General features: G+C 65.5%; 51 protein-coding genes and 4 pseudogenes (1 of these 55 running past the window's edge). 15 read left to right on the top strand and 40 right to left on the bottom strand.

Annotated elements, in window-relative coordinates; translation table 11 throughout:
• Positions 1–163: pseudogene (locus tag ABLE43_RS17560) on the bottom strand (IS3 family transposase) (its annotated part extends 848 nt beyond the left edge of the window); the annotation flags it as partial.
• A gap of 72 nt (positions 164–235) precedes the next feature.
• Between ABLE43_RS17560 and ABLE43_RS17555 the strand changes: the two are divergent.
• Complete coding sequence (locus ABLE43_RS17555) at positions 236–1,267, top strand: IS110 family RNA-guided transposase (protein ID WP_066531508.1); 1,032 nt, start codon at positions 236–238, stop codon at positions 1,265–1,267.
• A 240-nt stretch (positions 1,268–1,507) separates the two neighbouring features.
• Here ABLE43_RS17555 and ABLE43_RS17550 read toward each other — a convergent pair.
• A pseudogene (locus ABLE43_RS17550) lies at positions 1,508–1,660 on the bottom strand (IS3 family transposase); the annotation flags it as partial.
• A 72-nt stretch (positions 1,661–1,732) separates the two neighbouring features.
• Between ABLE43_RS17550 and ABLE43_RS17545 the strand changes: the two are divergent.
• A complete protein-coding gene (locus ABLE43_RS17545) occupies positions 1,733–2,203 on the top strand; it encodes an IS5 family transposase (RefSeq protein ID WP_348979630.1) in 471 nt (156 codons plus the stop codon).
• Positions 2,204–2,337: 134 nt separating this feature from the next.
• Positions 2,338–3,482, top strand: a pseudogene (locus tag ABLE43_RS17540) (IS3 family transposase); the annotation flags it as partial.
• Between the two features lie 159 nt (positions 3,483–3,641).
• Here ABLE43_RS17540 and ABLE43_RS17535 read toward each other — a convergent pair.
• The 6 genes from ABLE43_RS17535 to ABLE43_RS17510 form a co-directional block, all read right to left on the bottom strand.
• Complete coding sequence (locus ABLE43_RS17535) at positions 3,642–4,790, bottom strand: YihY/virulence factor BrkB family protein (RefSeq protein ID WP_348979623.1); 1,149 nt, start codon at positions 4,788–4,790, stop codon at positions 3,642–3,644.
• Positions 4,787–6,610, bottom strand: a complete 1,824-nt coding sequence (locus ABLE43_RS17530; protein WP_348979622.1) for an AI-2E family transporter — start codon at positions 6,608–6,610, stop codon at positions 4,787–4,789. Before ABLE43_RS17530 ends, ABLE43_RS17535 begins: the two co-directional genes overlap by 4 nt.
• A 722-nt stretch (positions 6,611–7,332) precedes the next feature.
• On the bottom strand, positions 7,333–7,683 hold the full coding sequence (locus ABLE43_RS17525; protein WP_348979621.1) for a DUF3147 family protein: 351 nt from the start codon (positions 7,681–7,683) through the stop codon (positions 7,333–7,335).
• 9 nt (positions 7,684–7,692) lie between these two features.
• On the bottom strand, positions 7,693–10,830 hold the full coding sequence (locus ABLE43_RS17520; RefSeq protein WP_348979620.1) for an efflux RND transporter permease subunit: 3,138 nt from the start codon (positions 10,828–10,830) through the stop codon (positions 7,693–7,695).
• 8 nt (positions 10,831–10,838) lie between these two features.
• Positions 10,839–12,071 (bottom strand): efflux RND transporter periplasmic adaptor subunit, encoded by a 1,233-nt coding sequence (locus tag ABLE43_RS17515; protein ID WP_348979619.1) that lies wholly within the window; start codon positions 12,069–12,071, stop codon positions 10,839–10,841.
• Positions 12,071–13,276 carry a TolC family protein gene (locus tag ABLE43_RS17510; RefSeq protein WP_348979618.1) on the bottom strand — a complete coding sequence of 402 codons (1,206 nt, stop codon included), beginning with the start codon at positions 13,274–13,276 and terminating at the stop codon, positions 12,071–12,073. Before ABLE43_RS17510 ends, ABLE43_RS17515 begins: the two co-directional genes overlap by 1 nt.
• Positions 13,277–13,612: 336 nt before the next feature.
• On the opposite strand from ABLE43_RS17510, the gene ABLE43_RS17505 reads away from it, so the two are divergent.
• Complete coding sequence (locus ABLE43_RS17505) at positions 13,613–13,804, top strand: hypothetical protein (protein ID WP_348979617.1); 192 nt, start codon at positions 13,613–13,615, stop codon at positions 13,802–13,804.
• A 69-nt stretch (positions 13,805–13,873) separates the two neighbouring features.
• Here the strand turns inward: ABLE43_RS17505 and ABLE43_RS17500 are convergent, their stop codons facing one another.
• The 3 genes from ABLE43_RS17500 to ABLE43_RS17490 all read right to left on the bottom strand — a co-directional run bounded on the left by ABLE43_RS17500 (position 13,874) and on the right by ABLE43_RS17490 (position 16,861).
• The gene (locus ABLE43_RS17500; RefSeq protein WP_348979616.1) at positions 13,874–14,569 is read right to left on the bottom strand and encodes a DUF2490 domain-containing protein; all 696 of its coding nucleotides are present in this window, start codon (positions 14,567–14,569) and stop codon (positions 13,874–13,876) included.
• Between the two features lie 91 nt (positions 14,570–14,660).
• On the bottom strand, positions 14,661–15,890 hold the full coding sequence (chrA, locus tag ABLE43_RS17495) for a chromate efflux transporter (RefSeq protein ID WP_348979615.1): 1,230 nt from the start codon (positions 15,888–15,890) through the stop codon (positions 14,661–14,663).
• On the bottom strand, positions 15,890–16,861 hold the full coding sequence (locus ABLE43_RS17490) for a chromate resistance protein ChrB domain-containing protein (RefSeq protein ID WP_348979614.1): 972 nt from the start codon (positions 16,859–16,861) through the stop codon (positions 15,890–15,892). The genes chrA and ABLE43_RS17490 overlap by 1 nt, the downstream gene beginning before the upstream one ends.
• Before the next feature lie 68 nt (positions 16,862–16,929).
• On the opposite strand from ABLE43_RS17490, the gene ABLE43_RS17485 reads away from it, so the two are divergent.
• Together ABLE43_RS17485 and ABLE43_RS17480 are read left to right on the top strand one after the other, a co-directional pair.
• Positions 16,930–17,925 (top strand): DUF1259 domain-containing protein, encoded by a 996-nt coding sequence (locus ABLE43_RS17485; RefSeq protein ID WP_348979613.1) that lies wholly within the window; start codon positions 16,930–16,932, stop codon positions 17,923–17,925.
• Positions 17,926–17,959: 34 nt separating this feature from the next.
• Complete coding sequence (locus tag ABLE43_RS17480) at positions 17,960–18,481, top strand: DUF4142 domain-containing protein (protein ID WP_348979612.1); 522 nt, start codon at positions 17,960–17,962, stop codon at positions 18,479–18,481.
• A gap of 123 nt (positions 18,482–18,604) precedes the next feature.
• On the opposite strand, the gene ABLE43_RS17475 is transcribed toward ABLE43_RS17480, so the two are convergent.
• Complete coding sequence (locus ABLE43_RS17475; protein ID WP_348979611.1) at positions 18,605–19,936, bottom strand: transposase; 1,332 nt, start codon at positions 19,934–19,936, stop codon at positions 18,605–18,607.
• A gap of 361 nt (positions 19,937–20,297) precedes the next feature.
• Here ABLE43_RS17475 and ABLE43_RS17470 point away from each other — a divergent pair, with 361 nt between their 5' ends.
• Genes ABLE43_RS17470 through ABLE43_RS17460 form a run of 3 tightly spaced genes read left to right on the top strand, consistent with a single transcriptional unit; the run spans position 20,298 to position 23,574 of the window.
• On the top strand, positions 20,298–20,942 hold the full coding sequence (locus ABLE43_RS17470; RefSeq protein WP_037519505.1) for a recombinase family protein: 645 nt from the start codon (positions 20,298–20,300) through the stop codon (positions 20,940–20,942).
• Complete coding sequence (locus tag ABLE43_RS17465) at positions 20,942–22,603, top strand: IS481 family transposase (RefSeq protein ID WP_008830442.1); 1,662 nt, start codon at positions 20,942–20,944, stop codon at positions 22,601–22,603. The genes ABLE43_RS17470 and ABLE43_RS17465 overlap by 1 nt, the downstream gene beginning before the upstream one ends.
• Positions 22,603–23,574, top strand: a complete 972-nt coding sequence (locus tag ABLE43_RS17460) for an ExeA family protein (RefSeq protein ID WP_008830441.1) — start codon at positions 22,603–22,605, stop codon at positions 23,572–23,574. The genes ABLE43_RS17465 and ABLE43_RS17460 overlap by 1 nt, the downstream gene beginning before the upstream one ends.
• 172 nt (positions 23,575–23,746) lie before the next feature.
• Here ABLE43_RS17460 and acs read toward each other — a convergent pair whose 3' ends face one another.
• From acs to ABLE43_RS17440, 4 genes are all read right to left on the bottom strand, one after another.
• Positions 23,747–26,029, bottom strand: coding sequence for an acetate--CoA ligase (gene acs, locus ABLE43_RS17455; RefSeq protein ID WP_256210873.1), 2,283 nt, complete (start codon positions 26,027–26,029; stop codon positions 23,747–23,749).
• The gene (gene adhP / locus ABLE43_RS17450; protein WP_066278433.1) at positions 26,029–27,063 is read right to left on the bottom strand and encodes an alcohol dehydrogenase AdhP; all 1,035 of its coding nucleotides are present in this window, start codon (positions 27,061–27,063) and stop codon (positions 26,029–26,031) included. Before adhP ends, acs begins: the two co-directional genes overlap by 1 nt.
• Positions 27,064–27,142: 79 nt before the next feature.
• Positions 27,143–28,663 carry an aldehyde dehydrogenase gene (gene adh / locus ABLE43_RS17445; protein ID WP_066278437.1) on the bottom strand — a complete coding sequence of 507 codons (1,521 nt, stop codon included), beginning with the start codon at positions 28,661–28,663 and terminating at the stop codon, positions 27,143–27,145.
• Positions 28,664–28,803: 140 nt separating this feature from the next.
• Complete coding sequence (locus ABLE43_RS17440; protein WP_249341318.1) at positions 28,804–29,880, bottom strand: GAF domain-containing protein; 1,077 nt, start codon at positions 29,878–29,880, stop codon at positions 28,804–28,806.
• Between the two features lie 25 nt (positions 29,881–29,905).
• Here ABLE43_RS17440 and ABLE43_RS17435 point away from each other — a divergent pair.
• A protein-coding gene (locus ABLE43_RS17435) for an IS5 family transposase (protein WP_425475286.1) occupies positions 29,906–30,699 on the top strand; the annotation gives its coding sequence in 2 pieces (ribosomal slippage) (positions 29,906–30,263 and positions 30,263–30,699; 795 coding nt in all).
• Between the two features lie 162 nt (positions 30,700–30,861).
• On the opposite strand, the gene ABLE43_RS17430 is transcribed toward ABLE43_RS17435, so the two are convergent.
• The 10 genes from ABLE43_RS17430 to ABLE43_RS17385 form a co-directional block, all read right to left on the bottom strand.
• The gene (locus tag ABLE43_RS17430; RefSeq protein ID WP_315463017.1) at positions 30,862–31,308 is read right to left on the bottom strand and encodes a hypothetical protein; all 447 of its coding nucleotides are present in this window, start codon (positions 31,306–31,308) and stop codon (positions 30,862–30,864) included.
• The gene (locus ABLE43_RS17425) at positions 31,305–31,511 is read right to left on the bottom strand and encodes a DUF5818 domain-containing protein (protein ID WP_315463016.1); all 207 of its coding nucleotides are present in this window, start codon (positions 31,509–31,511) and stop codon (positions 31,305–31,307) included. The genes ABLE43_RS17430 and ABLE43_RS17425 overlap by 4 nt, the downstream gene beginning before the upstream one ends.
• Complete coding sequence (locus ABLE43_RS17420; RefSeq protein WP_093067595.1) at positions 31,508–31,801, bottom strand: hypothetical protein; 294 nt, start codon at positions 31,799–31,801, stop codon at positions 31,508–31,510. Before ABLE43_RS17420 ends, ABLE43_RS17425 begins: the two co-directional genes overlap by 4 nt.
• 72 nt (positions 31,802–31,873) lie before the next feature.
• A complete protein-coding gene (locus tag ABLE43_RS17415; protein ID WP_315463015.1) occupies positions 31,874–32,731 on the bottom strand; it encodes a CsgG/HfaB family protein in 858 nt (285 codons plus the stop codon).
• Between the two features lie 4 nt (positions 32,732–32,735).
• Positions 32,736–33,260 carry a DUF2726 domain-containing protein gene (locus ABLE43_RS17410; protein ID WP_315463014.1) on the bottom strand — a complete coding sequence of 175 codons (525 nt, stop codon included), beginning with the start codon at positions 33,258–33,260 and terminating at the stop codon, positions 32,736–32,738.
• A 4-nt stretch (positions 33,261–33,264) separates the two neighbouring features.
• On the bottom strand, positions 33,265–34,623 hold the full coding sequence (locus tag ABLE43_RS17405; RefSeq protein WP_315463013.1) for a type IV secretion system DNA-binding domain-containing protein: 1,359 nt from the start codon (positions 34,621–34,623) through the stop codon (positions 33,265–33,267).
• Positions 34,620–35,345 (bottom strand): type IV secretion protein, encoded by a 726-nt coding sequence (locus ABLE43_RS17400; protein ID WP_315463012.1) that lies wholly within the window; start codon positions 35,343–35,345, stop codon positions 34,620–34,622. Before ABLE43_RS17400 ends, ABLE43_RS17405 begins: the two co-directional genes overlap by 4 nt.
• 14 nt (positions 35,346–35,359) lie before the next feature.
• Positions 35,360–38,884 (bottom strand): MobF family relaxase, encoded by a 3,525-nt coding sequence (gene mobF, locus ABLE43_RS17395; protein ID WP_348979610.1) that lies wholly within the window; start codon positions 38,882–38,884, stop codon positions 35,360–35,362.
• The gene (locus ABLE43_RS17390) at positions 38,884–41,268 is read right to left on the bottom strand and encodes a type IV secretion system DNA-binding domain-containing protein (RefSeq protein ID WP_315463023.1); all 2,385 of its coding nucleotides are present in this window, start codon (positions 41,266–41,268) and stop codon (positions 38,884–38,886) included. The genes mobF and ABLE43_RS17390 overlap by 1 nt, the downstream gene beginning before the upstream one ends.
• On the bottom strand, positions 41,255–41,545 hold the full coding sequence (locus ABLE43_RS17385) for a hypothetical protein (protein WP_256210866.1): 291 nt from the start codon (positions 41,543–41,545) through the stop codon (positions 41,255–41,257). Before ABLE43_RS17385 ends, ABLE43_RS17390 begins: the two co-directional genes overlap by 14 nt.
• A gap of 555 nt (positions 41,546–42,100) precedes the next feature.
• Between ABLE43_RS17385 and ABLE43_RS17380 the strand changes: the two genes are divergently transcribed.
• The gene (locus ABLE43_RS17380) at positions 42,101–42,325 is read left to right on the top strand and encodes a hypothetical protein (RefSeq protein ID WP_315463010.1); all 225 of its coding nucleotides are present in this window, start codon (positions 42,101–42,103) and stop codon (positions 42,323–42,325) included.
• Between the two features lie 213 nt (positions 42,326–42,538).
• Here the strand turns inward: ABLE43_RS17380 and ABLE43_RS17375 are convergent, their stop codons facing one another.
• From ABLE43_RS17375 to ABLE43_RS17345, 7 genes are all read right to left on the bottom strand, one after another.
• Entirely contained in the window at positions 42,539–43,120 is a 582-nt protein-coding gene (locus ABLE43_RS17375; protein ID WP_315463009.1) for a hypothetical protein, read from the bottom strand.
• 229 nt (positions 43,121–43,349) lie between these two features.
• A complete protein-coding gene (locus tag ABLE43_RS17370) occupies positions 43,350–43,658 on the bottom strand; it encodes a hypothetical protein (RefSeq protein ID WP_315463008.1) in 309 nt (102 codons plus the stop codon).
• A 137-nt stretch (positions 43,659–43,795) separates the two neighbouring features.
• Entirely contained in the window at positions 43,796–44,995 is a 1,200-nt protein-coding gene (locus ABLE43_RS17365) for an IS256 family transposase (RefSeq protein ID WP_093068508.1), read from the bottom strand.
• Positions 44,996–45,576: 581 nt separating this feature from the next.
• The gene (locus ABLE43_RS17360; protein WP_315463007.1) at positions 45,577–46,641 is read right to left on the bottom strand and encodes a DUF2493 domain-containing protein; all 1,065 of its coding nucleotides are present in this window, start codon (positions 46,639–46,641) and stop codon (positions 45,577–45,579) included.
• A 78-nt stretch (positions 46,642–46,719) separates the two neighbouring features.
• The gene (locus tag ABLE43_RS17355; RefSeq protein ID WP_093067627.1) at positions 46,720–47,238 is read right to left on the bottom strand and encodes a DUF736 domain-containing protein; all 519 of its coding nucleotides are present in this window, start codon (positions 47,236–47,238) and stop codon (positions 46,720–46,722) included.
• Between the two features lie 751 nt (positions 47,239–47,989).
• A complete protein-coding gene (locus ABLE43_RS17350) occupies positions 47,990–48,370 on the bottom strand; it encodes a hypothetical protein (RefSeq protein ID WP_348979609.1) in 381 nt (126 codons plus the stop codon).
• An 8-nt stretch (positions 48,371–48,378) separates the two neighbouring features.
• Complete coding sequence (locus ABLE43_RS17345) at positions 48,379–48,879, bottom strand: hypothetical protein (protein ID WP_315463005.1); 501 nt, start codon at positions 48,877–48,879, stop codon at positions 48,379–48,381.
• A gap of 180 nt (positions 48,880–49,059) precedes the next feature.
• Between ABLE43_RS17345 and ABLE43_RS17340 the strand changes: the two genes are divergently transcribed.
• Both ABLE43_RS17340 and ABLE43_RS17335 read left to right on the top strand, forming a co-directional pair.
• Positions 49,060–50,016: a competence protein CoiA family protein gene (locus ABLE43_RS17340; RefSeq protein ID WP_315463004.1), complete on the top strand. Its 957-nt coding sequence runs from the start codon at positions 49,060–49,062 to the stop codon at positions 50,014–50,016.
• Complete coding sequence (locus ABLE43_RS17335; RefSeq protein WP_423828598.1) at positions 50,013–50,555, top strand: Ros/MucR family transcriptional regulator; 543 nt, start codon at positions 50,013–50,015, stop codon at positions 50,553–50,555. Before ABLE43_RS17340 ends, ABLE43_RS17335 begins: the two co-directional genes overlap by 4 nt.
• A gap of 233 nt (positions 50,556–50,788) precedes the next feature.
• On the opposite strand, the gene ABLE43_RS17330 is transcribed toward ABLE43_RS17335, so the two are convergent.
• Entirely contained in the window at positions 50,789–51,103 is a 315-nt protein-coding gene (locus ABLE43_RS17330) for a transposase (RefSeq protein ID WP_315463003.1), read from the bottom strand.
• 153 nt (positions 51,104–51,256) lie between these two features.
• Here ABLE43_RS17330 and ABLE43_RS17325 point away from each other — a divergent pair, with 153 nt between their 5' ends.
• Positions 51,257–51,751, top strand: a complete 495-nt coding sequence (locus ABLE43_RS17325; RefSeq protein WP_315463002.1) for a hypothetical protein — start codon at positions 51,257–51,259, stop codon at positions 51,749–51,751.
• Here the strand turns inward: ABLE43_RS17325 and ABLE43_RS17320 are convergent.
• On the bottom strand, positions 51,716–51,910 hold the full coding sequence (locus ABLE43_RS17320; RefSeq protein ID WP_093067828.1) for a hypothetical protein: 195 nt from the start codon (positions 51,908–51,910) through the stop codon (positions 51,716–51,718). The genes ABLE43_RS17325 and ABLE43_RS17320 overlap by 36 nt on opposite strands.
• Before the next feature lie 191 nt (positions 51,911–52,101).
• Positions 52,102–52,419 (bottom strand): annotated as a pseudogene (locus ABLE43_RS17315) (response regulator); the annotation flags it as partial.
• A 29-nt stretch (positions 52,420–52,448) separates the two neighbouring features.
• Between ABLE43_RS17315 and ABLE43_RS17310 the strand changes: the two are divergent.
• Positions 52,449–52,787 (top strand): GNAT family N-acetyltransferase, encoded by a 339-nt coding sequence (locus ABLE43_RS17310; RefSeq protein WP_348979608.1) that lies wholly within the window; start codon positions 52,449–52,451, stop codon positions 52,785–52,787.
• 13 nt (positions 52,788–52,800) lie between these two features.
• Here ABLE43_RS17310 and ABLE43_RS17305 read toward each other — a convergent pair whose 3' ends face one another.
• The 4 genes from ABLE43_RS17305 to ABLE43_RS17290 are packed head-to-tail and all read right to left on the bottom strand — an operon-like array spanning position 52,801 to position 56,116.
• Positions 52,801–54,039 carry a hypothetical protein gene (locus ABLE43_RS17305; RefSeq protein ID WP_315463000.1) on the bottom strand — a complete coding sequence of 413 codons (1,239 nt, stop codon included), beginning with the start codon at positions 54,037–54,039 and terminating at the stop codon, positions 52,801–52,803.
• On the bottom strand, positions 54,036–55,262 hold the full coding sequence (locus tag ABLE43_RS17300) for a helicase HerA domain-containing protein (RefSeq protein ID WP_315462999.1): 1,227 nt from the start codon (positions 55,260–55,262) through the stop codon (positions 54,036–54,038). The genes ABLE43_RS17305 and ABLE43_RS17300 overlap by 4 nt, the downstream gene beginning before the upstream one ends.
• A gap of 22 nt (positions 55,263–55,284) precedes the next feature.
• Entirely contained in the window at positions 55,285–55,803 is a 519-nt protein-coding gene (locus ABLE43_RS17295) for a hypothetical protein (protein ID WP_315462998.1), read from the bottom strand.
• 55 nt (positions 55,804–55,858) lie between these two features.
• Complete coding sequence (locus ABLE43_RS17290) at positions 55,859–56,116, bottom strand: hypothetical protein (protein WP_348979607.1); 258 nt, start codon at positions 56,114–56,116, stop codon at positions 55,859–55,861.
• Between the last annotated feature and the right edge of the window lie 79 nt (positions 56,117–56,195).

Genomic DNA, 56,195 nt, shown 5'->3' with positions numbered 1-56,195 from the left:
CGAGGTAGCGATCATACCAGCGGTAGAATGTCCGACGAGGGATGCCGAGTTGGTCCAGCGTGCGCTTGGCCGACAGGTGCGACTGCTCGACGGTTCTGATGATCTCGAGCTTCTCGGATGCGGGATATCTCATTCGTCGTTGCCCCCATCCGCGACCATGCTTTATGGGATGGCCCGCCCCTTTTCCCCGGCATCGGATATGATGCTGGTGCTTGAAGAGGAAAGGAGCGGACCGATGTCTATTGTGATCCTTGGCGTTGATTTGGGCAAGAATGCCTGCAGTGTGGTGGGCGTGGATGCGGCGGGAGCTGTCGTCGTACGCAGGTCGATGCGCCGCCAGACGCTGGTCGACTACGTTGCCAAGCTTCCTGTGTGCGTGGTCGCGATGGAGGCATGTTGCGGTGCCCATTATCTGGGGCGCCTGTTCGCCGCGCACGGACATGAGATCCGGCTGATGTCGCCGGAGTACGTACGGCCGTATGTCAAAGCACAGAAGAACGATGACCGCGACGCCGAGGGGATCGCCGAGGCCGCCTCGCGTCCAACGATGCGCTTCGTCGAACTCAAGACCCAGGAGCAGTTGGACATCCAGACGCTCCACCGGGTTCGCTCGCGCCTGGTGGCTGAGCGCAGGAGCCTGACCAACCAGTTGCGGGCGATCCTGCTGGAGCGCGGGACCATTTTCCCGGTTGGGCGGCGCAAGCTGGAACTCGGCATCGATGCCCTGCTGGCCGATGAGGATACGACCTTGTCACCGCGTCTGCGCCAGTTGGTGGCCGAACTGCGTGCCGAATGGCGCGAACTCGATACCAGGGTGGAAGCGCTGAACGGCGAGTTTGTCGAGCTGGCGCGCAATGACGCGGCTGCCCGGCGGCTCACATCCATCCCCGGCGTCGGGGTGCTGAACGCAACTGCCCTGATTGCAGCCGTGGGCGATGCCAGCAGCTTTGCCAAAGCCCGAGACCTGGGTGCCTGGCTCGGTCTGGTGCCCCGTCAGCATACTACCGGCGGCAAGCCGCGGCTGCTCGGCATCTCCAAGCGAGGCAACACCTACTTGCGCACCTTGCTCATCCACGGTGCCCGAGCAGCATTGCCGTCGCTGGCGCGAAGCGAGACCCCGTTGGGGCGCTGGTTGACAGGAATGATCGAGCGAGGAGTCCACCGCAATGCTATCGTCGTCGCGCTGGCCAACAAGCTGGCGCGGATCGCATGGGCGGCCTTGCGCAAGGACGCGACGTTCGAACGCGGCTACCCAGTCGCGGCATAACCGGATCGGCCGCACGCATCTTCGTGCATAGGCCAACGATGTTTGCAGGAAGGATCGTGAAGATGGCCTGACAGTCGATCGGCGTCTGGAAAGCCCGGCCAAAAAAATGGCACTCGTTGCCGGCGTCTTTATTGTGGCTCCAGACGTGCGGATGTCCATCTTGGCCATGGGGTCACCCATGAGACCGCATACGTTGACGCAGACTGATCAGAACACTTCAAAATCCCCCTTGCAGACGGGGCGGGCCATACGTTTTTTGAGCAGACGGTTTTCCAGTGTCAGATCGACCACGCATTCCTTCAGGGCCCGGGCTTCGCGGCGCAGGTCCTGGACCTCTCCGGTGGTCGCGGCACGGGCGGTGTCGCCGGCCAGGCGGCGCTTGCCAGCTTCCATGACGCTCGCCGCCGTCGTCGAGCGTGATACCACTGCCGACATGATCGACAGCACCGTCGTCCGGGCGCACCACTGCGCCGTCGGGCTAAAAAAAGGGATCAGGAGGCCGAGGGGCTTGGCCGTTCGCGAGGCGGCTTCACGACCAAGCTGCACGCCCGCTGCGATCGTCAGGGCAGACCGCTGTGCTTCGTCCTGACGCCCGGACAGGCTCACGACGTGAAAGGTTTTGGACCGTTGTTCGGGATGCTGGCCGACCGGATCGAGGCGCTTCTCGCCGATAAGGGCTATGACACCGACGCCATCCGCGAGGAACTCGCAAAGGCGGATGTCGAGGCGGTCATTCCAGCCAAGAGCAACCGCCGAACGCCGATCACGCATGATCGCAAGAAATACCGCTGGCGTAATCTCGTCGAGCGCTTGTTCAACAAACTCAAGAATTGGCGTCGTGTCGCGACCCGCTACGACAAGACCGCGGAATCCTACCTCGGCTTCGTTGCGCTCGCCTCAGTGACGCTGTGGTTGCCCTTTGTCCACGTAGCCTAGCCGATCGCTTTCGCCGGCATGGGCCGTCCTGCGACTTACACAACTGTACGATGCATGGTTTCGATCCTGATCGGTGAGCTGCTGCCGGTTCCGTGGACACCAAGATAAGGTGTTTTTGGAACCGGAGGATGGAGATGCAACGACGGAAGTTCAGCCGCGAGTTCAAGCTCGAGGCGGTGAAGCTGGTGCGGGAACGCGGGGTGTCGGTATCGCAGGCGGCGCGCGATCTGGACCTGCACGAGAACGTGCTGCGCAAGTGGGTGCGCGAACAGACGGCTGACCCGGGATCGGCGTTTCCCGGACACGGCGTGCTGAAGCCCGAGCAGCAGGAGATTGAGCGGCTGCGCCGCGAGTTGGCTAGAATGAAGGCCGAGCGCGACATCCTAAAAAAAGCGGCGGCCTACTTCGCAAGGGACTCGATATGAGGTTCGAGTTCATCGCGAAGCACCGAGGGATCTGGCCGGTGTCGTGGATCTGCGAAGCGCTCGGTGTTTCGCGCAGCGGCTTTCACGCCTGGCTAGTTCGGGCGCCCAGCAAGCGCGCCCGTAGCGATGAGGAGCTCGGCGCCAGAGTCCGCGCGAGCTTCATCTCCAGCTATCGCACCTACGGCGCGCGGCGCGTCTGGCACGACCTTCTGGCCGAAGGCCTTTCATGTGGTCTGCATCGCATCGAACGGCTGATGCGTGTCCATGGCCTGAGGGCCCGTCCGCGACGTCGTGGCCTGCCCAAGGACGACGGCCTTCGGTCGGTCATCGCCGACAACATCCTCGACCGCCAGTTCACCGCCGAGGCGCCCAACCAGAGGTGGATCGCCGACTTCACCTACATCTGGACGGCCGAAGGGTGGCTCTACGTCGCTGTCGTCATCGACCTGTTCTCGCGCCGCGTGGTCGGATGGTCGATGAGCGACACCATGACCGCTCAGCTCGTGACCGATGCGCTAATGATGGCGATCTGGCGACGCGGAAAGCCCGACGCTCTGCTGCATCACTCGGACCAGGGCAGCCAATACACGAGCGAGCAGTTCCAGCGGTTGATGGCCGACAATGGCGTCACCTGCTCGATGAGCCGGTCGGGCAACGTCTGGGACAACGCGGCAATGGAGAGCTTCTTCTCGTCGATGAAGACCGAACGGATCGGCCGGAAGACATATCGAACGCGCAATCACGCGAAGGCGGACGTGTTCGATTATATCGAGCGCTTCTACAACCCGACGCGCCGGCACTCGACGCTGGGCTATCTCAGCCCCATGGACTTCGAGCGGCAAGCGCATGTAGCCTATGGCCCGCGCGACGATGCCCGCCAGCGCCGCGATCACCACGCTGGTCGCGCTGATGACCGCGGCCCGGAACCAGATCTGCCGACCGGCATGTCGGAAGAACCGGGAGATACGCGTGAGCGAAATCACGGCAACGTCCGCGGCATCGGCGGCACCCCGTCAGCCATCGGCATTCTCCATTTCCGGCGGCCGCTTCCGCCACGCGAGGCCGGCAGCGACGGCGATCGCCACGATGCCGAGCGGACGTCCCCGGCGCAGCATCGCGAAACCGACCGTCGCCATCGCACCATTGCCGACAAGGTCGATGACTGCGCCGACAGGGGTGCGCGGCGTCCCGATTGCGGGTGCAGGCCGCTTCGCTTCGGGTGCTGGCGCCGCGCGGGGGGCCACTGACTCGGCGGGCGCGGGATCGGCATCTGTGGCCTCGCCCTCAACCTGTCGTTCGAGTTCGGCGTTCAGTTCGGCGCCCAGCAGGAACACATAGGCGGTAAGCCAGAGCCACGTCAGCGTCACGATGACCGCGCTCAGCGAGCCGTAGGTCGCGCCATAGTTGCCGAAATTGGATACGTAGAACCCAAACCCCGCCGTGCCCGCCAACCAGAGCAATGTCGCCCCCGCCGACCCCGGCGACAGCCATATCCAGCGGGGTTGCCGGTGGTCGGGACCGAAGCGGAACAGGATCGCCGCCGCCGTCACGACCAGCACCGCCAGCAGCAGGAAGCCGGCGATGCGGATCAGCGCCAGCACGGCAAGCGGCGCATTCGGGATCAGCCCGCTGAGGAATGCGAGCAGCATGGTCGTGCCGATCGCCGCGAAGATCATCACGACGCCGCCGCCGACCACGGCGAACTTCAGCAGCGTCAAACGGACGAAGCCGCGGCTCTCCTCCGTATCATAGGCGACGTTGAGGCCGGTGATGATCGCCGCAGACCCCTTTGTCGCGCCGTACCATGCCAGCAGCAGCGCGACGACCAGCCCGATCCCCTGCTTGTCCTTCGAACTTTCCACGACCGTCAGCAGCTGGTCGGAGATGATGGAGGCCGCATCCCTCGGCAACGACGCGAACACGCTTTCGATGTTGCGCCGTACCGTCTCCGCCTCGGCGAACAGGCCGTAGCTCAGCACGACGGCCCCCAGCGTGGGCACGATGGCGGCAAAGACGTAGAAGGCGATACCGGCAGCGATGATGCCGATGTTGTCGTCGCCCATCTCCTGCCACGTCCGCGTCAGGATCGCCAGCCATCCCGCGGGCGGCACCTGCAACGGGGAGCGCGCACCGGTGCCTGCGCCATGATCGGCAACGCTCATGCCGCCTGCTCCCGTTCCGCGCCGGCATAGTCGAGGCACGCCTCCACCGCCGCGCCGAGGCTGCCGACATAGAGGTCCGCGCCCAGGGTCCGCTGTATCTCGCGATCGGTGAGCGCCGCTTCGCCTTCCGGCCACAGCCCGACGAGGATCGGAACATCGCCCACGCGCGACCGGATGCGCCGTACGAGATAGCGCAGATGCGACGGCGAGCCGCCGATCTCGAGATAGGAGATGCACACGAGCCGGGTGCCCGTCGCGTCGAGGCGATCGATGTTCGCCCGCGATCCGACGTTATGCGGAACCCGCTTCGCGCCGAACCCGCGCTTGGCGAGCAGCTGTTCGAGCATGGCGGTCACCGCATCGTCGAGGACGCCGCGCCCGGCAATGCACAGCACGCTTCCGGCGGCGTTCCACTGCGCCGGCGCTGCCGGAAGAGTTGCCGGCGCGGTCTCCTCGAACCCCACCCCTTCTCTGACAAGCGGATTAAGGCGACCCTCGCGTGCCCTGGTTGCGCTGGCCGTGTCCTCCTGCCCATGAAGTTCATTCACCAGCACCAACATGGAGTCGACGACGCTGGTCGCCCGGTCGCGCGTGATGGCGCCCCGTTCGACGTCTGCCGCCGCCAGTTTCAGCGCGGCCAGTGCCACCTCGTCATAATAGGCCGTCAGCGACCGTTCGGCGAGCTGGCTCTCCGCCTGTTCGAGCGCCTCGTCCGGGTCCTCCGCCAGCATTCGCTGATAGAAGCTCTCGACCGGTGTAAGCGCCGGCCGATCACCCAGGATGACGTCGAGAAATTCGAGGCTCCGAATATGCCGGCCCAGCACGACCAGCAGCAGCGTCAGCGGCATCGACAGGACAAGGCCGACGGGACCCCAGATCCACGTCCAGAACACCGCCGCTAGCACTACCGAGAGCGGCGAGAGACCCGTCGAATGGCCGTAGAGCAACGGTTCGATGACATAGCCGATCAGCGGTTCGAGGACGATGAAGAGCGCCGCCACCATCAGCACCGTCGACCAGCCCGGATCGGCCCCGGCGGCCACCACCAATGGCAGGGCGGCCCCCAGCAGCGCACCGATATAGGGTACGAAGCGGAGCACGCCGGCAAGAATGCCCCATAAGGCAGGAACGGGCAGACCAATGATCCAAAGGCCAACACCCACGACGGTGCCGAAGCTGGCGTTCACCGCCAGTTGCGAAAGGAAGTACCGGCTGAGCCTGCCCCCGGCATCGTCCATCGCGGCCGTCGTGCGATGCAGGTCGGACGATCCGAACAGGCGGATCATCCGATCGCGCAGATCTTCCTTCTGCATGAGGATGAAGATCGCCACGACCAGCACGATCACGAAGGTTTCGAACGGCGCGACCACCGGTTCGAGATAGCCGCCCACCTGTTCCAGCACCGGAATCTGCTTGTCGATGACCCGGACGTTCAGGGGATGGGTGCGGGTGCCGCGCACGACATTGGGGTCGGCGACCATGGCCGGGGGCGGCGTGTCGGGTCCGATGAAGGGGAGCTGCTGCGTGATGAAACCGGTCGCCCGGTCGATCTTGGACTGGACGGTCGTGACATAGCCCGGTGCCTTGTCCGACAGGGACGCGGCCTGCATCCCGACCAGGGTGCCGATGCCGCCCAGCACACCCAGCGCGCTGATCACCGCCACGAAGATCGCCAGCCCCTTCGGCAACCGCAGGCGTCGCAGGAACAGGACGATCGGCGACAGGACGAACGACAACAGCACCGCCAGCGTGATGGGGATCAGCACGTCCTTGGCCAGGAACAGCCCGGCGATCACGACCACGGCTACCGCGAGACCCAACAGTCCGTCTCGACTCGGCACTTTTGCGGCCGCCACCTGAGCGGCTACTGCCCCTTGCTCAATCTTATCGTTCATCCGCTGTCCCTTCGGGGTCAGCAAACTCACACTGACCTACTTCGGTCCGTTCATACGCCGACCACCGGTTCTGCCGTACCGGGTTGGCGTGACATGCTATCCAAAGTTTTAAGGTAGCCAGGCGCGAAAGTGCTATAATGCCGTGCTAATCGCGCGGCGCTAACGTAGCGTCAAAATCATATCGGACGTCGGCGCGGACGCGAGACACCCGACAAGATTATGACGCTACGCCGTCTGCGGCAAACCGTCGGACGGACGATCCTCTTCGTATACCCTGTGTGGCAGCGTAATCGAACAGCGAACGCTGTGTGCAGATCAGATTGCTGACGCGGGAGGTGCGAGCCTACCCAGCCATGTGACCAATGCCAGAATCGTGACAGCGTACGCAGCTTCGATCAGAAGACTTCGCCGTTACCAAGCGAGTGCAGTTCGATGATTGGCCGTGGCGATCGAACGCTGGCGTGAGCCGAGAGGGGTAAGTGACGCCAGTCCCAGCATGGCAGCAAATAACGGCAGATTGGCAGTTAGCAGCCAAAGATCGATAACCTGGACCGGATCCGTGCTTTGCTTCGCCGTCTCGTGCAGGAGTGCGAGTCTCACACAGCAGGGCCTCGCCCAATCCTGACTGAGTTCGACCACTCTTAAGATCATAGGCGAAGACCAAAGCGCGGACCGAGCCAGATCATCGCTAGGTAGAGCGCGATTGTAAGCAGGCATCCTACCGCAAGCGCCATCCAGAACGGTACGGCGCGTTGCAGCAGCGCAGGGATCAGAAGGAACATCGGCAGGGACGGCAGCACGAACCAGAAGGTCGCGCGCGCGTGGGCGGCCATGCCAACCGGATCATGGGTGTCGCGCCATAGCCAGATCATTCCGAGCACCGACACAAGCGGCAACGACGCGACCAGCGCGCCAAAGCCGGGGCTGCGCTTCGCGATCTCCGACACCGCCGCGATGATGACGCCCGAAACAAGGGCCTTTGCCGCCAGGTAGAGCATACGTTCCTCTCAGACTGTCGCGATTTGCGGGGTTGGAGCGTGCCGCCGACCATGAACGATCCGGTAGAGTGCCGGCAGCACGAGCAGCGTCAGCAGCGTGGATGAGATAATTCCGCCGATCACCACCGTGGCGAGCGGACGCTGGACTTCGGAACCAAGTCCGACGTTGAGCGCCATCGGCACGAAGCCGAGGCTTGCCACCAGCGCCGTCATCAGCACCGGCCGGAGCCGGGTGAGCGCGCCTTCGCGAACCGCGTCATCAAGGTCCGCCCCTTCATCGCGGAGCTGGCGGATGAAGGTGAGCATCACCAGCCCGTTCAGGACCGCCACGCCAGACAGCGCGATGAACCCGACGCCCGCCGAGATCGAGAACGGGATGCCGCGCAGCAGTAGCGCGGCGATGCCGCCGGTGAGCGCCAGCGGCACGCCCGAGAACACGATGAGCGCATCCTTGGCCGACCGGAACAGCGCGACCAGCAGCCCGAAGATCAGCAGCAGCGCGAGCGGCACGACGATCTTCAGCCGGGTGGAGGCCGACTGGAGCTGTTCGAACGTGCCGCCATAGTCGATCCAGTATCCCGCCGGCAGCTCGACTTCCCGACCGATCCGCGCCTGCGTCTCGGCGATGAACGAGCCGAGATCGCGACCGCGCACATTGGTGGTGACGACCGCGCGGCGTTTGCCGTCCTCGCGGCTGATCTGGTTCGGACCGGTCGTGCGCTCGATTGTCGCCACCTCCGACAGCGGCACCGACCCCGCGCCGTTCGGCAGCGGGATAGGCAGGCGCTGGAGCACAGACGGGTTCTGGCGCAGCCGTTCGGGCAGGCGCACGACAATATCGAAGCGTCGATCGCCATCGAAGATCTGTCCGGCCTGGGTTCCCCCGGTCGCCGCGGCGACCACGGCCTGCACGTCTGCGATGTTGAGGCCGAGCCGGGTCAGCGCGAACCGATCGGGCAGGATCTGGATGAACGGCAGGCCCGTCACCTGTTCGGTCTGCGCGTCCTGCGATCCTTCGATGCCCGAGACGACGGCCAGCACGTTCGCGGCGACGTCCGCGAGTTGTTCCAGGTCGTCTCCATAGACCCTGATCGCCACGTCCGATCGGACACCGGCGATCAGCTCGTTGAACCGCATCTGGATGGGCTGGATGAACTCGTATCGAGAACCCGGCACCTGTTGCACCGCGGCATCCATTTCGGCGACGAGCTGCGCCTTGGGCTTGCGCGGGTCGGGCCACTGGTTTCGAGGCTTCATGATGACAAACGTGTCAGCGACGGAAGGCGGCACAGGATCGGTCGCGACATCGGCCGTGCCGATCTTGGCGAACACCTGCTCGACTTCCGGGAACCGCTTGATCCGACGTTCGAGCGCCGATTGCATCGCCACGGCCTGGCTGAGACTCGTGCCGGGGATGCGGAGCGCGTGGAGCGCGATGTCGCCTTCATCGAGATTGGGGATGAACTCCGATCCTAGCCGCGTTGCGGCGACGCCACTGACCACGACCAGTGCGACCGCGCCGGCGACGACCGCCACGCGCATCCGCAGCGCCCAATCGAGCAGCGGGCGATAGCTCCGCCCCGCCGCCAGCATCACCCGGTTCTCCTTCTCATCGACGCGCCCCGTGACGAAGGTCGCGACCGCGGCGGGAACGAAGGTGAGCGACAGCAGCAGCGCCGCCGTGAGCGCGAGGACGACGGTGAACGCCATCGGGTGGAATGTCTTCCCCTCCACGCCTTCGAGCGCAAAGATCGGCAGGTATACGATGGTGATGATGGCGATACCAAACAGGCTGGGCCGGATCACTTCGGTGCTGGCCGACGCCGCCAGATCGAACCGCTCGTCGCGTTCGAGCAGGCGGCCCTTGGCATGTTGTGCCTCGCCGAAACGGCGCAGGCAGTTCTCCACGATGATGACCGCGCCATCGACGATGAGGCCGAAGTCGAGCGCCCCCAGGCTCATCAGATTGCCCGACGTGTCCGATGCCACCATGCCGGTGATCGTCATCAGGAAGGATACCGGGATGACGGCCGCGGTGATGAGCGCCGCGCGGATGTTGCCGAGCAGCAGGAACAGCACGACGATGACGAGGATCGCGCCTTCGGCAAGGTTCTTCTCAACCGTGCCAACCGTCGCCTCGACTAGCTTGGAGCGGTCATAGACAGTGTTGACTACGACCCCGCCCGGCAGCGAGCGGTTCACCGCCTCGAGGCGTTCGGCGACCGCGACGCTGACATTGCGCGGATTTTCGCCGACAAGCATGTAGATGGTGCCGAGCACGACTTCGCGACCGTCCTTGGTCGCCGCGCCGTTCCGCAGCTCCGAGCCGATTTCCACATCGGCCACATCGGCGATGCGGATGGGGGTGTTCTGGCGATAGGCGACGATGATGCCCGACAGATCGCGCTCGTTCGTCGCCTGCCCCGGAACGCGGATAAGATATTGCGAGCCGGACTGCTCGATATACCCCGCGCCGACATTGGCGTTATTCTTCTCCAGCGCGGCCACCAGGTCCGACACGCTCAGGCCGAAGCCCGCGAGGCGTTCGGGATAGGGGGCGACAACATACTCGCGACGGTAGCCGCCGACCGAGTTGACTTCCGTGACGCCTGGCACCGTGCGGAGCTGGGGACGCACCACCCAGTCGTGCAGCGTGCGCAGATCCTGCGCCGTGTAGCGCTTGCCCGAGTCGTTGACCGCGCCGGGTCGCGCTTCGACCGTGTACATGAAGATTTCGCCGAGGCCGGTCGCGATCGGGCCCAGCTCGGGTTCGATGTTCGCCGGCAGCGTGCCGCGAACACCTTGCAGCCGCTCGTTCACGAGCTGACGCGCGAAGTAGATATCGGTGCCGTCCTTGAACACGACCGTGACTTGGCTCAGCCCGTAGCGCGAGACCGAGCGGGTATATTCCAGCCCCGGCAGGCCAGCGATGGCCGTCTCGACCGGGAAGGTGACGCGCTGTTCGGCCTCCAATGGCGAGAAGCCCGGCGCTTCGGTGTTGATCTGGACCTGAACGTTGGTGATGTCCGGCACGGCGTCGATCTTAAGGCGACCGAACGCCCAGACGCCCAGCCCGGCGAGGAGAAAGGCTATCGCCAGGACGGCGAATCGCTGCCGGATCGACAGCTGAATGATGCGTTCGAGCATGACGATTCCTAGTGGTCGTGGCTTGCGCCGGACTTTTCGATGTCGGCTTTGATGACGTAGCTGTTCTTGGCCACGTAGGTCGTTCCGGGCTTCAAGCCGCCCAGCACCTCGGTCCACTCAGGCCCTTCGCGGCCGAGCTGGAGCATCCGCACCTCGTAGGTATTGCCAATCTTGGCAAACACGACGCGGAAATCGCGGAACTGCTGGATCGCTTCCGTCCGCACCGCGAGCGGCACCGTGCGGCGATCAATGGTGACGATGCCGCGCACCGCCATCCCCGGCCGCCAGAACCCACCCGGGTTGGGCAGGCCCGCGCGCGCCGTCACCGTCTGCGTCTGGACTTCGGCCAGGGGCAGGAAGTCACGGATCGTCGATCCTTGCGTGCGCTCGCCTTCCAGCCCCCTGATCTGCACCGCCTGCCCCGGCCGGATGCGCTCGATGTCACGCGGGAAGACAGGGAACGTCGCCACGGTGCGCGACGGGTCGGAAATCACGAAGATTGGGTCGTCCCCGGTCACGTCGCCGACATTGGTGTTTCGCTGCGTGATAGCGCCCGCGATCGGCGCGGTGACGGAATAGGTCTGGAGCGAGTAGCTGCTTTCGACGCGCGCCAGCAGCATGCCGCGACCGACCCGGTCGCCTACGTTCCGGTGAACCGATACGACGCGCCCCGGAAACTTCGCACCCACGTCAGCGCTGGCCGAAGGGTCCAGCTCGACCCGGCCAATGATCTCGAGCGTTTCGCCTATCTCGGCAGGCCCGGCGACCGCCGTGCCGATGTTCGCGGCGCGCGCGGCCGGCGCCGCGATCGTCGTGCGGCCCTCATAGGATTGGAATTTCCACCCATGCCGCCGCCCGCCTTCGCTGGCGGTGACCGCGACATCGAAGCTGTGCGGCTCGACCAGCGTGGCTTGCCCGCGCAGATAATCCTCTTCGGGACGGAACGCGAATGTCGTGACCTCCCCGTCGAGACGCCGGATCGTGACGCTCGCCTGGACCTCAGCAGGTGCGACCGGCTTGTCATCGCGATAGGCGAATAGCCGGTACTCGGGCGGCACACCGTCCTCGAACACGGTAACCTCGATGGCGAAATCCCCGTCGCGGAGCATCCGGCCATTATGCGGTCCGCGCTCATAGTCACCGGCAGCCGGCGCTTCCTGTTCGGCGGTGGTGTTCCGAGCCCCCTCGCCACAAGCGGTGAGCGGCAGGGCGAGGAGCAGGGCGAGCGTGAGCGTCCGCATCATGGTGTTCCTTGGACAAGGGAGGCGAAACGGCCGGTGAGGCGATCGAGATCGACACGGGCTTCGTGGTGACGAGCGGCGACGCGGACCATGCGGGCGCGCGCTTCATGGAGCGCGATTTGCGCCGTGGACACGTCGAGGAAGGTGAACCCGCCGCGGTTGTAACCGGCGCGGACTTCGGCGAGCGTCCGCTGAGCGCCAGGCACCACCCGATCCCTGATTGCCTCTACCTCGTGACGCGTCTCCTCGACCTTCTCGGCCGCGAGCGCGATAGCCTGGGTCCGCTGGAACCGCTCTACCGCCAAGTCCGCCTCGACCTGCCTCGCTTCCGCTTCCGCGCGCGCGATGTTGGCGCGGTTGAGCCCGCGGTTGGCGAGCGGTAGCGACACGCCCGCGACCACAGCCACGTCACCCGTGCCGATATAGCGCGGACCCGCCGTCCAGGTCGGATCGGTGCGCGCACCCGCCTGTTGCAGCGTCAGCCCCGCCGCCGCGCGGCGTCGCCGCGCCTCGAAAATTGCGAGATCGGCAGCAGCGGGTCGGAGCGTACCAGCGGGGGGTTCGAGTATCAGGAAGCGATCGGCCGTGATTGCCATGCCCGCCGCGTCTCCGCTCCATAGCGATGCTAGCCGCTTCATCGCTGCGTCGCGCGCGTGCTCGGCAAGCTCCAGATCGACCTTGGCCTCGGCGAGCTGCGTACGCGCGCGCGTGCCGGCGAACAGCGGATCGCGCGCCTCGGCGACCCGGCGGCCGACCTCCCGCACCAGTTGCTCGGCGATGGCAACCCGCTCGCGCGCGATGCCGATCGCGGCTTCGGCCGCCTGGACCTCGACATAGAGGCGCTGCACCGCCGTCGCGGTTTCAAGCCGGCGCACGACGGCTTCGGCGCGCGCCACGTCGAGATCAGCATCGGCGCCCGCGACGCGCGCGGCGCGCTTGCCCCCACGCTCGATCCGCTGGCTATACGTCGCGCCGATCTGAATCTGGCGGTTCAGATCGTTGCCGCCGAGCCCGAAGTTTTCGGCCAGCACGTCGATCGACGCAGCCGGTCGCGTATCCGCACCCGCGCGGGCAGCGGTAAGCGCGTCGGTGCGTGCGGCAGTCGCTGCACCTTGCGGTGAGGCGGCGATCGCGCGGACGATCGCATCCTCAAGTGTCAGCGTCTGGCCGTGAACGACCGTCGCGGACGACAGCGCCGCCGCCATAATGGCGGCGCGCAAGCAGAATGGCATGGAATGATACTCCTGATCCTCACGACATAGCGCGGCCCACAGCAGGGCGCGCGAACGCGACGATCAGGCGGCGGGTGGTTCCAGCAGGGGCGGGACACCGCGCGACGGTAGAGCAGAAACCGACGCCATCACCAGTTTGGGGCCGATGCCGACCAGAGGTGCGCGCCTCCATTCTACAGGGCGGCTGAGATCACCGGTGACGTGCGCGTGAGCAGCGATCGCCGTGCCATCGTCCGAGCTGTTGCTGTCGGCTGCATCCGAAAGCTCCACATCAGTCTCGCCAGCATCGTGTGAGACAGCTTCATCGTCATGATGAACATCGACGTGCGCGACGTCATGGGCATGGAGATGTGGAACGGCTTCGCCCATGCTTCCGTGAGAAAGAAGCAGGACGCAGAGCATCAACAAGGCGAGGCACTGCCGCATCCCGGTTGCGTAACATCCGGAGCCGGATCGAACAACCTTGCGGTTTTGAGCTTGATGTCGCAGCCATTGGGTTGAGACACCGGGCAAAGACAACGCATCAGAGCGGTAGCCTGACCCTCCTCGTCTCCGTTCCGCTTTGATCGGCTAAAGCCCGACGAAAAGGGTCGCGCTCAACACATGGTTGGTCCGGTCGTCTCCACGCCGGAAGACGTGCTGATTCAGATAGCCCGGTTCCAATCGCATCCGAGGTGCGACCGGCACGCCGATGCCAACGAAAGTGCGCCACTGGTCCACGCCGTCACGGGCGCCCCAGCGCGTCGCGTTCAGGTTGAGAAAGCCTTCGGTGAAGGCGACCGCCTGCACCGTTCCCTGGCGTGCGATCGGCACCTGCAACCGGACGAACTGTCGCAACCGCCACCCGGTATCATCCTGTCCCTCCAGCATCCGCTGTTCGAGCCGCGTGCGACTGATGATGAGGGGGGTGCCGTTACGGTTTCGCACGGCGGCGAACTGAACCTGCTGCCAGAGCCTGTGTTCGTTCGTGGTCCGGCCGCCTTCCGGGTCGGTGCGGATATAGGCGTAGCCTGCGATGGCATGAGCGTCGCGCGCTATCCGCGCGCCGATCGCGGGTCGTACAATAAACTGGCTGCCCCCGCCGACGTCATCGGTCGCGCGCGCCTGCGCTTCGAGCCACAGGAAGAGGTCACCCCGGACAGGTCCTGTCGCGATCACCGAACCCCAGGCCTGCGTGTCGTCCTGCGCTTGGGCGGGAAAACCGATCAGCGCGCTCGCCAGACAGGCGAGAAGAAGCGGGATGTGTCGGACGATCGGTACATCCATTTGAATGCTACCCTTCATTGCATTGCCCGACCCGGGCTGACTGTTTCGGCATTGGTTTGAGGTGTGAGAGTACGCCCGTCCGGCTATGCCCTCAGTTCAGGGCGAATGCTCCGACCGCGGCCCCGACCGCGAGGACGACGGGTGTGGCGAGCTTGCTTTTCCAGCGGTACATGACCGCGAGCGCGACAGCGAAGATGAGCACGCTTGCGATCGGGTTCGGTGTCCGCGTGGCCGTGGTGCGGGCGAGATCGATCACCGTCACCACGATCAGACCGACGACGCCGGCGGCCACTCCGCCCAGGAAGAGCTGGAGTCGCTTGTGCTCGACGACGGCTTCCAACCGGTCGTAAAACAGAAGCGAAAAGGCGAAGGCGGGCAGGAACATGCCAGCGGTCATCGCCAGAGCGCCGGCCAGCCCGCCGCTGATCCAGCCCACGAAGGTCGCGAAAATCACGAGCGGGGCAGGCAGGATGCCGGACAGACCGAGGCCATCGAGGAACTGTCCATCGGTCATCCAGCCGCGACCTACCGTGTCGTTGCGGATGAACGGGATCGCCGTATACGCCCCACCGAAGGTCAGCAGGCCGCCCTTCAGCCCTGCCCAGAAAAGCGCGGGGACTGTAGGAGCGGATTCCCGCACGCCAGTCGCCGCCCCCGCCAGGGCAGTACCGCCCGTCCAGGTCAGGGTCGCCACGCCAACCGCCAGCGCCACAACGACCGCGGCCAGTGCGTAGCGACCGGTCGAACCAAGCGCATAGACTGCGCCGGCGGCGAGAAGCACGATCCAGAAACTGACCCCGGCAAGCGACGCAGCCGCAGCCGCGATGGCGACAGCCCACAGCCACGGTCCGAGCAGGATATGCTCGCCGATGCGATGGATGGCGCGCACGATCACAGCGATGACCGCCGCCTGGACGCCGAGGAAAATGGCACCGAACACGGTCCCCTGGATCGGCAGCCGGGTATAGGCCCAGGCGAGCGCGAGCATCAGGACCAGTCCCGGCAGCATGAAGCCTAGCCCGGCGAGGACACCCCCTAGGCGCCCCTTGGCACGGATGCCGAGATGCACGCATAGCTCATGCGCTTCGGGGCCGGGCAGCACCTGCATCACGGCCAGGAGCTTGTTGAACCGGTCGCTTGGGATCCAGCGTTCCTCGTCGACCAGCTCGCGCCGGATCATGGCTATCTGCGCCACCGGGCCACCGAACGCCATAACGCCGAAACGGAGGAAGCGCACGAACAGCGCGGGGTAGCTCAGTTCAGGTGGCCGGGCTTCCTCGATAATCGAGCTTGTGAGGTTGGAATGCTCGATATGTGCCATCATCCGGCCCCCTGTCCGCCGCGTTGTTTGGTGAAATGCGCGTGGAAACCGTCGAGCGCGCCCGAGCCTTGAACGATCCGCTCCACGTCATCATCGGTTCCCGCGCAGATGCCGTTGACCAGCGCGGCGATCCCCGCCGCTTCCGGTCGGCCGAACTTACCGTCTGCAATGTCGAGGTCGTGGATGATCTCGGCGAGCGCGATGAGCGCCCGGTCGGTATCGAGACCGGTCCGATAGACCAGTGTTTCGAACGAGCAGCGGTCACCCTCGTGCGTGAACTCTGCGTCCGGCATGTCAAAACGCAGTTCGTCCGGTTCGGGCACATAGCCTTTGCCGTCCACGAACTTGAAGCTGGCTTGCGGATCAATGAACCGGCGGATCAGCCAGGCCGACGCGATGCGATCGACATGGACATGCCGGCGCGTGACCCAGGTGCGGCCCTTCAACTCCGCGGGCGTCAATTCCGGCGCGCCTGTCCCGCTCACGTCCGGATGTTCATGGACGCGGCGGTCCGCGTCGGCGAGGGCGGCCAGGACAGCTTGCCGCCCGTGCGCGCCGAAAAAGTCGATCGCGGCGATTTCGTCCAGACGCTTTCTAAGCCGCCGGGTATCCGCCAAGGCCACCTCGCCGCCTTCGGTCAACGAGCGTAACTCACGCGCCAGATCGTCATAATCGGCGTCGCGAGCCGCGTCGAACATGGCGCGAAGTTCCGCACCGGTCATGCCTTCGACAAGCCTGGCCTCTAGGATTAGCGCCTCGCCGCCTCCGTTTGTGATTTCCGCTCGCAACTCCTCGAACAGCACGCGCGTGTCGGGACGCAGGGGTAGCGCGTGGACCGCGTTCTTCAGCGGAGCGGCACCGATCGCCTGCAAGCGCCGCCACACCCGCACGCGCAGATAGGCCGGCTTGGCCGGTAGCTGCGGGATCAGCAGCAGCCAGTCATGTGGCTCAATCAAAGGGGTGTCAGTCATGCAGTATCTGTATCATAGGATCTGCTGTGATCGTACACTTGTATCATTTCATGCAGCAAGCTAATTAATTGCCGAAGACAACGTGCGCATACCGCGGGCCGCGCACATTTGCGGACACGGCCTGCCTGTCGAATCCAAGGAGAGAAGCATTGCGTCACCTGTTGCTACCGCTTGCCGCCCTGCTCGTCGCGCCGGCAGCCGCCCAGACCACGTCGCAATCTGTACCGGCCACGGCGAACAGCGACCGGTGGACGGTGGTGGATGCGGGCCTTGGCCGAGGTGGCACGACGCAGCCGGACGGCGTGCGCCGGTACGCCTTTCCTCGTTCCGACCTGAACGTCCAGCTCGACGGCGTGACGATCAAGCCCGCGCTTGCGCTCGGCTCCTGGCTCGCCTTCATGCCGATGGGCGGACAGGCAATGGTCATGGGCGACCTCGTGTTGACGCATGACGAGGTGAACCCCGTGATGAGCAAGCTGCTCGCCAGCGGCTTCACCGTGACGGCGCTTCATAACCATCTGCTGCGTTCCTCGCCGGCGACCATGTACCTGCATGTCGGCGGGCACGGCGATCCGGGTGAGATGGCGAAGAACCTGCGGGCCGCGCTGGTCGAGACCCGGACACCGATGACCGCGCCCGCCAAGGCCGCGGACGCCAAACTCGACTTCGACACCGCCGCGATCGACGGGATCATGGGCGGCAAGGGCAAGCCCAACGGAGGCGTCTACCAGTTCGGCTTTCCCCGCGCCGAAAAGCTGAGCGACAGCGGAATGCCCGCACCCGCCTCGATGGGCACGGCAACGGCGCTCAATTTTCAGCCGACGGGCGGTGGCAAGGCGGCGATCACCGGCGACTTCGTGCTGACCGCTGCCGAGGTCGATCCGGTGCTTCGTGCACTGCGGTCAAACGGGATCGAGGTGACCGCACTTCACAACCATATGCTGGACGATCAGCCGCGGCTGTTCTTCATGCACTTCTGGGCAAACGATGACGCACGCAAGCTGGCCCGCGGGCTTCGCGCCGCGTTGGACAAGACCAACGTCGTCCGCCCCGCTGCGGGCTGATTATCCGAAGGCCATGCAAATCAGGAGCCGATCAATGCGGACGTTATTAAGTGTATCTCTCTGCGCGCTAGCTGTGGCGAGTTTTGCGGTGCCGTTCTCGCCGTCCCTCGCTCAGGCCGGGATCAGCACAAACCCGGCACCGTTAGAAACCACGGGCTATTCGAGCGCCGTCGAGGCGTTGAGCAAGTATGAGGTCGATTCCAGTCGGCTCGCGCTGACCCGATCGCAGAGCCAGGCTGTGCGAGCCTTCGCGCAGCAGATGGTCGATCACCATAGCCGCCAACAGCCAAGTCGAACCGGCGTTGGTGGACCCGACGCCGGCAGCGCCCTCGAAGGTCCCTTGTCGGAAATGCTGAACTCCTTGGAGAACGTGCCGAGCGCCGAGTTCAACGCGGCGTACAAGCGGGGGCAAATCGCCGCGCACGAGGAAGCGCTGAAGGTTCATGGCGCCTACGCGGCGCGGGGTAGCGATCTTACTGAACGGGCAAAGGCTCAAGCGGCCATGCCCATGATCCAGAAGCACCTCGGTGCAGCACGCGATTTACCGGGTGCTTGAGGGCGCCGAACCTTGATGGAAAGGCGTCTGGTGTCAAAACCGTTCGAGACTGTTGAAAAAGGCGCGCGAGGGAACCTCGAAGTGGATGGCTTGTAACGGCGAGCACCGGAGATGCGCCGCCTATCAGACCGGCGCGGCCCGTCGGGCAAGCAGCTGAAGGTTATAAGCTGCAGCCGCCATGGTGAACTCCTCGTTGGCCCCTGACAGGCCGCGCAGCTTGAGCGTTCGTAGTCTCAAATTCCGTTTCAGGTGGCCGAACACACGCTCGATCCGCTGTCGTCGGCGCCGCGCACGCACGTAGGCGTCAGTGCCGGCAAGCGCACGAACTGCGTCGCGGGCCAGGCGGGTGATGCTGCGCTTTCGACCGGTGGTGCATTGGGGTTTCAGTCCGCAGGCTGCACAATCGGCGATGTGGCTTCGGTACACGCGGACCTGACTGGCGCGCTTGGTACCGCAGTGACCGAGCTGCTTACCCGCCGGGCAGTGATAGGCGTCGGTGTCGCGATCGTAGCGAAAGACATCGCGAGTGAAAAAGGCATCGCGCTGGCGGCTGCGGTCGATGACCGGGATGTACGGCGTGATATTCCGGTCCATCAGCCAGCCCAGCAGAGGGCCGCTGCCATACGCCTTGTCAGCTGAGAGGCTCTCAGGCGCAATGTCCAGCCTGGTGCCGGCACGCGACACCAACGTCCGGGTTGCCGCGACTTCTGCCGAAAAGCGCGCCGGGGTCGCTTCCACATCGAGGATGCAGTCGGTGTCGAGGTCGAGCAGCGGGTTGATGGCGTAGGCGTAGCGTGCTGGCCCGTGCTTGGAGGTGAACGCCGCCTGCGGGTCGGTCGGTGAAATGCTGGTCGGATCGATGGGCACCGGTTCGTCGGGATCGGGCGGTAATGCGGCATCGAGCGCCGCCAGATACTCAGCAATAGGCCGCGATACGCTCTCCCTGGCACGCAGCTCGTCAGCTGCGTCGGTCCCCTTCAGCTTCTTCTCCCGGCTTGCGTCGGCCATGATCGTGCTGCCGTCCACAGCCACGTCGCGCCCTGCAACCAGCCCGGCCGCGGCGCAACGTGCGACCACCTGCTCGAACAGCAGGCGATGCAGGTCGCAGGCGCGGAAACGACCATGCCGGTTCTTGGAGAAGGTGGAGTGGTCTGGCACCCGGTCGGCCAGATCGAGCCGGCAAAACCAGCGATAGGCAAGGTTGAGGTGCACCTCCTCGCACAGGCGCCGTTCCGAGCGGATACCGAACAGGTAGCCGATCAGTAGCATTCTCAGCATCAGCTCCGGATCGATCGAGGGCCGCCCGGTCGCGCTGTAGTTTGCTGCCAGCGCCTCGCGCACGAAGCCGAAATCCAGAAGACCGTCGATGCGTCGCAGCAGGTGATCAGCAGGCACATGTTCGTCGAGCCGAAACCCGTAAAACAGCGCGCCCTGCGCCACCTGTCGACCCATCATGCTCGTGATCCCCTGACGCCTCGCAGGAGTGAATCACGCCTCCGTCACCGCCGCAAGCAGCCGTTTTTCAACAGTCTCGGTCGGTTGTGACACCAGCAGACTACCATAGCTTTCGGCAAGTTTACGGTGCCACAATCCCGCATCAGAAAGCGTCCGCTTCCAGAAGCTCTGAATGCATCGGCTAAGCCGATAGTTGGCGAATTCTGCCGACCGTGCCGAAGTTGGCTCCGCAAGGAAAACGAGCGGTTTTCTCGCGGTCTGACAATGCCGGTCCCGGCAATCCGAAAAGAGCAAGAAAACCCGTTGTGAAAACCAGCGCCATCTTGCACCATGCCGGTAGTCTTTTCTGGCGGGGTACGCATTGCTCATTGGCTATATCCGAGTGTCCAAGTCGGACGGCACGCAAACGCTGGAGCCGCAGCGCGACGCGCTGTTCGCGGCCGGCATTGATCCGTCGCGCATCTATGAGGATATGGCATCGGGTCGCCACGATGCGCGGCCTGGCCTGACCGCCTGCCTGAAGGCGCTTCAGCCGGGCAACACGCTCGTCATCTGGAAGCTGGACCGCCTCGGCCGCGATCTGCGCCATCTGGTGACGACGGCGGAGGATCTCCGGTCGCGCGGGATCGGGTTGAAGGTGCTGGCAGGTGCCGGCGCGCAGATCGACACGACGTCTGCCAATGGCCGTCTCGCTTTCGGCATCTTCGCGGCGTTCGCCGAGTTCGAGCGCGAGTTGATCGCCGAGCGTACCCATGCCGGCCTTGCTGCGGCGCGCGCGCGCGGTCGCATGGGCGGTCGGCCGCGCAAGATGAACCGGGCGACGCTGACGATGGCGATGGCGGCGATGTCCGATCGAGGTGTCGTCGCGGCTGATGTCGCTAAGCGGCTCGGGATCACGACCACGACCCTGTATGTCTATGTCAACGGCGACGGCACCCCCAAGGCGCCGGGGCAGGCGTTGCTCGATGCGGGTCCCACTCGGCAACCGCAAAGCCAGGCTGCATAATGAGCGCGGGCGTCACGGTCCCCATCGAGGCGATCGTGACGCTCCGACGTCGTTTGGCGGCATTGCCGGCAAGGCATCCCGAGCGGCAGCCGCTGATGACATCGACCGCCGAACTCTACGACATCAGCCGCGCTACGCTCTACCGGCTGTTGCGCGGCGAGCGAAGGCCGAAGGACGCACACCGTGCCGATCGTGGCCTGTCGCGCACCATGCCTGCCGGCGAGATCGAATGGTGGTGTGAGGTCGTTGCGGCGATGAAGAGCCGCACGACCAACCGTCAAGGCCGTCGTCTCTCGACGAAGCGTATCCTCGAAATCGTCACCGAACACGGTGTCGAGACCCCCGATCGCGGTCTGGTGAAGCTGCCGGCAGGTCGGTTGGCTGCCTCGACACTCAACCGGCACATGCGGCAACGGGGATACGACACCGAGCGGATGACGCGCGAGCCGGCTGCGGTGCGCTATCAGGCCGAACGCGCCAACATGCTCTGGCATTTCGACATGAGCCCGTCGGATCTCAAGCAGTTGAAGGCCCCGACCTGGATCGATCCCGATCGTAATGGCGCGCCTACGTTGATGCTGTTCTCGGTGGTCGATGACCGGTCGGGCGTCGTCTACCAGGAATATGCGCTCGTCTATGGGGAGGATGCCGAGGCGGCGCTGCGCTTCCTGTTCCGTGCGATGGCACCAAAGGAGGACAATCCGTTTGGAGGTATTCCGGAGAACATCCAGCTCGATGGCGGCCCGGTCGGCAAATCGAGCGTGTTCAAGGGGGTCATGGAATGTCTCGGGATTACCGTCACTCCGCACATGCCAGCAGGGTCGGACGGACGCCGCACGACCGCGCGCGCCAAGGGGAAAGTCGAGCGCCCGTTCCGCACTGTCAAGGAAGCGCACGAGACGCTGTACCACTTTCACGAACCCGCCAGCGAGGAGGAGGCCAATCGCTGGCTGGCGCGCTACATCGCCACCTACAACAGCGGCGACCATCGTCGCGAGCCGCATTCTCGGATCGACGACTGGCTCGGCCACCTGCCCGATGGCGGCATTTGCGCCATGTGCAGTTGGGAGCGCTATTGCGCATTCGCGCGCGAGCCAGAGCGCCGCAAGGTCGGCCTCGACTGCCGGCTGACCGTCGCCGGCGTTACCTATGAGGTCACGTCCGAAGTGGCCGGCGAAACGGTTGTCGTCTGGTGGGGGCTGTTCGACCAGGAGCTATGGGTCGAGCATGGCGATGACCGATACGGCCCGTTCGATCCGGTCGGAGGGCCGGTGCCGCTGCATCGCTATCGCAAGCATCGCAAGAGCCGGCGCGAGGTCCGCGCGGATCGCGTCGATGCGCTGGCGACGAAGATCGGAATCCCTCGCTCGGTCTTGACGGGCGAGGACGACATCGTGGTGATCGGTCGCAAGCCCACCGATGGGATCGCACCTGTGCCGGCCCGGCCATTCGCCGATCCAGATCCGTTCGCCGAACTCACCTTCGCCACGCCGCTCAAGGCACGCTTCGCCATATCCGAGGAACTGCGCCTGCCGCTTGGCGGCCTTTGCGAAGAGGACCGCGCCTTCATCGACGCGTTGCTCGCGCGCACGCTGTCCCGGCCCGAAGTGATGGATGAAATCCGCAGGCGATTCCCGCCCGGCCACAGACGGAGCGGCTGATGCAGACCGAGGTGATGCGCTATTACGGGCTGGCCCGGCCCCCGGTCGATCTCGGCTTCTTCGAGACCGAGCATCATGCCCAGCTTACCCATGATCTGAAGACCGCGATCACAGGTGGTCGCCTGATCGCGCTTACGGCCACCATCGGCTCGGGCAAGACCGTGCTGACGCGGCGACTGCGCGAAGAACTAGAGCGCGAGGGCCGTGTGATCGTCTCGCGCGCGCTCAGCCTGGAAAAGGCCAAGATATCGGTGCCGCTGCTGGTTGCAGCGCTGTTCTATGATCTTTCGTCTGAGAAGACCGTCTCGATCCCAAGCCAATCGGAACGGCGCGAACGCGATTTGCAGGAGCTGTTTCGCAAGGCCAAGCGACCGGTCGCGCTGTTCGTCGACGACGCCCACGACCTCCACCCAAAGACGCTGACCGCGCTCAAGCGCCTCGTTGAGCTTGTCACCGAGGGCGGCGGTCAACTGGCCGTGATCCTCGTCGGCCATCCGAAGCTGCGCAACGACCTGAAACGCCCGCTGATGGAGGAAATCGGCGACCGGACGACCGTGTTCGAGTTTGGCGGCCTGCGCGATCGGCAGCGCGACTATATCGACTGGGCGCTGCGCACCGCACTGTCGCCGGGGATAGAACCCGATGCCGTGCTGACCGAAGACGCCGCGATCCTGCTCGCCGCCAAGCTTAAGACACCGCTCCAGATCGGCCGCCATCTCGTGCGCGCGTTCGAAGCCGGGTTCGAGGCCAGCGTGAAACCGATCGATGCCGCTACCGTAGAGGGTGTGCTGTCACGCCAGATTGACGACCTCGAACCCCAGCTTACCCGCCACGGCTACGATACGAAGAGCCTGGCGGACCAGTTCGACGCCAAGCCGGCGGAGATACGGCAACTGCTCCGGGGCGGGCTTGATCCGGCTCGTGCGCGCGAGCTGACCGACGATATGCGCGCGGCAGGATTACCGCTTTGACCGCCGTGTCCGCGATCCCGCGCCGCTCGGTGAACATCTCGCGTCCGTCGCATCGAATGTGATTTGCGTCTCACCGAACGTGCGCCGGCTGATCGCCAGCGTCTCACATAATTCAAGCGCGAAAGCCCCCTCTATTGCAGTTCCGGGCGATCATCATTGCGAGCCGCTACACCTAGGCGCTGATGCGGTTGGCCACGAGTTCGTCGACCACCGCAGGGTCGGCCAAGGTTGACATGTCTCCGACTTCGCCCGGTTTCCCTTCGGCAATCTTGCGCAGAATGCGGCGCATGATCTTGCCGCTGCGCGTCTTGGGTAGGCTGGGCGCAAACTGGATCGCATCGGGCGTGGCGATCGGACCGATCTCGCTGCGCACCCATTTGCACAGCGCGGCACGCAGGGCCTCGTCGCCCTCCTGATCCGCGTTGAGCGTCACGAAGGCGTAAATGCCTTGTCCCTTGATATCGTGCGGCATGCCCACCACCGCCGCTTCCGCCACACGCTCATGCGCCACCAGCGCGCTTTCGACTTCGGCGGTGCTCATGCGGTGGCCCGATACGTTGATCACATCATCCACCCGGCCGGTAATCCAGTAATCGCCATCGGCATCGCGACGTGCGCCGTCTCCGGTGAAATAGCTGCCCGGGTAGGTGCTGAAATAGGTCTGAAAGAAGCGTTCGTGATTGCCGTAAACCGTGCGCATCTGACCGGGCCAGCTACGGGTGAGGACGAGATTGCCCTCCACCGCGCCGGCCAGTGTGCGGCCTTCGGCATCGACCAGTTCCGGAAATACACCCGGCAGCGGCTTGGTCGCCGATCCTGGCTTCGCCTCCGCCGTGCCGTTCACGGGCGCGATCAGCGCCGCGCCAGTTTCGGTCTGCCACCATGTGTCGACGATGTCGCAACGCTCGCCGCCGATCACGCGGTGATACCAGTTCCAGGCCTCGGGATTGATCGGCTCGCCTACGGTGCCGAGCAGCCGCAGCCGGGACAGATCGTGTTGTTTCACCGGCTCCTCTCCTTCGCGCATCAGCGCGCGGATCGCGGTCGGCGCGGTGTAGAACACGGTGACGCCCAGACGCTGGCACGTTTCCCATAGGCGTCCGGCATCAGGATAGGTCGGCACGCCGTCAAACATTACCGTGCTGGCGCCGTTCGCGAGCGGCCCGTAAACGACATAGCTGTGGCCCGTGATCCAACCGACATCGGCCGTGCACCAGAATAGATCGTCGTCGGCTAACCCGAATAGAAGATCCGTGGTGAGCGTGACCCACAGGAGATAACCGCCGGTGCTGTGCAGCACGCCCTTGGGCTTGCCGGTCGATCCGCTGGTGTAGAGAATGAACAGCGGATCTTCCGCATTCATTGGCTCGGGCGGACAATCGGCATCGACCCCTTTGCTCAAGTCGTGCCACCACCAATCGCGGCCCTCCTTGAGATCGACCTCGGTCGTCGTCCGCTGTACGACGATAACCGTTTCGACCCCGCCCGCCTTTGCACAGGCCGCGTCGACATTGGCCTTTAGGGGAACCGACCTGCCGCCGCGCCTGCCTTCATTGGCGGTGATAACGAGCTTGGCGCCGCAATCGGAAATACGATCAGACAGACTATCGGGTGAAAAGCCACCGAACACCACCGAATGTACCGCGCCGATTCGTGTGCAGGCAAGCATGGCGATCGCGGCTTCGGGTACCATCGGCATGTACAGGACTACCCGATCTCCCTTGGCGACGCCGCGGCCCTTCAACACATTGGCGAAACGACAGACTTCCGTATGCAGTTCGCGGTAAGTGAGGGTTCGCCCCTCGCCCGGCTCGTCCCCTTCGAAAACGATGGCGGCGTTGTCGCCACGGGCATCCAGATGGCGATCGAGGCAGTTGACCGAAACATTCAGTTCGCCGTCGGCAAACCAGCGAATGCCGAAGTCGGCTTTGTCGAAGCTGCTCTCGTCCGCTTTGGTCGGGAAGACGCTCCAGTTCAGGCGGCATGCCTCGGCCAGCCAAAAGGCGTCGGGATCGCGCTCCACCGATGCTTGCATCGCGTGAAGCCTGTCGGTTGCCGCCAACATGGTGATCTCGGCCTTCTCATAGACACGGCTTCGCACGAGAAAGCGTCGGCCCGTTCCGTTGTCGAGGCTGAACATCCCGCCCCGTCCCTCCACCACGTCGAGGATCAGCTGCGTGTGCTTCCATGCCGCGAATTGCTGCGCCCCGATATAGACTGGCGTGGTGCCTATGGTGCCGAGCAGCACGTCCGATCCGCCAAGGCAAAACTCGCTGCGGGGATAAACCATCGGGCTGGAACCGTCGCAGCAACCGCCCGACTGGTGGACCAGCACCGGGCCGTGACGGTCGACGATTTCGGCCAGCAGCGCCGCTCCCGCCTCGGTGGCAATCACACGGCGAACCAAAGCGGCCCGCCCCATTTTTCCCTCGTCCTGCTCGTCACCGTTCGCCATTATACGGTCAGGTCGAGGACGACCCGCCCTTCGATCTGGCCCTGCCGCATACGGTCGAACACCGAGTTGATGTCTTCGAGACCGGCAGTCGAGATCGTCGCCTTTACCTTGCCGTCGCCAGCGAATTCGAGCGATTCCTGCAGGTCCAGCCTGGTGCCGACGATGGAGCCGCGTATGGTAATACCGTTCAGTACCATGCCGAAGATGTTGAGCGGGAAATCACCCGGCGGTAGGCCGTTAAGCGCGACGGTGCCGCCGCGCCCGATCATGCCGACCGCCTGTTCAAAGGCCTTTTCGCTCACCGCGGTCACCAGCGCGCCGCGCGCGCCTCCGCTGGTCAATCGCCTTACCGTCGTGGCGGGATCATTGTCCGTCCGTGCGTTGACCGTCTCCACCGCACCGAGCCTGCGGGCGAGGTCGAGTTTGGCGTCGTCGACGTCGACGGCGACCACCTTCATCCCCATGGCCACCGCATATTGTACCGCCATATGGCCGAGACCGCCGATGCCGGAGATGACGACCGCATCGCCGGGCCGGGTATCGGTCATCTTCAGGCCCTTGTAGACCGTCACGCCCGCGCACAACACCGGCGCGATTTCGTTGAAGCCGACATTGTCCGGCAGGTGGCCGACATAATTGGGGTCGGCCAGCACGTAGTCGGCGAACCCGCCATTGACCGAATAGCCGGTGTTCAACTGGCTTTCGCACAGCGTCTCCCATCCACCGAGGCAGTGCGTGCAGTGACCGCAAGCGGTGTAGAGCCAAGGCACGCCGACCCGGTCGCCTTCCTTCACGTGGGTCACGCCCTTGCCCACAGCGGAGACAAAGCCCACGCCTTCGTGGCCCGGGATAAAGGGCGGCTCGGGCTTTACCGGCCAGTCGCCTTCTGCGGCGTGGAGGTCGGTGTGACACACACCGGAGGCCTGAATGGCAACCTGGATCATGCCGGGCTGGACCTCGGGAACCGGAACTTCCTCGATCCGCAGTGGCTCGCCAAAGGCGCGCACGACGGCGGCTTTCATGGTCTTGCTCATGACATCTCTCCTGTAGTTTTATCGTTCGAAGGCCGGGCGGCGGGCGAAACTCCGCGTCGCCGTGCCCGGGCTGTTCGCCTCAGAAGAAGCCGAGCTTCTTCGGGCTGTAACTGACCAGCATGTTCTTGGTCTGCTGATAGTGGTCGAGCATCATGCGGTGGTTTTCGCGCCCGATGCCGGATTGCTTGTAGCCGCCGAACGCCGCGTGAGCGGGATAGGCATGGTAGCAATTGGTCCACACACGTCCCGCGCGGATCGCGCGGCCGAAGCGGTAGCAGGTGTTCGCATCCCGGCTCCACACGCCCGCGCCCAGGCCATAAAGCGTATCGTTGGCGATGTTCAGCGCCTCATCCTGGTCCTTGAAGGTGGTGACCGACAGGACCGGTCCGAAGATTTCCTCCTGAAAAATCCGCATCCGGTTATGGCCACGGAACACGGTGGGTTTTACATAGTAGCCGCCTGCAAGATCGCCTTCGAACCGGGCTGCCTCGCCGCCGGTCAGCAGTTCGGCGCCCTCCTGTTTGCCGATATCGATGTAGGATAGGATCTTCTGCTGCTGTTCGGATGATGCCTGCGCGCCGATCATTGTCTCCAGATCGAGCGGATTGCCTGCCTTGATCGCCTCAACGCGCTGGATCGCGCGTTCCATGAAGCGGTCGTAAATGTTCTCATGCACCAGTGCCCGGCTTGGACAGGTGCATACCTCGCCTTGGTTGAGCGCGAACATCACTAGGCCCTCGATCGCCTTGTCGAGATAATCGTCGTCCTCGCGACATACGTCCTCGAAAAAGATGTTCGGACTTTTCCCGCCGAGCTCCAGCGTCACCGGGATCAGGTTCTCGCTGGCATATTGCATGATGAGCCGACCCGTCGTCGTCTCGCCCGTGAAGGCAATCTTCGCGATGCGGTTGCTGCTGGCGAGCGGCTTGCCGGCTTCCAAGCCGAAGCCGTTGACCACGTTGACCACCCCGGCGGGCAGCAGGTCGCCGATGATTTCCATCAGGACCATGATCGACGCCGGCGTCTGTTCGGCCGGTTTCAATACCACGCAATTGCCTGCCGCCAGTGCCGGTGCGAGTTTCCACACCGCCATCAGGATCGGGAAGTTCCACGGAATAATCTGGCCGACCACGCCCAGTGGCTCATGGAAATGATAAGCGACCGTATCGTGATCGATCTCCGAGATACCGCCTTCCTGCGCGCGGATGCAGCCTGCGAAATAGCGGAAGTGATCGATCGCCAGCGGAATGTCCGCGGCCATTGTCTCGCGTAGCGGTTTTCCGTTGTCCCAGGTTTCCGCGATGGCGAGCTCGCGAAGATTTTCCTCCATCCGGTCCGCGATCCGATTGAGGATCAAGGCTCGCTCGCTAACGCTGGTGCGGCCCCAGGCCTCCTTCGCCGCATGCGCCGCATCCAGCGCGGCTTCGACATCGGCCGCCTGACTGCGTGCCACCTGACCAATGGATCTGCCGGTAATCGACGAGATGTTGTCGAAATAGCGCCCGTCCTTGGGCGCGGTCCACTTTCCGCCGATGAAGTTGTCGTAGCGTTCCGCGAACGGCACCGTCATCGAAGTGGCGGGGTTGGTCTGCATGTCCATCACGTCATCCTCTCGAAACCGCCGGATCCTTCCGGTCGCGAGGACGATAGTTCCGCGAGATGGCGGCGGTGCACAGGGACTGCCGGTTGATGGAATGGGTCGATTGTCTCGCTATCGAGACAATGGGGAGACCAGATATGTCAGCGACGCTGCAAACCTACCCTTTCCATTCGACGATAGAGAGTAGCTCGACCGATGCCGAGTTCCTTTGCCGCCTTGGTGGCGTTGCCGTCTGCCCGCGCCAGCGCGCGGCGCAAGAAAGCCCGTTCCGAGTCAGCGAACGAGGTGGCTTCTTCGCCACCGAGGATATTCGAAGCCGTGCGGCGGCCCCCGAGACACGCGTTGGTCAGTTTGAACCGATGCCTTGCAGCGAAGGTCGCGCCGATGACCAGATCGTCCCGATCAACGGCCAGCAAGGCTGCATCGCCGCCTGGCAGATTGGCATCGATGATCCGGTACGAGGCGAAATGCGCGCGAAAGATGCCGCTCTCGATCCGGCGAGCGGCATCCTGCACGATCTTCTGAACGAGCATTCCCATCGCGGCGCTGTGGTCGTAGCGGCAGTTCGAGATATCCAAGGCGCCGACAAGCTGGCCGGTCGCATCGCGCACCGGCGCATCCATGCAGCTTATGCCCGTATTCCGGCTGGCGAAGTGTTCATCTCGATGGATCGTGACCGGTCGACCCTCGATCAGGCAGGTGCCGATCCCGTTCGTGCCTTCCCGGCTTTCGCTCCACACTCCGCCGGGCGTCAAGCCGATCCGATCGAAAAGCTCGCGGTCACCCGCGAGGCTACGCGCTTCCAGAACGACACCGTCATTGTCCGACAGCATCACGGCGCAACCCGTGGCAGAGACGATCTGGAACAGCTGGTCGAGCAAGGGACGCGCGACCTCCAGCATCAACTCACAGCGTTGCCGCCGCTGAATCAGGTCACTTGCAGATACAAGATCTGGAACCCGATCGGCTCCTGCGTCGAGACCGTGCTTTAGGCCCGAACGACACCAGCTGGCAGCAACAAGCGAATGCGCGGCACTGGCTGAGCAATGCAGGACCTCTTCGACAACTGCTTCATGCCGATCCTTCATCGCGCCGGGATACACGAAATGTCGCCAGTTGGCGAACCAATGCCGTAGTGTTCTGCATCCCGCCAGCGGCCTTTGGTGTGAAGAAAGGTATCCTTGCGTCGATAAATTGACATCACGCTGACCGGTCACCCTGCCTGCATCGTGCCATCCGGCAATTGCTTGCAGCCGCCCATCGGTTCGTCCGTCAGTCAGGACAGGCCTGTTTTGGCTGACGGATGAGCAGATTGAGCGGCTGCGGCCGTTCTTTCCCAAGAGCCACGGCCGGCCGCGGGTGGACGACCGACGGGTTCTGAGCGGCATCGTCTTCGTCAACCGCAATGGGCTGCGCTGGCGAGATGCGCCCAGCGCCTATGGGCCACACAAGACGCTCTACAACCGGTGGAAGCGCCGGGGTGAGGCAGGCGTGTTCACGCGGATGATGGAAGGGCTGGCGGCGGCAGGCGCCGAGCCGAAGACGGTTATGATCGACGCCACCTACCTGAAGGCGCACCGCACGGCATCGAGCCTGCGGGTAAAAAGGGGGGCCTTGGCCGCCTGATAGGCCGCACCAAGGGCGGCATGAACACCAAGCTCCATGCCGTAGCCGATGCGAACGGACGCCCCTTGAGCTTCTTTATGACCGCCGGGCAGGTCAGCGACTACACCGGTGCGGCCGCGTTGCTGGACGACCTGCCGAAGGCTCAGTGGCTGCTAGGTGACCGCGGCTACGACGCCGACTGGTTCAGGGATGCGCTCCAGGCCAAGGGCATCCAACCCTGCATCCCAGGGCGGCGGTCCCGCAACGAGCCGGTCAGGTACGACAAGCGCCGCTATCGGCGACGTCACCGCATCGAGATCATGTTCGGCCGCCTCAAGGACTGGCGCCGCGTCGCAACCCGCTACGACCGCTGCCCGACCGTCTTCTTCTCCGCCATCGCCCTCGCTGCCACCGTCATCTTCTGGCTGTAATCAACGAGTCCTGACCTTAAAGCATGATCGCGCGCTTGGTGGGTGCCACTGCGGTAAGCATGTAACTGTCCCAAAACACCATGGCATTGGGGAAGCGTCGATCGCCTCGCTGGCCGTTCGTTTTGAGGTAAGGCGAGCAGCCTCGCCACGCGGGATAGTCCGTCACAGCGTCACTCCGATCACGACCATGAGGAGGGCATAGACGGCCCCCGCGATCTTGGCGCCGCCCAACATGCGAGCCGGACGCCCGCGTCGTCTGCGGTGCCATGTCTTGTCGATCCCGGTGCGGATCGAGAGGATGCCGTCGACGGCGAGGACCGAGCCCATCGCGAAGATGAGGATGGTCAGCCATTTGCTGAAGCGCAGCGGGCTCATGGACGTCAGGACGAAAGCGCTTATCAGCACCATCATGAGGATGCCGGTGACAGCGCCGGCAAGGTCGAAGAGGCCGCGCACCCGGCCGGGATCGAGCGAGCCGACGGGCGGGCGCAGCAGGACCATCGGTCGCCGGCAGGTTCGGCACGGCTCGATGCGCGAGCCGGCGGGAAAGGGCGGCAGGTCGGCGCGGCAGCATTCGCACCTCGCGCGGACGCGGCCCATCATGTTCACGCAGGCATTGCCTCGACATGCCAGACCTCGATCGCGCCACGCGGCGTATGGATGCCGGCGATCCGGACCGTCCCCGTGAGGTAGGGCCGCACATCGGCCGAGCAGTCGAGGCGCCACCACATGCCGTCGCGGTCGCGCAGGAGGAGGCCGCGGGCGCTATGCTCGACGGTGCCTTCGAGCCGGTGGGGGAGGATTGCGCTCATGGCGATATCCTGTCGACGCTCTCGCCCGGGTCAAGGTCGCCTCGCGTGTCGGGAGTGCCGCGGAAGCATTCGGCGACGCAGTGCAGCAGCTCGCCGCCCCGGTGGAGGAAGGGGCGACCGTTCATGCGGACGGTCTCGTGGGCGAGACGGCGGCAGGGTTTGCCCGAGCGATCGACGAACCCGCACGGCACCGCGAGCGGGGCAGGGGGCGCCTGCGTCGTGCCATCGTCGGTGCCGTCATCGTCGGCGGCGAGGGCGGGTTCGCGGAAGAAGTCATGCTGGCGGTCCATGGCGGATCATCCGGGTGAGAGGGACAGGGACGGACCCAAGTCCGTCCCATCCGCTCTCCCTCTTCTCTCCCGTCAGTTGCGGGCCGACGCGACTACGGGCGCGGGGGCAATTGGCGTACCGGGCGCTGCGGCGGGCGCGACCGGCTGACCCACGCCCGGAGCGGGTGCGGGAGCCGCGACGGCGATGCGCGACTGCGCCGAGGTCGTGAGCTTGCGAAAGGCGTCGAGCAGCGCAAGGCTGGTGATCTTGCCGATGTCGGTGGAGGTATAGCTGCCGCCGAGCGCGCCGACGCCGGCGTTCATGAGGATGCCGCCGCCCAGGATCGAGAGATCCTTCTTGCGCGCCGAGCCGGTGGCGATTGCCTGCTGGAGCCCGGTCTTCACCTCGACCAGCGTCAGCATGGTCTGGCTCTCCATCTTCTTGGTCCGAAGGCCGAGCCCGCCGGGGAGCAGGCCCCCGACAATCCCCCCGGCACCGCCTGCGTTATTGTCGCTGTAGATGACCTTGGCGGTCAGCATATAGTCGGCCGCGCGCAGCGAGGCGGTGTTGCGTGCGCCCGCGACCGAACCGCCGGCGGCAAGCTCGCGCTCGCGTTGCAGGGCATCGAACCCTTCGCCGCGATCTACGACGTAGAAGCAGCCCGACTGCGCGACGAGAAGCTTGAGGAGCGGCAGCGGATCGACACGGGCGCTGCCCCCGCCATTCTGTGCCTCGGCCATGCGCACGAAGGCGCGCATCGCGGGGGGCAGGTCGTCGGCCGGCGCCGCGGCGCTGCGTTCCTCGACCAGCGCGACGGTGCCGAGCGGCGCGGTGCAACGCGGCACCTCGGACGCCTCGTCGACGCCGGTGCCGCCCTTGCCGAGCTTCTGGGCGGTCGCGGGGGCGGACAAGACGGCCAGGAGGCCGAAAGCGGATATCAGGGTACGCATCGTGTCAGTCTCCAACGGTCATGGGGGTCGCGAGCGTGACGCCCGAAGGCGCGAGGAGCGCGGCGACACGATCGCGCACCTCGTGGAATGTCGGCCGGACGGAGCCGGGGATGCGGATGGTGGCGTAGCCGGCACCGGCGGTCATCGCGTCGCGGCGGGCATCGCGTAAGGGATTGTGGGTCCGGTCATCGACCTCGATCAGCGCGACGATGTTGCCGGTGGCGCGGTCCTGCGCGACAAAATCGACGATCTTCTGCGAGAAGGCGTTGCGGTCGCCGATATGACGTTTGCGGCCGGGAAGCGCCGGGACGGCGAGCAGCGCGCCCATCGCGACCTGGGCGTGGATGCGGCAATGCGGCAGCGCGCGTTCGAGCGCGTCGAGCATCGCCGCCTCGCGGGACGTGAGGAAGCGTTTGGCGACCGGGCGCGGCGGCCCGAACGGCCGTCCACTTCCAGCCATCCCGAAGGCGATCCGGGCGAGCAGCACCAGCGCGCCGATCGCGACGTACAGGGCGATGATCTTTACCATCGGCTCAACCCCCCGGTGTTGCCGTGTTCGCGGCGTCGGCGGCCCCCCCGGGCTCCGACGCCGGCACAGTCTGCCATGTCCGGACCGGCATGTCTTGTCTTTCGGTCCCGTCGGTGATGGCGGCGTCGTGGGTGGCGGACAGCCGGTCCCCGGCCTGTGCCATCCACTCGGTCTCGAGCCGGAGTCGTTCGGGCGACCGGGTCGGCTCGGCGAAGATAAACCAGCCCATGCCGGCGATCGCGGCGACGCCTGCGAGCATGAACCCGCGCTGGATGCGGCGGTGTCGCCGATCGCCATGATCCATATCGAGCCGTGCGAAAGTTTCTTCGACCGGGTGATATGTCGGCCGGGCTTCGAGCGCGGCGACACGCCTGGTGAGCGCGCGCAGCGCCTCGTCACCGCCCGGTGCCGGTAGGGCAGCGGGTTCGCCCGCCCGCCGTGGGCTTGCGAACAGTTCGTCGTCGAGGCTGGTGTCGACGAAGCCGACAGGATCCGTCTCACGGATCACATCAGCCTGCTCCAGGTCGTCCGGCCCACCGTCGTCCTGCGCGGTGCCCGACCGCGCGAAGGAGACGACCTCGCCGGGCGGACGGGATGCGGACACCTCGTCTTCCTCTCCGACCTCGCTGAGATCGATGGTGAGCGTGAGGTTCGGGTTTTCCGGCAGTGGCAGGGCGAGTTGGTGACGGGCGTCGTCGTCGAGACCGTCGGCGTGCCCCAGGAAGACCATCTCGCCGACGCCGTACCAGTGCAGCGTCCTCGCGGTCAGTCGTGCGTGGAGCGCGCGGGCGAGGACGTTGTACGAGCCGTAGCGCGATACGAACAGGATGGCGTCTGCCTCGAGCTCCATCCACCGACGCACCGACATGAACCGGCAATGGTCGGGGGCGGCGATCAGACCATCGGACAGTTCGCGTAAACGTTTGAGGACCGACCACGTCAGCTTCGCGGCCGCGCTCTCGTCGTCGGGGATGTTTTCCAGCCGGGAACGCACCTCGGCGTGGGCGAGGGTGCGCAGAGCGTCGGCTGCTTCATCGAGCCAACCGTAGCGGTGAAGGATGTCGGCCAGGATCGGGCGTGCCGCCAGTTGCACCGGATCGGACATGAGGGCAGGCAGCATGGCGTACGCGGCCGCCACGCAATCGTCCGGCGAGCGATGATCGGCCTGGAAATCATAATTGCCGAGCGCGAGATCGATATGGGCGTCGCCCTTGGCGAAGAAGCGCTTCGCGATGGCGTCACCGCGATCGAGGATGACGAGGCGGTTGCCGCGTCGCGCATGGCGGACATGCGCTGTGAGCAGATCGGAGGGGATCGACCTTGCGTCGCCGTCGAGAACGGTAATGCCGGTAAGCGCGCTCATGCTTCCCTCCGATGTGCCGGATCGTGGTCGGTGTGCCCGGCGCGCAGGCGCGCGAGCATGGCATGGTCGTCGAGCGAGGCGCGGATGGCGGCGATCTCGCGGGTTGGGGCATCGGGGACGGCGACGAAGAGGATGATGGTGGCCGGACCACCGAGCCAGCGGGCGATCGAGACCCGGGGGAGGCGCGGATCGTGGTCGGCGATCATGTGCGTCGCCTGCCGTACGCCGGCGAGCACGGTCATGGCCCAGCGCAAGGCGTGGCCGTTCGCCGGGTCGTGACCGGCGACTTCCGCGACGGCTTCGCTCGGCAGCGCGCGGATCAGGTCGCGCGGGGTGGCGAGGCCGGTGCCGGGGAGGGTGCCGGCATGTTCGAGCGCGCGCAGCAGGACGTAGCGCGAGGCGCCGGTGTAGCTTGAACAGATCTTCGGATCGTCGGGCAGGAACGCCTCGACGGCTGACGCGCGGGCATAGGCGCTGACGTGATCGGTGAAGAAGTCCCAGTTGCCGCGCGCGGGGTCGATCAGGAGGTCGTGCTCTGGATCCGCAAAACGCGCGAGTGCGGCAATGTCACCGAATACGGCGAACCGGTCACCGCTGCCGGCGCGGGCAGCCGCCAGGGCCGGGGCGGGATCGACGACGTCGTCGTCGGCGTCGAGGATGCAAAGCCGGGGGGTGTCGGGCTCGGGCTCGCGTCGGAAGCGGAACGGGTAGATGTTTCCCATGATCGGTCCTTTGCTTACAGGTCGAGCCCGAGGCGTTTTTCGGGCAGCGGCAGGTCGGGGTCGCGCGGCGGCATCGGCGGGAGTGAGGAGAGATCGTCGCGCTCCTCGGTCGGATGGCCGAGATCGTCGCCGCGCATGTCGTCACGCCGGTCGCGGGTGTCGCCATCGCGCGTGTCATCGAGCGCGAGGTCATCGAGCGGTTCGTCGCGCAGGAGGTCTTCCATGCCCGTCCTCGACCAGTCGGTGTCGGACGCGGGGAAGGGCGGGAGGTCGGCGAGGTCGGGCAGGTCGGCGAGCGCATCGCGGTCGGCGGAGGACAGCACGCGATCGATCCCCGGGGCGTCACGCCCATCGCCTGCCCGATCCGTATCGGGCCGGTCGGGGGCTGCTGCATCGACGGCCGAGCGGCTCGGGTCCGCCGTCGCGCGCGCGCCAGCGCCGTCCGTGCCTGCGCCGTCGATGCTCGTCCCGTCCATGCCTGGCACGTCCATGCCCGCCCCCTCCATCGCCACCTTCGACCAGTCGGTGGTCGAGGCGGGCATCGGCGGCAGGTCGGGGAGATCGGGGAGGTTTGCGAGCAGGATGGGTGCGTTGTCGGGGAGGCCGGCGGTATCGCCGGCGGTGAGGCTGTCGAACGCGGCGGTGAGCGCGTCGTCGGCCGCGCGGGCCTTCGCTTCGGGTCCGTCGACGACGAGGCGGCCGACGGTTTCGAGCGAGGAAGTCTTGTCGCCGGGGTTGCGGTCGAGCTGGCGCATGAGTTTGTCGGTATTGTCGGTGACGAGCGTGATCGCGTCGCGCACACGGGTGACGAGCACGTTGAACAGGCGCTGGTTGGAGAGGTTGGTCTCGTGGGAGAGCATCACCCCGATCCCTTTGTCGGTGGTGATCCCCTGCGCCATGTGCATGTTGAGCGCGTAGGCGAGCGACAGGCGCGAGAGCATCGGGTCGCCGGGTTCGAGGGTGATCGTATCCTTCGAGGCGAGTTCGACGGTGACGCGGCCGTTCTCGATGCCGGTGACGGTCGCGAGCGCGGCATTGTCCATCCCCCGCTCCGTGTCGTTGGTGGTCCAGCGGATCGTCTCGCCCTCGTGGAGGCGGACGCTGTCGAGGGTGGAGATCTGGAGCCGTTCGAGGGTGACGGTCGGATCGAGCTTTTGCGGCGCGAAGCGGATCTTCTCCGAGCCGCGCCGCATCTCCACCTTGTTGGTGAAGACGCGGGTGACCTCGTAGGTGCCGCCCCGGCGCAGCCCCAGTTCGGGGATATGGCCGGTGACGGTGACCTGCTGGCCGACCTTGTAGAATTGGGTGTAACGCAGTTCCTCGGGCGTCAGGCTGACACGGTCGTGGACGGTGACATCGAGGCCAGGGCCGCGTAGCGTGCCGTCGGCGGTCAGCCCCTCCTGGATGCGGGTGTTGATGTCGCCGCGCGTCTCGCGGCCCGAGGCGAAGACGGCGGTGAGGCTGCGCTCTTCGGGCGAAAGGGCAAGCCAACGATCGGCGGCGACCTCGACGGGGGATCGCTCGCCGCCCTTCGTCTCGATGACGTTGTCGCCGAGCACGCGAACCGCGGCGCTGGCCCTGCCGACATTGGCGAGTTCGGCGACGGTGCGCAGCACATCGGTGCGCTGGCGCAGATTGTCGTTCATGTAGGCGACCGGGGCGCCTGCGGCCTGCACGACGGAGAAGGCCTTGCCGGCGTTGATCGGCATCAGCTGCTGCTTGTCGCCGACGCCGCGGATCGCCTCGACGCCGAGCGCGGCCGCGACCTCGAACAGTCGCAGCAGATCGTCGTTGGAGACCATCGACATCTCGTCGACGACGAGGACGGTGTTCTTCATCTCGTCGCGCTTCGCTTGGCCCGCGGGCGTGTCGGGAAAGTCGAGATGGCGCTCACCCTGCCAGACGAACGATGCGATCGTCTGCGCCTCGATGCCGGCGCCGGCCTTCATGTCGGCGACCATCTTGTTCTGGAAGGCAAGGCCGTGGAGGCGGCGCCCTTCGCCCTCCAGCGTCCGCGCGGCGGCTTCGAGGACGGTGGACTTGCCCGCGCCCGCGACGCCCTGGACGAAGGCGATGCGGTCGGTGCCAGCGACGATCAGGGTGGCGGCGGCAAGCTGTCCGGCGTTCAGGTCATGCGGCGAGGCGGCCTGCAGCAGCGTCGGCGCCCGGTCGGGAGCGACGATCGGGGGAATCGCGCCGCGTTCCTTGTCGATGGTCGCAAGGATGCGCTCCTCGGTGCGCAGCGAGTCCGGGGTGGTGACCATGCGGTACGTCGTGTCGTGCTGGCGGACCTGGCCGGGGATCAGGCGCTCGGTGGCGACGAGGCGCTCGATGCGACGCTCGACATGATCGATGGTGACGCCCTTGAGGCCGAGGTCGAGCGCCTGCTTGGCGAGGCGGTGGACGTCGAAGGCGGCTTCGCGGGTGGCGAGGATGCGCACCGCCGAGGCGACGGCGTACTGCGCGCGGGCATCGGCGGGAGTGCCGGCGAGGCGGGTAATGGCGCGGTCGACCAGCGGATCGGGGGTGGCGAGATAATTGCCGACGATCTCGCGGGCGGAGGCGACGGCCGCGCGGATCGCATCCGCGCCGCGCTCGAGCGGGCTACGGCTCGCGTCATGGTCGTGCGCGCGGGTGACGCGCTCGGCGGCCGACAGCAGGTCCTTGCCGTCGAAGCCGAGGGCCTTCGCCTTGTCGATCCAGTCCTGGCGCAGGGTATCGCGGCTGTCGAGGCCGAGCTTGGGATCGCGGGTGCGCGCGGTCACCTCGCGCATCCCCTGCGCGCTCTTGATCCCGAGGCTTTGGGCGGCCGCGACGATATCGGCGCGGCGCTGGCTGAAGGCGTCGATGACCTTTTGCGGCACGCCGGTGATCTCGAAGGTGCCGTGCTTGCCGCCGGTTTCGACCTGGTAGCCGATCTTCTCGAGGCCGGCGCGCATATAGGCATGGTAGACCGCGCCGATGACGGTGTTGCTGGCCCAGATGCGGTCGGCATGGAGCGACTGCCATTTGCCATCGGCCATGCGGGTCAGGTTGGCGACGATCGCGTGGACATGGGCCTGCGGATCGAGCGCGCGGCTCGTGTCGTGCTGGAAGAGGGCGTAGAGGAGGTTGCCGGTCTGGACGGGGATCTTCTTGCCGCCGATGTCCTTGCGGGTTTCGGCGAGGTTGCGTTCGATCCAGGCCATGGTCTGGCGCACCGCCTGCATCTGGACGCCATCGGGTCCAAGGATGCGCTTGTCGCCGGCGACATAGGCCATCAGCGAGACCGACTTGGGCGCGGAGAAGGTGAGGTCGAAGCCGGCGCGACGGTTCTCGACCTGGCCGACCTTTTCGCCCGAGGGCAGCTCGCCGTTCAGCGCGCGCTCGAAGGTCGCCTTGTCGACCTGGCCGGACAGCCCCGCCGCCTCGGCGCCCTTGCCGCCCCACTGGCTGACCTCGCCGTTCTCGGAAGCGTAATAGTCGCCGTTGGTGAAGTCGTCCTTGGCGAAGTAATTGGACGCGCCGGAGGCGGAGCGGACGGAGGCGATCGAGTGCATCAGTCCATGCTCAGATCGTCACCACGATCGACGTGGTGATGGTGGTGATGGTCGCCGGCGCTGAAATCCTGACGGACCTCGACGATGGTCTGATCCTCGCGCTGGGCGGGCGGAGTGGGGCCGGTCGGGGCGGCGTCGCGAGCGCCGCGCGATGCGTCGGGAGCGGGGGTCCCGGAGGCCTGGGCGCGTGCGTCTCGCATATCCTGAAGCATGATGACCTTGCCGTCGCGTTGCCCCTGTGCGTCGCCCCTCGCATCCTTTGCGCCGGGGGTGACGCCCGGGTCGTTCGGATCGAGCCGCTGGGCGGCTTCGCGCTGTACCTGTTCCTGCGCCGCGATCTGGCCTTCGGTGGGCGCGGAGAGGATGGCATCCGCCATCGCCACGTTCGGATTGCGCGGTTCGACTTCCGCCTGTCCGGGCTGGGTGGCGCTGTCCCGTCCGTCCTCGTCCGGGCGCTTGCCCACGCCCCCCTTCTTTCCGCGTCTTGCCTCGTCGTCCGGCACGGCCGGACGGCGCTTCACGAAGCCGTCGGCGACGCGGGGGTAGTGCTGCCATTCGAGGCGGATGCGAGCGGCGGGAAATCCCTCGGGAAACTTGATGAAGCCGTGCATGGCGGGGAGGTTGGTGATGTCGTCGGGAATGACGAGCGCCTCGATCTGGGTGCGCGGGGTGAGCGTCGAGGCGTCACGGGTCGAATTGTATCCGTAGCTGTAGCCTTCATCCATCTGGCGGATCTCGCGGTTGCCGATGTAGCGGGCGCATTGCTCGGCGGTGTCGAGGTCGGCCGAGGCGAGGATCAGCTTGGTGCGCGCGAGCGAGGACAGGTTGCGGGCATTCTCCTCGCCGTAGACCTGGACGAGCTTGTCGAACGAGTGGATGCCGAGGATAATCGCGCCGCCATAATTGCGGGCGGTTTGCAGGCCCTGTTCGATGGCCGGGAGGCGGTGGAGCGCGCCGATCTCGTCGAAGAAGAACCAGGTGCGCAAGCTGCGGGTGTGCGGCATGGTCATGAGCGAATGGACGGCGAGATTGGTCCATAGCGTCAGCAGCGTCCGGTTCATCTCGAGATCGGTATACGAGCAGGTGATGAAGAGGATCGAGCCGGGCTTCTTTTCCGACGTGATCCACTGCTTGATCGAGAAGCGGTGCTGGTCCTCGGGCAGCAGCAGCAGCGCCTTGGCGTTGGTGTTGTAGACCGCGCGGATCGCCTCGGCCATGCGGGCGGCTTCGGGGGCGGTCAGCGGGTCGGCGATGGTCTCCTTCAGGTAGCGGTGGACGTGCTTGAGATCGGCGGTCATCAGGTTCTCGGCGAGCGCCTTGTTGGTCGCCTCGCCGTTCTCGATGAGCTTCATGCACATCTCGATGAACAGGGTGCGCGCGGCGAGCACCCAGAAGGGGTCGGCGGAGCCGCCGTCGGACGGGATAAGCGCGGCCGCGGCGGCGGTGAGTTCGCTCTGGGTCTTGCAGTCGTCGAACACCGACCAGGACGGGCAGCGTGTGTCGAGCGGGTTGAGGATGGTGTCGCGGTCGGGATCGTAGAAGGCTTCCACATAAGCGCCGGTCAGGTCGAAGACGACGGCGGTGTCGTGGCGCTCGCGCATCTGCTTCAGAAGCGCGCGCAGCGCGGTGGTCTTGCCCGAGCCGGTCGTGCCGATGAGCATGGTGTGGGATTGTTCGAGCCGGTGGGGGTAGGGGATGCCGGCGATGGAATAGGGATGGTGGATCCCGGCGGCCTTTCGCTCGGCGAAGGGCTTCTTCAGCACGACCTTCGGATCGACGCCGGGGAAGAAGGTGGCGGCGTCCTTGGTGAACCCGTCGAGATTGAACGCGGCGATTTCCTTGAAGAGGAGGTCTCGCGGCACGAGCATGGCGCCGCGTTCGTGGCGGTCCTCCATCATCGCGGCGCCGCGCCTGGTCGAGAAGGAGAAGTACCAGATCGACAGCGGAATCGCGACGAAGGTGGCGAGCAGCGCAGAGCCCATGAACCCTCGCACCGCCTTGGTCCAGGCGAGGGCCACTTCGGGGACATAGGGCACGTAGCCCATGACGGTCGAATGCACCGAATTGTCGGGCATCCGGAGGTTCACCTTCTTGAGATTGTCGAGCGCCACCCAGTCCCAGAGCGAGGACAGGATTCGCATCGAGATCAGCTGAAAGTTGTTCTCGTTGAGGCGGACCGAGAGGATGATCGTGTAGGCGATCAGGAAGGTCCCGAGCCAGATGAGGATGGGCATCTTCGCGCCCTGTAGCCACATCCGGACGGAGGCATCGAGCAGCTGCGAGCCGCGGGTGAAATTGCCCGAGTTGCGAGGCCGTACGCCACGCGCGGAGGCGTGCGCCAGATGGACCGGACGGCCATCGTTGCGGATGTCAGCCCTGGCCATGGAATCGCCGCATCCGGTTGTCGGTGGAGCTGATGATGCGGTCGCGGAAATCCGGGAACTGCTCGGTGATGATCGTGTCGAGCGCAAGCTGTGAATACTCGCCGACGCGGATCAGCCGAAGCTGGCTGTCGGTTAGCAGGCTTTGGCCGAGTAGATACTGATCTATCGCGGCGCGAACAACGTCCGCAACAGAGCGACCTTGGCTAGATGCAAGCTCCGCGATGCGGCCATATTGCCGCGTGTCGAAGCGCATCGTTCTTTGATGGGAGATACTCAACCAAGCCTCCTTGCAGAGAGGCCGGTGGGGTCTAAAATGCCGCTAGCTTGGTACACCAGGCTCGAAGCGCGATCAAGATGTAATCAGCGCCTCCAGGTGGATCGGTCCCGGCAGGTCCCTGCTATACGCTTGGAATGAACCAATATTCTCAAGCGGTCCCGACCGGTTCTTTAAGCGGTCCCAAGAGACTTTCTAGCCGGTCCCAAAAGGTTCGTAGTCAAATACCGCACATTCCACTGTTTTCGTTGAATAAATGTCCAGCACGACGTGCGTACGGTGTGCACTACTGTAGTCCCAATTCCTCCGTGCTGTATTGGTTATGGTTCCTTCCTCGGTTGACCCCGGTTCGGGTCCGGGATCGCGCGAGGATCGGGTCCGCCGGAAGGCGGAACGGGGTGAATGATTGCGTGCTCCGCACGCGGGATTGCATGGCAACGGCAGGGATCATCGTGGAAGTCTCCGGCAGGGTTCAAGTTGGAGCATTGCGTCATGGTTCGGCGGGGCTAGAATGGCGGTGTTCAGAGCCCGATCAGCCGAACGTGAAGGACGATGAAAATGGCGAAGTCACTGGATGCCGAACTGGCCGCGATCGAGGCCGAGGAACGCAAGCTTTCCGAGCGTCGCAAGGCGCATCAGGGACGGTTGCGCGAGGCTGCGATCTTGTCGGTCGAGAAGGCGGGTCTGCTGAAGCTGCCGCTGGACCGGCTCGACGCGTTGATGAAGGCGGTCAAGACGCTGGGCGTCGAGGAGGTCGAGAAGCGGCTGAAGGCGTCAGCCTGAAGCGGGTCGGCCGCTCTCCGGCGTCGGACAGGACCGGCGCGATGCGCAGCCCCTGCGAGGCCGCAGGGCCGATGCGATGGGCAAGCGAGCCGGTCCGGGTGATCGGTCGATGGCTTCAAGGGTATCAGGCAAAAAAACGGGGCGCGCAGGCGAAGCCGCGCGCCCCGTATCCGGGCAAGAGGGATGTGGGTCAGCCGGGTGTCGGCGGGGCGGTTACGCCCAAGCCAATCGTGCCTCGCTCGGGACGGTGCTGGCGCGTGCCATGGCGACCAGCGAGGGCAGGTATCGCGAGAGATGCGGATCGTTGCCGAGGCGGTGACGGATCACCGGATCGATCAGTCGCCGGCGCAGATCGGGAAGCGGGATTTCGCCGCACGATTCGGCATCGAGGCCCAGGCTTTCGAGCAGTGCATAGGCGTTACCGTTGGCGATGTTGAGCGAGGGCGCGCTGTCATGGGTCCATGCGACCTCGATCATGACCAGCCCGACGTTTTCCTCTCTCCGGACGCGGATGCGACGGGCGGTGAACTGGGCTTCGTCGAGGACGGCGATCGCGGCGTCGGCATGATCGAGGATGGCGCTGAGCGAAGCAAGCGGGAGGGGGCAGACGCGTGCCTCGAAGGTGAACTCCGGTTCGTCGATGGTGCCCCATTCGTGATGGATCAGGGAGAGGCCGAGACGTTCGGACTGGGCGCGCAGATAGTCGCACAATGTCGTCAGTTGCCGGGGGCTGATTTCTGCGGGGCGGACGGCGTGTGTGTCGTGGCCGTCATCGATGCGGAACGTGATGGTCATCTCGACCTCCTTCGTTGGAACCGCCTCTCCCGTTCCCGCTTCTCTTCAAGGCTTATGCGACGGCCACGTCGCGGGCAGGTTGGGGCCGCTGGCGAGGCGTAGCCACGGCGAGGCCGCGAGGCCGATGCCGATGCTCAATCACGCAGGTACAAGTCATGGCGAACCGCAGGCAAGAGAATGGGCCGCCCGGTGTTAGCCGGACGACCCAGAGGGAGCCTCGATAAGGCCGTCAGCGGGTAATCTGGTTGACGACGCCGAGGATGGTTCCGGCGAGCGCGCAGACAGCGATGATGCTGGTGACGATGATAAGCCAGACGCGCATCTGATCGACCGAAGCCTTGAAGCTATCCATGCTCGTTCGGATACCATCGAAGCGAGTATCCATGCTGGTGGTCATCCCATCCAGTTTCGCTTCGAGCCGCTGGTTCGCCTGTCCGACTGCCATGTCGATATGCTCCTCGACCGCATCCACGACCTTCTGGGCCGTATCGGGATCGATATTAGCTTGGGTCAACGCCCTGAACAACAGGACCTCCATGATCGTTCCTCCGTCATTGGCGGGGAGCGACGGGTCTGCCGTTCTCCTCATGCCGCCTCTCCCGATCCTCCCCCTCTCCGTGGTATCGCGACGGTAGGGACTGTCAGGAATTTTGTGCGAGAGGCCGGTTACCGTCATTAGATGACGAAGCGCTCACCGAAGATTACGGCGAACTGACTTTTGGCCTCACCCCATTCGCGCGGTGGGCGCTTCCATTCGTCCGCCGCGTGATTGAGCACGAGATATAACAGCTTCATCGCGGCATCGTCACCGGGGAAATGGCCGCGGGTACGGACGGCACGGCGAACCTTCGAATTCAGGGCCTCGATGGCGTTCGTAGTGTAGATGATCCGGCGGACGCCCTCGGGAAAGGCGAAGAACGGGATCACCTGGTCCCAGTGTCGCCGCCAGCTTATGGCGATGGCCGGGTGTTTCTGGCCCCAGGGGCCTGCCTCGAACGCCTCCAGCGCAGCCATGCCGGCCTCGGGCGTCTCGGCACGGTAGACGCCGCGCAACGCCTGGGCGATGAACTTGCGCTCCTTCCAGGACGCAAAGCTCATGCTGTTGCGGATCAGATGGACGATGCAGGTCTGGACGATGGCCTCGGGGAAGACAGCGTTGATCGCCTCCGGGAACCCCTTCAGGCCGTCGACGACGGCGATCAGGATGTCGGCGACGCCGCGGTTCCTGAGCTCGTTCATAACGCGCAGCCAGAATTTGGCCCCCTCGGTCTGCTCGATCCAGATGCCGAGCACCTCCTTGGTCCCGTCCGGCTGAATGCCCAGCGCGATGTAGACCGCCTTGTTGCGGACGAACCCTTCGTCGCGGATCTTCACCCGGATCGCGTCGAAAAACACCAGCGGATAGCAGGCGTCGAGCGGCCGACCCTGCCATTCGGCAACCGCCTCCAGCACCGCATCGGTGACGGTCGAGATCAGGTCCGGCGAGACGCCGATCCCGTACAGCTCCTCGAGGTGCCCGCGGATTTCGCGCACCGTCATCCCGCGCGCGTACATCGAGACGATCTTGTCGTCGAAGTCGGGGAAACGGCGCTGGTATTTGGCGATGAGCTTCGGGTCGAACGTCCCCGCCCGGTCGCGTGGCACGTCCAGCGTCACCTTCGACGTGCCCGTCAGCATCGTCTTCCTCGATGACCCGTTGCGCCGGTTGATGGTGCCTGCGGCGCCTTCGCTTTCCAGATGATCGTCGAGCTCAGCCGACAGCATCCGCTCCGACAACGCCTTCTTCAGCTCGTCGAGCAGACCGTCCTTTGCAAACAGCTCCTGCGGGTCACGACCAGCCAGAAGCTGGTCCAAAACGTCCTTGTCGATTGCCATATCGATGGTCCCTTCCATTCCATCCTATGGCCTCCCGCACAAAATTCCTGACAGTCCCCGACGGTACGTCGCGGGGGTCGCCACGCGCCCGGACCGGGCGGTGACCATCGGGACGTTGAGGATGTAACGCGGCAGCAGCGCCGTGCCGGGCTCGATGCCCGGCGGGGCGCCTTCCCGGTCGCGAAACGGGTTCCCTCGCGTGGGCTGATTGCCGCTCGCAGTGATGGTTCGCGGCAGCAGCGCGGGGGCGGGCTCGATGCCCGCGTCCGCGCTTTGCCGGCCTGTCCAAAAAACCGGCATCGGCGAGCTGGTCGCGGCGTGTGTAGGGGTGTGCGGCAGCGCCTTACCGGAGGGGGGAAGGCGAGCGGGCGCGCGGTTGTCCGTGCGCGGCCCGCAGGGGCCGCGCCAGGGCGGCCGCGCGTCCGCTCGCCTGGCGTGGGGGGAACCAGTAGGGTTTCCCCCACGGACGGCCGCGACAAAGGGCCAGCGCCGGGGTGGGACCCCGTCGCTGGCCAGTCATTCCCTGCCAAGGGATAAGGGGGAGGGGCGACGCGGGAGGAAGGATGCGCTACCCCTCGGGATCAGCCCCAAGCCGCGCGCTTGGTCGCGGCGGGGGCCGGTCCCTGATCGGAGATACGGTAGGCTTGGGTCGGGACGCCAGCCTTTTTCAGTTCGTTGAGCAAGCCGGACTGGATGCCGGTGCCTTGGCAAACGATGGCTTCGACGGGTTCGAGCGCGACAAGCTGGTCGTTGCGGCGGAAGCCCGCGGCACCGTTGTAGCGCGCGACGTTGGGGACGAACGCGACCAAGGGAACCTTGCGGCTCGCGGCCCATCCGGCGGCGATAAGGTCGCATCCCTTGCGCTGGCCGGACGTGCAAAGCGTCATGTGCGGAACGCGTGCCTTGATGGCGTCCAAGCGGTCGTAGATCATCTGGAAGTCGTGCCATTCCTGACCGCCCGAAAAGACGACGATGGGACCGGTGGGATTGCGCTGTTCGCGGATCGCGTCGGCGCGTGCCTTGAGGAAGTCCTTCGCCTCGATCTGGCTCGCGGTGCGGGCGGACGAAACGACGGTGCCGCGCGCGCTGCTCCACGGTTGACCGGTGCGCGCGCGATAGCATTCGGCGGCATAGTCGCGCATACATTCGATGGCGGCGCGCTGTTCCATCTTGGTCTGGGTGCGTAGCTGCAATTCCTCCATCTCGACCGCATGGATTTCGGACGGATCGGGGCGGCGGGCCATGTCGCCAAGGTCGCGCGCCAACGTGTCTTCCTCGCGCGCCAGTTTCTGCGCCTCGTAGTGGAAGGAATTGACGAATCCCCATGCGATGGCTTGGGCGCTCGTCTCAAGCCGGGTGTCGGCGAACAGGTCGAACAGGGTCGCCATGATCGCGCGGCAATCGAATTGCGCCTCGGCGGGTTCGGGCATGTCCAGTTCCTGTGCCGGTTCGCCCGGTCCCATGATCGACAGCGCGCCGACGTCGCCGAACGCCTCGTGGAATCGGTCGGTGGTCGTCTCGTCCGCGATGTGCTCGCGGATCGCCTCGGCGCGGTCCTGCGCGGCGATTTCGTCGGGCGTCTGCCCGAGGGCTTCGCCAAGCTGGGAAAGGCTGTTATAGCGGCGGGAGGGCGTTTGCTTGGTCATTTGCTCATTCCTTATGGCAGGGGCGTCTTAGGACCGGGGGGAGCGTTTCAGCCGCTTCCCCCCGTCCGTTCGGTGGTCTTAGGCGGCGACCGTCTCGTCGGCGGGCGTCTCGTTCTTGCGGCGACGGGTGGGGGTCATCGGCGGGATGGCGTCGTTGTCGTGTGCGCCTTCCTCGACCATCTGGCCGTTGGCGTCGGCGTTGCCGGTGCCGAAACCGTCATCGACGGTGCGGCGTCCGCGTCCCTGACGGCTGCCGTCGAGGTTCTCGCGGCGGGGGAGCGGGCGGTTCCAGACGACGTTGTAGGTTTCGGTTTCGTCGTCGGTGCGGAAGAGCATGACCTGAACCGGGGCGGCAAGGCTGGGGTCGTCAAAGCGTCCCTGATAGAAAACCTCGCCGCTCGAATTGCTGGTCTGCTCCCACAAAGCGCCGATCTGCACCCAGCGACGGGCGATGTTCAGGGCCATGATCTCGAACGCGGGTGCCTTGTCGCTGTCGCTTTCGACCGGGCGAAGTCCGAGCCGGGGCAGGTCGATGTGCGCGGTGGCGATCGAACCGAGAAGCTGGCCGTTGGTGCTCTTGAAGGAACCGATGTTCATGGGTCTTACTCCGTGGGGGCCTTTCCCCCTTTTCGCCGGACTTGGGGCCTTTCCCCTTCCGGCATCTTTCTTTTACCCCCTCCCCTCCAAGTATTGAAGCGCGTTGTTTTCTTGACACCCAAGTCATCGTACACGGTGAGTCCGAGCACAATAAGAGCTTGCGACCAGCAAGCGTAAACAAAAAACAAACATGCATTGACCGCGACAGCGGACAATTCAGATGAACAGGAACGATGTTCGATGGGGCGCAGCCCCGGCCTGTGATCTCATCGCACCCGGAGCCGTCCTCGCAGGGGCTCAAGCGCCGGGCACGGCCGGCGGGGTCAACATGAATCACGGAGTGTCTGCCGCTTTAGCGGTAGAAACCGTTATTCTTGTTGAGGCGTCTTCAAACGAACAAAAGCATTGCCCGCTTCGCGGGCAATCCTCCTTTGACGCCGACCCCGTCGGACGGGTCTGGCACGCAGAGACACTGGGAGACGGCGCAGGGTGCGATGAGATCATTGGCCCCACGAACGATCATCGTGCGCGTGAGCGCATGATTCCACAGCCGCAGGCTGCCGGCGATGGACGTTGGACTTGAGACGACGTGCGTAGGGACAGCGGAGGCGTGGATCAGGGTGCTGCGCCCCGGACAAGGGATCGTGACCCCGCAAGGGGCGGAGACGCGCTTCAGCGCGGCTCCGGTCGGCTTTGGCCGACTAGAGCCCGGCCCCGCCCATCGGGCGGGGTGGCCCCGAGGGTGAAGAGATTAAGGAATTGGCTGGCGTATGAAGGTATGGATCAACTCGCCGGGGATTTCGATGCGTTCGGGTCGATGAAGTCGATCGAGTCGGATTTTGAGGGATATTTGCTGAGGATCGAGCTTGACGTTGCTTCCATCCTGTATCTCGACGCGGGCGGAGGGGATCAAATACGGGCTGATATTGTCCTGCCCGGCCGTGAAGGCGGTAGAACCTCCGCCGCTGACGGTGATCTGGCCGTTAGCGAGTACGATATTGGGGCAGCAATCGTTGGCGAAGGTGCCGGTTATCGAAGTCGGATCGGGTTGTGGGGTACGATCGGTGGTGACGGCGAGCCAAAAGATGGCGGAGATCGCAGCGAGGGCTGCGAGGATGCCATTCCGGTTCATGCCGACTTCTACTCCGATGGCGCGGAAGGCTGGGCCGGCTGGGTGTCCAGCTGTCTGACCAATCGGTCGCGGAGGTCGTCCCAAGGGATTTTGGCGAGATAGCCGATGGTCATGATCCAGAGGGCGGTGTTGAGGAGGATGTAGATGCCCTGTCCTTGCTGGAGGTCGGGTACGAGGTTGGCGACGGTGCGCAGGAGGGACCCGCCGAGGATGAAGCCGAGGGCGGGAACGAGGTAGATGCCGATGACGGAGACGGTGTCGAGGGATCTGGCGAGGAGGCGGAGTGCGGCGCCGAGGACGATGGACAGGAGGAGGGTGGCGACCGCGAGTATGGCGAACAGGCCGATGCCGATCCATCCCATGAGAAAGAGGCCGGGACGATCGTCGATGCCGGGAGCGTGGGTGAGGATGGCGATGGCGGCGATGGGCGGCAGGAGGCTGTGCGCGAGGCCGAGGGAGACAGCGACGATCAGGCGAAGCATGTCGTTCGAGGCGAGGAGGCGAGCCATGCCGGTGTGCCAGAGCCGAGCAGAAGTCCGAGCGATCATTGTTCGGAAGTCCGCAGGCGATCGTAGTCAGCGCCGGGGATCCAACACGGTGTACCAAGATGTCCGATGTTCATGCCGCGGGTGTCCTCGATGTCGTCAGCGGAACGCGTGAGCGGAATTGCGTGGTGATGAAATAGTGAGATGATGGGGATCATGCAGGAGCCTGTTTCCGATCCGGTTCATCGTAATTCGCTGGGTTATGTCGTTGGCAAGGTGTTGCGGGGTGGTGAGGGACCGCAGATCGTGTGGGCGCGTGACGGTTCGGGGGGCAGGGTATTGATCGAGGATGCGACGAGCGGGGGCGGTCAGGGACTGACTTGTGTGTGCGGCGCGGAGCTGATCGGCCGGAAGGGGTCGGAGCGGGCGCATCATTTTGCGCATGGGTCGGGGTCCAGCGGGGGGTGCGAGGCGGCGCGGACGACGGCGATCGGGGAGTTCGTGCTGTCGGCGGTCGGCGGGGCTGGCCGGATAAAATTGCCGGATCGTGGGGCGAGATCGGAGACGGCGGAGGTGCGGGCGGAGGGCTATTCGGTGCATGACGGGGTGGTGGTGGTTCGCCTGGTGCATGCGAGCGGTGTGGAATTGGACATGGCGGTGGCGATCCGGCCGCGGGATGTGGGTCGGTGCCGCGGGATGGATTGGAGCGGGGCGGGGCGATCGGCGATGCTGGTGTCGCTGGTCGGCTGCCAGTCGCTGGGGGACCGGGGGCTGACGGATGCGATCGTTGCCGGCGGGAGCCGCGATTGGCTGGCGGACAGGAAGCCGGAGCGTCGCTGGCGTTCGGCAGGAAGCGAGCGGTCGGCCAAGGGCCAGCCAGACCAGGCAGCCGAAGTATCAGAAGATGTGGCGGGCGATCGTCGCAAGAGCGAAGCCAAGGCTGTTACCGAAAATGTTCGACAGTTCGGCAAGAGCTTCGCGGACCGGAGAGCCGGAACGTCGTCCGACGCGGGTACTGGCAAGGCTGGTGCCTGGAATCATGGAAAGCGGCAAACCTTAGGGAAAGATTTTGCGGAGCGACTGGAAACGATGTTTCCGGCGGAGGTTGAGCGGGCGTATCTGGACATGAAGTATCGCCGAAACAGACGGGACCGGACATGAGCGAGCAGAGTGAGAACATGGCGACGGACGCGGGAACCGATGCGGTGACATTGGCGACGGAGTTGACGATCGCGTGGTTGTCGAATCCGAACACGCGGGCGGGAGCGGAGGAGGTGCCGGGGTTTCTGCGGACGATGCACGAGGCGGTAGGTGCGCTGGCGGCGGTGCAAGGCGCGAGCGATACGTCCGAAGTGGAAGCATCGGAGGTGTATGTGCCGGCGGTATCGGTGCGCAAGTCGCTGGCCCGCCGGGATGCGATCATCAGCCTGATCGACGGGAAGCCGTATAAGACGCTGCGTCGTCACCTGGCGGGTCATGGTCTGACGCCGGAGACGTATCGCGAGCGTTATGGGCTGAAGGCGGATTATCCGATGGTGGCGCCGGAGTATAGCGAGGCGCGCAGCAGCATGGCGAAGAAAAGCGGGCTGGGGCGCAGGCCGAAGGCGGCGATGCCAGCGGTGGGGACGGACGCGGAGGCGGAGTCAGCGGAAGCGCCCAAGAAGCGTCGCGGCGGCAAGTTGGGGATCGCGGCGGCGTAGGGACCCTGGGATCGTAGGGCCGACGCGGACGGTCGCGACACGTCCGATCGGGAACGTGGCCCCAATGAGAGGATTGTCCCTGTCGCGTGACGATCGGGTTGCGCGGCGAAGGGGTGCCGTTCGATGAAGCGAGGCTGTCTGTTGTGGTTGCTGGGTGTGCCGCTGCCGGTCGTGCTGCTGCTGTATTTCCTGTTCTTCCGCTGAGGCGTTGCGGACCGGCTCACCGATCCTTGTCAGTCGTCGGGGGCGATAGCCGCGATCGGATCGATGGCGCGGCGTAGCTGGGCGACGTGGGTTTCGATGGCGTCGATGCGGTCGGCGAGATCGATGGCGAGATCGTAGAGGGCGGTGTTGTCGCGCGTTCCGGTCGCGGCATCCTGGGCGAGCCGGTGGAGGGTGAGCAGGTCGAGGCGGATGCGTGGTGGCAAGGCGGGGTCGCCGAGATGCTCGCGCAGTGCGTCGAGGGCATCGACGGCGGTGAGGATGCTGCGGGTATCGATGGCGGCGAGGCGTTCGTCGGGGCTTTCGCCGCCCTTGTTCCAGTCCATGGGGTTCTCCTTTGGGTTTCGAGGAACGTACCGCCGGACCCCCGTCAGCGGCAACGCTCGCCGCGCACGCGACAAGTGGAAGTATTCTCTGGCGTTGGGACTTGTTCCTATGGTGTTCTATAAGCCGGTTCGACACCAACGGGAGTGGGAACGATGCACTGGACCGATACGATCAAGAAGCATGACTTCGAGCTGGCGCTGACGGACCAGCTGGACAACATGGAACTCGCGCCCCAGCGGCGGGTGCTGGCCGGATGCGCGATCGGGGTGGAACTCGATCTGGCGTGGCTGTCGACGGGCGAGCTGCTCGAGGCGTTTGAGGCACTGGCGTCGGACATCGCGAACGGCGTCGGCCACGGCGAGGGCAAGGAGGCGCTGGGTGCGATCATCGGCGATGCGAACCCGTTCCAGATGCGGCTGTGGTATCTGCTGAGCGATACGCCGATCGACATGGCGATCGACGATCTGACATGGCTCAAGGGGCTGCTTTATGCGCGCGGGCGGGCGTCGATCATGCTGCGCGAGGCAGGGGTGCCGCAGACATACTGGGCCAACGAGGATGCCTTGGAGGGTCCGAACGCGGCCGACATCATGGGCTGCACCGACCGGACCTCACGCGACCATCGCGTAAACGCTCCCTGGCAGTGAGGGCTTGCGCCGGCTGACGCGGAAGGGTTGGACGGGATCGCCGGTGCCGATGACATATTGATCGGTGCCGGTGGTTTCGCGCAGCTGGACGGCGACGGCATAGGCGTTCTCGAACGAGGCGAGGCGGCTGCGACGCGGCGAGAGGGTGGTGACAGACATGGCATGATCCTCGGGTGCGGGGTCGTTCATGGAAAGTCAGGGAAAGATCGGGTAGAGGCGACCGGGACCGGACCGGACGCGAAAGCGTTCGGGTGGTTGATCCCCCCGGAGACGGAAGGATCCTTCAGGGAACGGGGCGGCATCTCTGCAAGGGTGTCGCCCCGTTTCGTATCCGGCGAATTACGTGCCGGTCAGGACTTCTCCTTCAGCGGTTCGGGTTTCTTGCCGTCGGGCAGGGTCCGGCGCAGATGGTCGTGGACTAGTCCGGCGCTGAACGGCTTGGAGATGAAGGTGGCGTTCTGGGGCATGTCGCCGGGTCCGGGGGTGATGTTGCCGCTGGCGATGACGATATCGATCCACGGCCATCTGGCGGAGACTTCGCGGGCGAGTTCGAAGCCGTCGATGCCGCCGGGCATCTCGACGTCCGAGAACAGCAGCATGATCTGTTCGGCCCTGGCGGACAGAAGATCGATGGCGGCGTCGCCGTCATCGGCTTCGTGGCTTCGATGCCCTTCCCGGCGAGCGGATCGGCGAGATCATGGATCGCCGCATGCTGGTGCTCGAGCGTGACGGCCGGATCGACGCCTATACCTCGTGGTCGAGCGGCGGGATATTCGGGCGGTATCACATCAACAAGCTGGTAGTACGCCCCGAAGCGCGTGGCCAAGGCATTGCGCGGGCGCTGGTAGGCTCGCTCGGCGTCGCACTGTCCGGCCGGGTATTTATCTCGACGCCGAGCGACGATGTCGCGGCGCTGGCATTGCTGCGCTCGACGGGCTGGACGCCGGCGGGAGAACTTACCGGCATGGGAGCCGGGCACGATGTCGAGGCCTTCTTCTACCGTGACCTGGATACCGGGGAGCGGCCTGCGGGATGACGGCCGGGCGGGTTCATTCCGGATCGCCGAGGGCCAGGATATCCGTGAGTGAGGGTGCGGGATCGCGGCGCGGGCGGCGTTCGAACCGGAAGCCCTGCTTTGCGGCATATTTGTGGACGGCGGCGTAGCCTTGTCCGAGAGCCGCCACGAGATCGGCGAGTGCGACGCCGTTGGCATGGGCGAGCGCCAGCGCACGATGCTCGTCGTCGCTCCAGGGACGGTGATAGCCATGGACCAGCCCGAGGAGGTTGGCGCGGGTGAACAGCGACGCCTTGGTGCGGCCCATACAGGCGGCAAGATCGTCCATCGGCACCTTGCCGTAATGTTCGCGTAATGTGGCGAGGTCGGCCTCGGTCCACACCGGCCCGCCGCGAAAACCGTCGCGATGTGCGTGGGTGCCGCGAAGTCGCAGATGATCGGCGCGCCAGCGGATCGAGCAGCGGGTGCGGCCTAGCCGGGTCAGCAGCGGGGTGAGACTGGCGCCGTCGCGATAGGCGCGGGCGAGAAGCTCGTCCTCCTCGGGCGTCCAGGCACGCCCCCAACCCCGGCTCATGCCGGTCACGCGCGCCATCTGGTTGAAGCCGGGCCTCGTGCGCACGGGGAAGCCCTCGTCCGCCATCATGGCGCGAATGGAAACGTAGCGATGCCCTTCCTCGATCAGGGTCGCTGCGCGGTCGATCTCGGCATCGCTCCACCCGGTCGGATGGTTCGGGTGACGCAGGTTCAGCGTGCTCGCGCGGGTCCGAAGGCCAAAGAGCGGGCGGCCGATAATGGCGGCGATCATCGCGCCGGGTACGCCGATGGCGTAGCCCGCGCGGAGCTGCGCATCCTCCCAGGGCGTCCATTCAGGCGGGTTGCCCTCGGTCAGCCCCAGCACTGCCGCGCGCGCGTAGATCGCCGCGCACGACCGGGCGAAGTCCGAGGCGATAACGGCGGTCGGATCCGTCCCGTAGCGACGGATCAGTTCCTCGCTCTCCATCTCGCCCCATGGCCGGCTGCTGTGCCGGCGAAGCCCCAGGCGGGCGATGCGGTCGCGCACGCCGTACCGGCCACGCCCGAGCGCGGCGGCTATGTCGTCGGGCGCGGCATCGGCGGCGAACATGGAACGCAGCGTTTCGGTCTCGGCCGGCGTCCAGGCTTCGCCCCTGAACCGCATTTCGGCAAGGGGGCCGGAGCCGGAGGGCACGAGCCCCGGGCAGGCGACCAGTTCGACAAGGAGGGGGGCGTCGTTGCCGTCAGGGTGGCCGGTCATGACAGGCCGACCACGGGAACGTCGCTTACGCGCGCGCGAAGCCGCGCATGAAGTCGTGCCATCCGGTCCTCTCCACGCGGCATGGTGTCGACGGCGGCAAGCGCCGCGAGGATGTCGAGGGCGGCGTCCACGGCGTGCCGGTCGACGGCAAGGTGCCTGGCCAGTTCGCTCGCCGTGGTGGCGTTGGGCGCGATGCGACGCAGCGCGCCGCAGATCGCGGCGGCGATGGGCGCCGCGTCATCGAGGAGGAAGGCATCGAGCGCGCGGGTGCCCCGCAGCGTCAGCGTCGTGTCGCGCGGTGCGGGTGCTTCGGCGAGGGTATCGAGGTCGAGTAGCCGGTGGACCTCGTCTCCGGCGATATCGGCCGCGGCGCGAAGCGCGGGCGTCCGCCCCAGATGGGTCGTGATCGTCGGATCGATCTTCGCGAGCACCGGGGTCGCGGCGAGCGCTGGCCCGAAGGCGAAGAACTCGCCCGGTCCAAGGGTGCGAAGCCGGTCGGCCTCGCGCGCGGAGAAGCCGAGGATGTCGGCCGCACGCGCGATATCGCGGTCGAACACGTTGATCCCGATCAGGACGTTCTGGAGTTCGGAGATGACCGAGGCGGACAGCTTGGCGAGCCGCTGGGTGGCGATGACCGGCGCGATCCCGCGCTTGCGGCCTCGCGAGCACAGGTCGGTGAGCGTAGCGACGCCGAGGCGGCGGGTCTCGGCATCGCGCGCCGAGCCCGCGATATGTGGGGCGAGCAGATGTCCCTCGTCGATGGCGACCAGCACGGTATGGTCCCAGTCCTCGCGCGGTGCGCCGATCAGGCCGGCGAAGAAGGCCGACGCCTTGACGATGCGCTGTTCGGGATCGAGGTCGGTGAGGTCGAGGTGAAGTGCTAGCCGATGCCGGCGGGCGCGCAGCGCCGCGGCGGTAAGGCCGTCGGCAGCGATCCCCGCGGCTTTCAGCGTGGTCGCGCCGATATGCCCGGCCAAATTGTCGAACTCGCCTTCGGGATCGACGATGATCGTCTGCACATAGTCGAACGCCTCCTCGACGATGCGGCGCATGGTCCGGCTCTTGCCTGCACCCGAGCCGCCCTGGAGCAGCAGGCGTCCGGCCAGCAGCCGGTCGAGGTCGAGCTCGAGCGCGCCGGTCGCGTGGCGGCCGATCGGAACACGGGTGGCATCGCGGGTATCGATCGGCGGATCGGTCACAGGGGTCTGGAGAGTATCGAGCATCGTCGCCTCCTTATCGGGCGGGTCAGCGGGGATCGCGCGCATAGGTCGCGAGGCGGTTGCGGGCCTCGGCGAGCTGTTCGATGCCGCGCGCGAGGAAGAGCGCCTGCGAGCTGTCCGGCGTGACGGCATCGAGGCGCGCTTCCAGGGCGCGCAGGCGATGGTCGATGGCGTCGGCGACCGCGAGGATGTCGTCGAGCCTGAGCACCACGGCGGCCTCGTCGGCGCGCAGGAGGTGACGCCTGCTGGCGAACGACAGATACTGCGGTTCGACCGCCAGGCGGTGTACCAGTGCGGTCTCGACCGCGTCGGTGATCTGCGTGGCGTCATGGACGATCTCGGCCAACAGCACCTCGCGCGTCATCGCGGGCAGGTGGCGCAGCGCGCCAGCCTCGCCGGTGACCGCGATCGGATCGGCCGAGGCCAGCCCAACAACGCCTTCGGCGAGAACGACGATGACATCGCCCTCACGGAGCCGGGAACGCTCCTCGATGCAGGCGTCGAACGCATGGGCGCTGGTGTCGAAATAGTGGACGCGGTGCATGACCGATCCTTTCGTTTACGGGAGTGGGGGTGAAGGCTGACGCCGAGGGCGCAATTCAGGCGTAGCGTGGACGTCGCTCCGGGAAGCGTTCGGGCGGCAGGCCGGTGAAGGTGTAGGCACGGTAGCGTCCGCCCGAGTAGAGCACAGAGGATACCTCCCGCCGGTGCCGCTGGAGGCGTTCGAGGAGCCGGTTGACACGCTGCTGCGCGGCGACAGCGGTCGCCTCGTCGAAATGCAGTGCGATGGCGCGGACGAAGGTGCCGCTGTCATACCGTAGGGTAGGCAGGGTGGCGTCTACGAGAGAACACCCCACTGCCCCCCTCCGAACCGGACGTGCAACTTTCACTGCATCCGGCTCTCCGCTCCGGGCACTGTAGAACGAAAGTCCGGCA

This window comes from Sphingomonas silueang (assembly GCF_040049155.1).
GTDB classification, from domain to species: Bacteria; Pseudomonadota; Alphaproteobacteria; order Sphingomonadales; family Sphingomonadaceae; genus Sphingomonas; species Sphingomonas silueang.
This window is presented reverse-complemented; position numbering and strand designations above follow the sequence as displayed.

Excerpts from the sequence above, each read along its gene's own strand:
- ABLE43_RS17555 (WP_066531508.1), top strand. The coding sequence starts at position 236 with ATGTCTATTGTGATCCTTGGCGTTGATTTGGGCAAGAATGCCTGCAGT.
- ABLE43_RS17535 (WP_348979623.1), bottom strand. The coding sequence starts at position 4,790 with ATGAGCGTTGCCGATCATGGCGCAGGCACCGGTGCGCGCTCCCCGTTG.
- ABLE43_RS17525 (WP_348979621.1), bottom strand. The coding sequence starts at position 7,683 with ATGCTCTACCTGGCGGCAAAGGCCCTTGTTTCGGGCGTCATCATCGCG.
- ABLE43_RS17520 (WP_348979620.1), bottom strand. The coding sequence starts at position 10,830 with ATGCTCGAACGCATCATTCAGCTGTCGATCCGGCAGCGATTCGCCGTC.
- ABLE43_RS17515 (WP_348979619.1), bottom strand. The coding sequence starts at position 12,071 with ATGCGGACGCTCACGCTCGCCCTGCTCCTCGCCCTGCCGCTCACCGCT.
- ABLE43_RS17510 (WP_348979618.1), bottom strand. The coding sequence starts at position 13,276 with ATGGCGGCGGCGCTGTCGTCCGCGACGGTCGTTCACGGCCAGACGCTG.
- ABLE43_RS17505 (WP_348979617.1), top strand. The coding sequence starts at position 13,613 with ATGATGAACATCGACGTGCGCGACGTCATGGGCATGGAGATGTGGAAC.
- ABLE43_RS17500 (WP_348979616.1), bottom strand. The coding sequence starts at position 14,569 with ATGGATGTACCGATCGTCCGACACATCCCGCTTCTTCTCGCCTGTCTG.
- chrA (WP_348979615.1), bottom strand. The coding sequence starts at position 15,890 with ATGGCACATATCGAGCATTCCAACCTCACAAGCTCGATTATCGAGGAA.
- ABLE43_RS17490 (WP_348979614.1), bottom strand. The coding sequence starts at position 16,861 with ATGACTGACACCCCTTTGATTGAGCCACATGACTGGCTGCTGCTGATC.
- ABLE43_RS17480 (WP_348979612.1), top strand. The coding sequence starts at position 17,960 with ATGCGGACGTTATTAAGTGTATCTCTCTGCGCGCTAGCTGTGGCGAGT.
- ABLE43_RS17475 (WP_348979611.1), bottom strand. The coding sequence starts at position 19,936 with ATGATGGGTCGACAGGTGGCGCAGGGCGCGCTGTTTTACGGGTTTCGG.
- ABLE43_RS17465 (WP_008830442.1), top strand. The coding sequence starts at position 20,942 with ATGAGCGCGGGCGTCACGGTCCCCATCGAGGCGATCGTGACGCTCCGA.
- ABLE43_RS17460 (WP_008830441.1), top strand. The coding sequence starts at position 22,603 with ATGCAGACCGAGGTGATGCGCTATTACGGGCTGGCCCGGCCCCCGGTC.
- acs (WP_256210873.1), bottom strand. The coding sequence starts at position 26,029 with ATGGCGAACGGTGACGAGCAGGACGAGGGAAAAATGGGGCGGGCCGCT.
- adhP (WP_066278433.1), bottom strand. The coding sequence starts at position 27,063 with ATGAGCAAGACCATGAAAGCCGCCGTCGTGCGCGCCTTTGGCGAGCCA.
- adh (WP_066278437.1), bottom strand. The coding sequence starts at position 28,663 with ATGGACATGCAGACCAACCCCGCCACTTCGATGACGGTGCCGTTCGCG.
- ABLE43_RS17425 (WP_315463016.1), bottom strand. The coding sequence starts at position 31,511 with ATGAGCGCAATCCTCCCCCACCGGCTCGAAGGCACCGTCGAGCATAGC.
- ABLE43_RS17420 (WP_093067595.1), bottom strand. The coding sequence starts at position 31,801 with ATGGACCGCCAGCATGACTTCTTCCGCGAACCCGCCCTCGCCGCCGAC.
- ABLE43_RS17415 (WP_315463015.1), bottom strand. The coding sequence starts at position 32,731 with ATGCGTACCCTGATATCCGCTTTCGGCCTCCTGGCCGTCTTGTCCGCC.
- ABLE43_RS17410 (WP_315463014.1), bottom strand. The coding sequence starts at position 33,260 with ATGGTAAAGATCATCGCCCTGTACGTCGCGATCGGCGCGCTGGTGCTG.
- ABLE43_RS17405 (WP_315463013.1), bottom strand. The coding sequence starts at position 34,623 with ATGAGCGCGCTTACCGGCATTACCGTTCTCGACGGCGACGCAAGGTCG.
- ABLE43_RS17400 (WP_315463012.1), bottom strand. The coding sequence starts at position 35,345 with ATGGGAAACATCTACCCGTTCCGCTTCCGACGCGAGCCCGAGCCCGAC.
- mobF (WP_348979610.1), bottom strand. The coding sequence starts at position 38,884 with ATGCACTCGATCGCCTCCGTCCGCTCCGCCTCCGGCGCGTCCAATTAC.
- ABLE43_RS17390 (WP_315463023.1), bottom strand. The coding sequence starts at position 41,268 with ATGGCCAGGGCTGACATCCGCAACGATGGCCGTCCGGTCCATCTGGCG.
- ABLE43_RS17380 (WP_315463010.1), top strand. The coding sequence starts at position 42,101 with ATGGCGAAGTCACTGGATGCCGAACTGGCCGCGATCGAGGCCGAGGAA.
- ABLE43_RS17375 (WP_315463009.1), bottom strand. The coding sequence starts at position 43,120 with ATGACCATCACGTTCCGCATCGATGACGGCCACGACACACACGCCGTC.
- ABLE43_RS17370 (WP_315463008.1), bottom strand. The coding sequence starts at position 43,658 with ATGGAGGTCCTGTTGTTCAGGGCGTTGACCCAAGCTAATATCGATCCC.
- ABLE43_RS17365 (WP_093068508.1), bottom strand. The coding sequence starts at position 44,995 with ATGGCAATCGACAAGGACGTTTTGGACCAGCTTCTGGCTGGTCGTGAC.
- ABLE43_RS17360 (WP_315463007.1), bottom strand. The coding sequence starts at position 46,641 with ATGACCAAGCAAACGCCCTCCCGCCGCTATAACAGCCTTTCCCAGCTT.
- ABLE43_RS17355 (WP_093067627.1), bottom strand. The coding sequence starts at position 47,238 with ATGAACATCGGTTCCTTCAAGAGCACCAACGGCCAGCTTCTCGGTTCG.
- ABLE43_RS17350 (WP_348979609.1), bottom strand. The coding sequence starts at position 48,370 with ATGAACCGGAATGGCATCCTCGCAGCCCTCGCTGCGATCTCCGCCATC.
- ABLE43_RS17345 (WP_315463005.1), bottom strand. The coding sequence starts at position 48,879 with ATGGCTCGCCTCCTCGCCTCGAACGACATGCTTCGCCTGATCGTCGCT.
- ABLE43_RS17340 (WP_315463004.1), top strand. The coding sequence starts at position 49,060 with ATGATGGGGATCATGCAGGAGCCTGTTTCCGATCCGGTTCATCGTAAT.
- ABLE43_RS17335 (WP_423828598.1), top strand. The coding sequence starts at position 50,013 with ATGAGCGAGCAGAGTGAGAACATGGCGACGGACGCGGGAACCGATGCG.
- ABLE43_RS17330 (WP_315463003.1), bottom strand. The coding sequence starts at position 51,103 with ATGGACTGGAACAAGGGCGGCGAAAGCCCCGACGAACGCCTCGCCGCC.
- ABLE43_RS17325 (WP_315463002.1), top strand. The coding sequence starts at position 51,257 with ATGCACTGGACCGATACGATCAAGAAGCATGACTTCGAGCTGGCGCTG.
- ABLE43_RS17320 (WP_093067828.1), bottom strand. The coding sequence starts at position 51,910 with ATGTCTGTCACCACCCTCTCGCCGCGTCGCAGCCGCCTCGCCTCGTTC.
- ABLE43_RS17310 (WP_348979608.1), top strand. The coding sequence starts at position 52,449 with ATGGATCGCCGCATGCTGGTGCTCGAGCGTGACGGCCGGATCGACGCC.
- ABLE43_RS17305 (WP_315463000.1), bottom strand. The coding sequence starts at position 54,039 with ATGACCGGCCACCCTGACGGCAACGACGCCCCCCTCCTTGTCGAACTG.
- ABLE43_RS17300 (WP_315462999.1), bottom strand. The coding sequence starts at position 55,262 with ATGCTCGATACTCTCCAGACCCCTGTGACCGATCCGCCGATCGATACC.
- ABLE43_RS17295 (WP_315462998.1), bottom strand. The coding sequence starts at position 55,803 with ATGCACCGCGTCCACTATTTCGACACCAGCGCCCATGCGTTCGACGCC.